Raw genomic sequence first — 55,744 nt, 5'->3', positions numbered from 1 at the left:
ACCAACTTGAAATGGCTTGCAGTAATGCAGGCCATTTTGTTTCAGCCAGCGGTGATCTGGTTAAAAAGCGCCATCTGCACTCATAGCTCAGCTGGATAGAGTACTCGGCTACGAACCGAGCGGTCGGAGGTTCGAATCCTCCTGAGTGCACCAAACAAGAAGGGCCTGCAGCGATGCAGGCCCTTTTTTATTGCGCATGCTTTATGGCTGCTGCCCTGCGGGTTGTCGTTGTACGACGTTAAAAGTGACTGTTGGTCATTTTTTACTCACCGACTTGCGCTTGGCCTTACCTTTGACGCAGCCGGCTTCATCGAAGCTGACGTTGCGCTTATTGCCTTTCTTGCCCTGGTAAACGTATCGCGTCTGGCCGTTCTGTTCGCTGACCTTGTCAGGCTTGCCGAGGCTGCTCTCGACGTCGCTGCGGTTCATGCCCAGGCGTATCTGCTGTTTGATGATGGCGGCGCGTCGTTCGCTGCTACTCAGGAGATTGCCGCAGCCGTCCTGCTTCACTCCGATAACTGTCAGCTCATGCTCATCTTTCTTCTTGCTTTCGCGGCTGGCCTTGCGCGGTTTGGCCAAAGGCACTGGTTTACCGCTGCCGGGTGTGGGGTTATAGGCCTGTTGCAGGCTTTGGCTGTGTTCGTTGGGGCAACCCTGGCGGGTGAAGGTGACGTGGCCTTTAGCGTCTTCGCAGCGAAATACGGTTGAGCTGAGTGTGGGCAGCGGGCAAAGCAGAATGGCGCAGAAAGCTGCGCAGTGCAGTCCTTGCATGGTGCGTCCTCCGTGACAGTCCCTGTGCAAGGGTAGTCGATGCCTTTGTCTACGCCAGGCGTGCCTTCACCAAAGCTTGGCGCGTCGCAGTTACAGATGTGCAAGTGTGCTTAAGTTTGTCGTGCAAGCGCTTGTTCTAGGATTGTTTTTGTCACATGCAAAGCGCCTGGGCGGTGTTATCATTTGCCGCGTCAGCCCCGCCGGGGCTTGTGGAAAACCACCATGGACTTACCCAGTAGTTACTCTGAATCTCGATTGTGCAATCACGTGTTGACTGATTGACCCTCTGTGGCGTGCGCTGCCGCTGGGGGTGGAGCGCGCCATGACTGAAGTAGAAGCAAAAAAACCGCAGGATAGCCTGCAGAACCGCCTGGCTCAGGTGGTTGAGCTGTTGCACCGGCACAAACTGGTCGAAGACCTGACCCACCGTCAGGAAGGCCAGCACCACGACCGCGTGGAAAACCTGGTGCATCGGCAGAACCTCGCCGAATTGCAACGTAAGCTCGATGAGCTGCACTCCGCCGACGTTGCCCACATCCTTGAAGCCTTGCCGCTTGATGACCGCCTGACTGTATGGCAACTGGTCAAGGTCGAGCGCGACGGCGACATCCTCCTTGAAGTGTCCGATGCAGTGCGCGAAACACTGCTCGCGGACATGGACGACCACGAAATTCTCGCGGCGGCCAGGGACATGGACGCTGATGAGCTGGCCGACCTGGCCTCCGAGCTGCCGCGCGATGTCGTGCATGAGCTGATGGAAACCCTCGATGCGCAGCAGCGTGAGCGTGTGCGTTCGGCGTTGTCCTACGAGGAAGATCAAGTCGGCGCGCTGATGGACTTCGAGATGGTCACCATCCGCGAGGACGTCAGCCTCGAAGTGGTGTTGCGCTACCTGCGCCGCCTCAAGGAGCTGCCAGGGCACACCGATAAATTGTTTGTGGTCGATTATGACGGCGTGCTCAAGGGCGTGTTGCCGGTCAAGCGCCTGTTGGTCAATGATCCGGAGAAGCTGGTCAGCGAGGTCATGGCCACCGACCCAGTGAGTTTCCACCCGGATGAGGATGGCTACGATGCCGCGCAGGCGTTCGAGCGTTATGACCTGATCTCTACGCCGGTGGTGGACAAGAACGGCAAGCTGATCGGCCGTTTAACCATCGATGAGATGGTCGACCTGATCCGTGAGGAGAGCGAAAGCGAAGTCCTCAATATGGCCGGTCTGCGCGAGGAAGAAGATATATTCGCCTCGGTGTGGAAATCCCTGCGTAACCGTTGGGCCTGGCTGGCGATAAATCTGGTTACTGCTTTTATGGCGTCGCGGGTGATCGGCCTGTTCGAAGATTCCATCGAGAAGCTGGTGGCCCTGGCGGCGCTGATGCCGATTGTTGCGGGCATCGGCGGCAACTCAGGTAACCAGACCATCACTATGATCGTGCGCGCCATGGCGCTGGATCAGGTCAGTACCGGCAATACCTCGCGGCTGATTCGCAAGGAACTGGGTGTGGGCCTCGTTAACGGTATCGTTTGGGGTGGGGTGATTGGCGTGGTGGCCTACCTGCTCTACGACAGCTGGTCGCTGGGCGTGGTGATGACCGCCGCGATGGTGCTCAACCTGCTGCTGGCGGCGCTGATGGGGGTGTTGATCCCTATGACGCTGGTGCGACTGGGGCGTGATCCGGCCTTGGGCGCCAGTGTGATGATCACAGCGGTCACCGATAGCGGTGGTTTCTTTATCTTCCTGGGCTTGGCCAGTCTGTTCCTGCTCTAGGTTGATGACGCTTTCTCTACAGAAAATGTCTCATCAGCCGGGTTCGGGTTTGCTTCAAACGCTCGTTTCACGCTAAGGTCTTTCAGCTTTGCCCGGGATCTGTTCCCGGGCGCTCCTATCTAATAATTAATGCAGCTCTTATGAAGCTACTAATGGAGCCAAGATGACCCCTAGTGAACTCCTGCTCGAGGGTGTCGAGCTCATGCTATTCGGCATGGGCTTCGTATATCTCTTTCTGATTCTATTGGTGCTGATGATCCGCGTGATGTCGTGGGTCATTGAGCGTTTCGCCGAAAAGACGCCCATTCCCGTATCCGTGCCATCGGCAGTCAAGCCGGTCTCTGACGAGCCGAGCCCTGATGTATTAGCCGCTATCCAATCCGCTATTCACCAGCACCGTGCCCGTCGCGGGTGAGTCAGGTTTGACAGGGAGCATCTGTATGACAGCCGTAAAGAAAGCGCTCGGAATTACTGATGTAGTGCTGCGTGACGCCCACCAGTCGATTCTGGCCACCCGTGTGCGCCTGGAAGACATGCTGCCTATCGCGTCCAAGCTGGATCAGGTCGGTTTCTGGTCCGTGGAGTCTTGGGGCGGCGCGACCTTCGATGCGTGCATCCGTTACCTGGGTGAAGACCCGTGGCACCGTATCCGCGAGCTGAAAAAAGCCATGCCCAACACCCGCCAGCAAATGCTGCTGCGCGGGCAGAATCTACTGGGTTATCGCCATTACGCCGATGACGTGGTTGAAAAATTCGTCGAGCGCGCTGCCTTCAATGGTGTCGATGTGTTCCGCGTGTTTGACGCCATGAACGATCCGCGCAACCTGAAGACCGCGCTCAAGGCCGTCAAGCAGCTGGGCAAGCACGCTCAGGGCACCATCTCCTACACGACCAGCCCGGTGCATACCCTGGAAATGTGGGTCGACCTGGCCAAGCAGATCGAAGACATGGGCGCCGATTCGGTTGCGATCAAGGACATGGCCGGCATTCTGACGCCCTATACCGCATTTGAGTTGGTGACGCGTCTTAAAGCGACCCTATCTATCCCCGTGCATATGCAGTGCCATGCCACGGCAGGGCTGTCATCTGTGGCCATTCTCAAGGCCGTGGAAGCTGGCATCGACAATGTCGACACCGCTATTTCCTCGTTGTCGATGACTTATGGCCATTCGCCGACTGAGTCTGTGGTGGCGATGTTCCAGGGCACTGAGCGCGATACCGGGCTCAACCTGGAGCTGCTCGAAGAAATTGCCGCCTACTTCCGTGAAGTGCGGAAGAAATACGCTAAGTTCGAGGGCAACCTTAAGGGTGTCGACTCGCGGATTCTGGTTGCCCAGGTGCCTGGCGGCATGTTGACCAATATGGAAGGCCAGCTGAAAGAGCAGGGCGCCCAGGACAAGTTCGACGAAGTGCTGGCCGAGATCCCGCGCGTGCGTGAAGACCTCGGCTTTATCCCGCTGGTGACTCCGACCTCGCAGATTGTTGGTACCCAGGCGGTGATCAACGTGCTGACCGGTGAGCGTTACAAGTCGATCACCAAGGAAACCGCCGGTATATTGAAGGGGGAATACGGCGCAGCGCCGGCGCCTTTCAATAAAGAACTGCAGGCGCGGGTGCTGGATGGTGCTGAAGCGGTTACCTGCCGTCCGGCTGATCTGCTTGAAGCAGAGATGGACAAGCTAACCGCCGAGCTCAAGGGTATTGCCAAAGAGAAGGGTATCAAGCTCGCTGCCGACGAAATCGATGACGTGCTGACCTACGCCCTGTTTCCGCAGATCGGCCTGAAGTTTCTGGAAAACCGCGGCAACCCAGCGGCCTTCGAGCCGGCACCGACCGGCAAGGAAGCGCCTGCTCGTGAAGCTGGCAAGCCTGAGGTTTACACCGTTGAAGTGGGCGGCAAGTCCTACGTGGTGCAAGTCAACGAAGGCGGCGATATCGAAGGGCTCAAAGCTGTCGGTGGTGCTAATTCCGCTATAGCAGTAGCTGCGCCAGTGGGCGCCGGCGAGCCGCAGAATGCCCCGCTGGCCGGCAACATCTTCAAGGTACTGGTACAGCCAGGTCATGCCGTGGAAGAAGGGCAGCTGGTGATCATCCTCGAAGCCATGAAGATGGAAACCGAAATTCGTGCGTTCAAGGCTGGCACCATCGGCGCGGTCAACGTCAAGGTGGGTGATGCGGTGGCGGTGGGCGACAGCCTGCTGACCATCGGTTAAGGGAGCGCGGTAATGGATAAGCTCCTCAAGCTTTGGCAGAGCACCGGCCTGTACCACGTCGAGCCGGGTCAGCTGTTTATGATGGCGGTGTGCATCCTGCTGATCTATCTGGCGATCAAGAAGGGCTTCGAGCCGCTGCTGCTGTTGCCGATTGGTTTTGGCGGTCTGCTGGCCAACATCCCGGTGGCCAATATGGCCGAGGGTGCGGGTTTCCTGCATATGATCTACGAGGTGGGCTTGCCCACTAGTATCTTCCCGCTGCTGATCTTCCTCGGCGTCGGCGCCATGACCGACTTCGGGCCGATGCTGGCCAACCCCAAGACCTTACTCTTGGGGGCTGCGGCGCAGTTCGGGATTTTCGGCACGCTGATGGGCGCGTTGGCGCTGACAGCGTTGGGTATTCCCGGGCTTGAGTTCACTCTCAAGGAGGCTGCTTCCATCGCCATCATCGGCGGTGCCGACGGCCCGACTTCGATTTTCGTGACCTCCAAGCTGGCTCCGCATCTGCTCGGTCCGATTGCAGTGGCGGCCTATGCCTATATGGCGCTGGTGCCGTTGATTCAGCCGCCGATCATGCGTGCACTGACCACCAAGGAAGAACGCGCCATCGTGATGCAGCAGCTGCGCCCTGTTGGGCAGGCCGAGAAGATCATCTTCCCGATTGTGCTGTGCTTGCTGATCGGGATGCTGCTGCCCGATGCGGCGCCGCTGATCGGTATGTTCGCCCTGGGTAACCTGCTGCGTGAGGCCGGTGTGGTCGAGCGTCTGGCCGACACCTCGCGCAATGCGCTGATCAATATCGTCACTATCTTCCTCGGCCTGACTGTGGGTTCGAAGTTGTCGGCTGATTCCTTCCTGCAGCTGAAAACCCTGGGCATCCTCAGTTTGGGCATGCTGGCGTTCTGCGCCGGTACCGCGGCGGGGGTGTTGATGGCCAAGCTGATGAATGTATTCAGTAGCAACAAGATCAACCCACTGATTGGCTCGGCCGGCGTCTCTGCGGTGCCGATGGCGGCGCGGGTGTCGAACAAGGTGGGGCTGGAAGCCAACCCGCAGAACTTCCTGCTTATGCACGCCATGGGTCCGAACGTGGCTGGGGTAATCGGCTCGGCAGTGGCGGCGGGTGTGCTGCTCAGCTTTGTAGGCTGACTGTCACGCGCAATAAAAAACCGCCTAAGGGCGGTTTTTTATTGCCTGCCATCCCTGGCGGCCACCTTGCAGGCCGTTGCGGAGCAACGTTAAAAATGGCTCCCGGCCATTTTTTATTGGCAGCAAAAAAACCGGCCTGGGCCGGTTTTTCTTTGTGCAGCGCAATCAGTCTTCTTCGGCAGCCATCTCGGCGTCGTGAGCAATCAATGCCACCAGGGCATTCTGCTGACGGCGTGACAGCTGGCGGAAGCGTTGCAACAACTCACGTTCGTGCAAGGACAGATCTGGGCTGTCCAAGCGCATGTTGAGGTCATCACCCAGAGCGCTTTCCTGGAGCATGCTTTGCTCAAGGCGAGCAATGATCTCCGAGTTCATGCTGCGGTGATGGTTACGTGCGACATCCGCAATGCGTTCGCGCATGCCATCGGGCAGACGAACTACGAATTTGTCAGCGGTACGGCTGGAATAGAGTGCTGGTTTCATAGGGCGCGTACATTAAACCGGTTAGTTTAGGAAAGCGATACTGGCAATGGGCTATAGGATTGTCACCGGTTTGACCGCCTATAGCACTAACCGTTCAGCCAGAAAGCCGCTTAGATCAAGTATGACTCTGTAGTCGTTTGGTCGGTAAATTGACGCCAATTGCGTGTCGCATTTTGCGGTGAGTAAAGGCGTTATGCCAGCACCAGTCATCAGAAATGCGCCGTGCTGTGCAAAAAGCAAGGAAATTCACCCTCGCGTAGAAAAAACTTCAAGCAATGGTCACGTAAGTGTCACGGCCCATTAATCGGCCTGACACAGGATTTGCCTACCTTGGTCTACACCAGAAGGCGGCTGCTAGCCGCGGTGTAACCGCTAATAAAAGGAGGCATTCCATGAGCGCAGTGATCCGGGTTGAGAGCCTGAACAAAACGTTCGGCCGCAAGCAGGCGCTGTTTGATCTGGCGCTGTCCGTAGAACCCGGTGAAATGGTGGCGCTGATCGGAGCCTCGGGTTCCGGCAAGTCGACCTTGCTGCGTCATGTTGCCGGCCTGGCCTGCTGCGATCGCAGCGGCGGTGGCAGCATTCAAGTACTGGGCCGTGAAGTGCAGGCCGCAGGCCGCCTGAATGGCGAAGTGCGCCGTCTGCGTGCCGATATCGGTTACATCTTCCAGCAGTTCAACCTGGTCGGTCGTCTCAGCGTGCTGCAGAACGTGCTGCTTGGTTGCCTGGGGCGCATGCCGCGTTGGCGCGGCACCCTCGGCCTGTTCAATGCCGAAGAAAAACAGCGTGCACTGCAGGCGCTGGCTCGCGTGGGGCTGGCGGATCTGGCGCAGCAGCGCGCTTCAACCTTGTCCGGTGGTCAACAGCAGCGTGTGGCAATTGCCCGTGCCCTTTGCCAGCGCGCCAAGGTGATTCTGGCTGACGAGCCGATTGCCTCGCTCGACCCCGAATCAGCGCGCAAGGTCATGCAGATTCTTGCCGACATCAACCGTGAAGACGGCACCACCGTGGTGGTCACCCTGCATCAGGTCGATTACGCCATGCGCTATTGCCAGCGCGCCGTGGCGTTGAAAGCGGGGCGGATTCATTACGACGGCGCCGCCGCTGAGCTGCATGCCAACTTCCTTAACGATCTTTACGGGGCCGAGCTGTTAGACGAGCCGCAAACCGCTGAGAAACCGCGCCGTGCGCGCAAACCGAAAGTCCCGCTGGCTCTGGCCAAAGCCTGAGCCGCTCCCCTGTTATGCCAACCCCTGTATGTCCATCTGCACTAGGAGTGCTTTGCATGTTCAAACGTATCAGTCGCGTTCTCGCCGCGTCCACGCTGCTGGCCGGTTCGGTTCTGGGCGCCGCCCAGGCCGCTGAGCAGGAAATCAATTTCGGCATCATCTCCACCGAGTCCTCGCAGAACCTGAAAAGCATGTGGGACCCCTTCCTGGCAGACATGAGCCAGCAGACCGGCCTGAAGATCAAAGCCTTCTTCGCCCCTGACTACGCTGGGATCATCCAAGGCATGCGTTTCGACAAAGTCGACATGGCCTGGTACGGCAATAAGGCTGCGATGGAAGCAGTGGACCGTGCCAATGGGCAGATCTTCGCCCAAACCGTAGCTGCCAACGGCACTCAGGGCTATTACAGCCTGATGGTGGCGCACAAGGACAGCCCGATCAATTCGATCGAAGACATGCTGAAAAATGCCAAGACCCTGACCTTCGCCAACGGCGACCCGAATTCCACCTCGGGTTATCTGGTACCAGGCTACTACGTGTTCGCGCAGAACAATGCTGACGCCAACAAGATCTTCAAACGCGCGCTCAACGGCAGCCATGAAGTCAACGCCCTGTCGGTGGCCAACAAGCAGGTCGATGTCGGCACCTTCAACAGCGAAGGCATGGAGCGTTTGCAAGTGACTGCGCCGGACAAGGCCGCTCAGTTGAAAGTGATCTGGACCTCGCCGCTTATCCCGTCTGACCCGATGGTCTGGCGCAAGAACCTGGACGACGCCACCAAGAACAAGCTGCGTGACTTCTTTATGACCTATGGCGACGAGCCGGCCGAGCAGAAAGTCCTGGCTGGTCTGCAGTGGGCCAAGTTCAAGGCGTCCGATGACGATCAGCTGCTGCCGATCCGCCAGCTGGAACTGTTCAAGAAACGCACCGAAGTGGCCAACAGCGACAAGCTCAACGCTGATGACAAGCAGGCTCAGCTCAAGGAGCTGGATGCCGAGTTGGCCAAGCTGGAAAAGCGCATGGCTGAAATCGCCAAGCAAAGCCCTGCCAGCGCTGGTTAATCGCAGTGCTCGACCCGCCGCCCACGGCGGGTCGTTTTCTTCTGCCGCTTGATTCGAGATGTTGTTATGACCACTTTGACCACCGCACCTACGCCCGACCTGATTGCCAAGCGTTCCTGGCTGCAGCTGATCGGCTGGGGGCTGTTCTTCGTTGTGTTGGCCTGGTCCTGGCAGGGCGCGGAAATGAATCCGCTGGCGCTGATCCGTGACTCCAGCAACATGGCGACCTTTGCCGCGGACTTCTTTCCGCCCGATTTCAGCGACTGGGAGCTGTACCTCAAGGAAATGATCGTCACCGTGCAGATCGCCCTGTGGGGCACGGTGCTGGCGATTGTTCTGGCTATTCCGCTGGGCATTCTCTGCTCGGAAAACATTGTGCCGTGGTGGGTTTACCAGCCGATCCGCCGGGTGATGGATGCCTGCCGTTCGATCAATGAAATGGTCTTCGCCATGCTCTTCGTGGTGGCGGTTGGCCTGGGTCCATTCGCCGGTGTACTGGCACTGTTTATCGGCACCACCGGGGTGCTCGCCAAACTCTTCGCCGAGGCGGTCGAGGCCATCGATCCCGGCCCGGTTGAAGGTGTGCGCGCCACCGGCGCCAGCGCGCTGCAGGAAGTCATCTACGGGGTGATTCCGCAGGTTCTGCCGCTGTGGATTTCCTACTCGCTGTACCGCTTCGAATCCAACGTGCGTTCGGCCACCGTGGTCGGCATGGTCGGTGCCGGCGGCATCGGGGTGATTCTCTGGGAAGCGATTCGCGGCTTCCAGTTCGCCCAGACCTGCGCCCTGCTGATCGTGATCATCCTGGTGGTCAGCCTGCTGGACATCATTTCGCAGCGCCTGCGTAAACAATTTATCTGACGGAGAACGGGCATCTGCGGATGCCCTTTATTAGCCATGCACTTGTCTAGACAACCTGAGCCGCTGTACCGCGAACTGGCTGCCGTGCTGCGTGATGAGCTGCAGCGCATGAGCCCTGGCGATTATTTGCCGGCCGAGGTGCAGTTGGCCGCGCGTTTTGCCGTCAACCGCCACACCCTGCGCCGCGCGGTGGATGAGCTGGTGCTCGAAGGCCGCCTGCTGCGCCAGCAGGGCAAGGGCACGCGGGTGTTGGCCAAGCCGCTGATTTATCCGATGCAGGCTGGCAGTGCCTACAGCGCTTCGCTTTCGGCACTTGGTCACAAGGTCGAGGCGCATCTGCTGGAAAGCCGTCTGCGTCCTGCCGGTTGCGAGGAGCGTGAGTACCTGCAACTGCCCAGTGGTGCGCAACTGCTGGAGCTGAGCACCCTGCGCCTGATTGAAGGCCAGCCGGTCAGCCTGATTCGGCATGCCTTCAGTACCGAACATAGCGATCTGCTGGCCGACTACCAGGGTGGTTCGCTGCGCCAGTACCTCAGCCAGCGCGGACTGCCGCTGACGCGCACCTTCAGTCTGATCGGCGCACGCCTGCCCAGCCGTGACGAGGCTGCGCGCCTGCTGATGCCCCGCCACGCGCCGCTGCTGAGCGTACAAACCCTTTCCCGCGATCTGGCCGGCCGGCCGGTGGAGCTGTCGTTATCGACCAGCCGCGCCGACCGTTTCCAGTACCAGCTCGCCCTTTGATGGAGGCTCGTTGATGAACCGCGCACGACCGCAAAGCAACCTGCTGCACAGCGATCCGCAGATCGCCATTCGCCAGCGCTGGATGGGTGTACTCGCCCGCGCCGGTGGCCAACTGGCGACCTATGAGTCGGCGTTGAAGGAAGCCGACTACCGCCTGATCCGCGCCCCGGAAATTGGCATGACCCTGGTACGCGGGCGCATGGGCGGCACCGGCAGCCCGTTCAACCTCGGCGAGATGAGCGTGACCCGCTGCGTGGTGCGCCTGGCTGATGGTCGCACCGGTTACAGCTACGTGGCCGGGCGCGACAAGCAGCATGCCGAACTGGCGGCTCTGGCAGACGCGCATTTGCAGGGCAGTGAACAGCCGCACTGGCTAAGCCGACTGATCGAACCCCTGGCAGCTGCACAGCATGCCCAACAGGCGGCCAAGGCTGCCGAAACCGCCACCACTCAGGTGGAATTTTTTACCCTGGTCAGAGGAGAAGACTGATGAACGCGGCGAATAGCTCGCAATGGCTGCAACCGGCCTTCAATGACCCGGTGCTGGATGCGCAGACCAGCTTTCGCAGCGCCCTCAAGGCGCTGGCTGAGCCAGGCCTGATACAACCGCTTAACCGCGCCCTGGCCCTGGAAAACCTGCAACCGGCTACTTATGCCCTGTGCCTGGCGTTTCTCGATGGCGACACGCCGCTGTGGCTGGCGCCGTGTTTCGACACCCCGGCGATCCGCGCCAACCTGGCCTTTCACTGCGGCTGCCCGATTGTTGCCGAACGCGAACTGGCGCTGTTTGCCCTGCTCGATGAAAGCGAGCTGACGGACCTGTCGGATTTCGACAATGGCAGCGAGCGCTACCCGGACCAGTCCTGCACCCTGCTGATCCAGCTCGACGCCCTCAGCAATGGTGACGCGCTGCGCTGGCGTGGGCCGGGCATCAAGGACGTACGTTGCGTCGAGTTGCCGCTGCCGGCGGTGTTCTGGCAGCAGCGTCAGGCGCGCAGTGCGTTTCCCCGTGGCCTGGATGCTTTCTTCGCCGCTGGTGAGCAGGTCATCGGCCTGCCGCGCAGCACCCGTGTGCTGCTCAATGCCGAGGAGGCTGCCTGATGTACGTCGCGGTTAAAGGTGGCGAACGCGCCATCGACAATGCCCATTTACTGCTGGCGAAAAAGCGCCGTGGTGATACTTCCATACCTGAACTCAGTGTCGAGCAGGTGCGCGAGCAGATGCCGCTGGCCGTCGCCCGGGTGATGAGCGAAGGCTCGTTGTATGACCCGCAGTTGGCGGCGCTGGCGATCAAGCAGGCGGCCGGTGACCTGATGGAAGCGATCTTCCTGCTACGCGCCTACCGCACCACGTTGCCGCGCTTCGGTGCCAGCGCCGCGCTGGACACCACGCAGATGCAGCTGAGCCGGCGCATCTCGGCCACCTTCAAGGACCTGCCCGGCGGCCAACTGCTCGGCCCGACCTTCGACTACAGCCACCGCCTGCTGGATTTTGCCCTGCTGGCCGAGGGCGAACAGCCTGGGCCGCAAGTTGATCCGCAGGCTGAACTGTCGCCGTGCCCACGGGTGCTGGATTTTCTCGCCGACGAAGGCTTGATGGCCCGCGAGGCCGATGATGGCGCAGCGGTGGCGGATATCACCCGTGAGCCGCTGGATTTTCCCGCCAGTCGCGCCCAGCGCTTGCAGGCACTGGCCCGAGGCGATGAAGGCTTCTTATTGGCGCTGGGTTATTCCACCCAGCGCGGTTACGGCCGCAATCACCCCTTTGCCGGGGAGATTCGCATCGGCGAGGTCGAAGTTTGGCTGGAGCCGGAAGAACTCGGCTTTGCCGTGCCGCTGGGCGATATCGAAGTCACCGAGTGCGAGATGGTCAACCAGTTCGTTGGTGAGAGTGCCGAGCAGGCGCAGTTCACTCGTGGCTACGGTCTGGCCTTCGGCTATGCCGAGCGCAAGGCCATGGGCATGGCCCTGGTTGACCGTTCGCTGCGTGCGGGCGAGTACAACGAAGAGGTCGAAGGTCCGGCGCAACAGGAAGAGTTCGTGCTGATGCACTGCGACAACGTTGAGGCCGCCGGCTTCGTCTCGCACCTGAAATTGCCGCACTACGTCGACTTCCAATCCGAGCTGGAACTGATCCGCAAACTGCGCAAGCAGACGTGCGAGCAGCCGGCTGCCGAGGAGCAACGCGCATGAATGCCCAGGCCCAAACGCAGTATGCAACTGAGGTTGGCTATAACTTTGCCTACCTCGATGAGCAAACCAAACGCATGATCCGCCGTGGTCTGCTCAAGGCCGTTGCGGTTCCCGGTTATCAGGTGCCCTTCGGTGGCCGTGAGATGCCGCTGCCCTATGGCTGGGGCACTGGTGGCATGCAACTGACCGCCGCGATTCTCGGCGCTGACGATGTGCTCAAAGTGATCGACCAGGGCGCGGATGACACCACCAACGCAGTGTCGATCCGCCGCTTTTTTGCCCGCACTGCCGGCGTCAAAACCACCACCCGCACCCCCGAGGCGACAGTGATTCAGACCCGTCACCGGATTCCGGAAACTGCGCTGAGTGGCGATCAGATCATGGTCTATCAGGTGCCGATCCCTGAGCCGCTGCGCTTTATCGAACCCTCGGAAACCGAGACCCGCACCATGCACGCGCTGGAAGACTACGGCGTGATGCACGTGAAGCTGTACGAGGACATTGCCACCTTCGGCCATATCGCCACCAGCTACGCCTACCCGGTGACGGTCGATGAGCGCTACGTGATGGACCCCTCGCCGATCCCCAAATTCGACAACCCCAAGCTGCACATGAGTCCGGCGCTGATGCTGTTCGGTGCTGGCCGCGAGAAGCGCCTATATGCAGTGCCGCCGTTCACCCGCGTGGTGAGTCTGGACTTCGAAGATCACCCATTCGAGATCCAGCGTTGGGACGAATGCTGCGCCTTCTGTGGCAGCCAGGACTCCTACCTCGACGAGCTGATCGTCGACGACGCCGGGACCAAGCGCTTCGTCTGCTCTGACACCGATTACTGCATGCAACGCCGTGACCTTGAAGAGGAGGGCGAGCAATGAGTGCTGCCGAGAAAATGCACCTGCACACCGACACGGCGCAGCCGCTGTTTAGCGTGCGTGACCTGACCCGCCTGTATGGCCTGGAGAAGGGCTGCCAGGGCGTGTCGTTCGACCTGTATCCGGGCGAAGTGCTCGGTATCGTCGGCGAGTCCGGCTCGGGCAAGTCGACCCTGCTCAGCCTGCTCTCCGGGCGCTGCCCGCCGGATCGCGGCACGGTCAGTTATCGCGACACAACCGGCAACTGGGTTGATCTGTACAGCGCCAGCGAAGCACAGCGGCGCACGCTGCTGCGCACCGAGTGGGGCTTTGTTGAACAGAACCCGCGTGACGGCCTGCGCATGGGCGTGTCTGCCGGGGCCAATATCGGCGAGCGGCTGATGGCTCAGGGCGTGCGCCATTACGGCGAGTTGCGCGCGGCCGGTATCGACTGGCTGAAACAGGTGGAGATCGACCCACTGCGTATCGACGACCTGCCGCGCACCTTCTCTGGCGGCATGCAGCAGCGCTTGCAGATCGCCCGCAATCTGGTGTCCAGCCCACGTCTGATCTTTATGGACGAGCCCACTGGCGGCCTCGACGTGTCGGTGCAGGCTCGTCTGCTCGACCTGTTGCGCGGCCTGGTGCGCGAGCTGGACCTGGCGGTGGTGATCGTCACCCACGACCTGGCGGTGGCGCGCTTGCTGGCGGATCGGCTGATGGTGATGCGCCGCTCCCATGTGGTCGAGGCCGGGCTCACTGATCAGATTCTCGATGACCCGCAGCATCCCTATTCGCAGTTGCTGGTGTCATCTGTCCTACAGCCCTGACGTGTGTGTAGCCCGGATTGCATGCGGGCTGCCGGTCAATATGAGGTCAATCATGAATACGCTTATCGAGGTCTCTGGCCTCAGCAAGACCTTCACCCTGCATCAGCAGCACGGCGTGGTGCTGAACGTGTTGAGCGGGCTGCATTTCAGCGTGCGCGCCGGCGAGTGCCTGGTGCTGCACGGACAATCCGGTGCCGGCAAGTCAACCTTGCTGCGCACCCTGTACGGCAACTACCTGGCCGCTGGCGGCAGCATTCGTGTGTTGCATAACGGCGCCTGGGTTGAGCTGGTGGGTGCAGAACCGCGCCAGGTGCTGGCGGTACGCCGGCAGACCCTGGGCTATGTCAGCCAGTTTTTGCGGGTGATTCCCCGGGTCGCCACTCTGGATGTGGTGATGGAGCCGGCCCTGGCCCGTGGCTGGAGCAAAGCGGATGCCGAAGCGCGGGCGAAAAGCCTGCTCAGCCGCCTGAATATCCCCCAGGCCTTGTGGCAACTCGCCCCCGGCACCTTCTCGGGCGGCGAGCAGCAGCGGGTGAATATTGCCCGCGGCTTTATGGTCGCCTGGCCGTTGATGCTGCTGGATGAACCCACTGCCTCCCTGGACGACGCCAACCGCCAGGTGGTGCTGGAACTGATCGATGAAGCCAAGGCCGCCGGTAGCGCGCTGATCGGCATCTTCCACGACCGCGCCGCCCGTGAGGCGGTGGCCGATCGTTACCTTGATATGAGCGCTGCGGCGCAGCAGGAGTACGTATATGCCGGTTGAACAGATTCTTACCAACGTGCGGATCATCACCGCCGAGCAGGAGTTTGTCGGCACCCTGGTGCTGTGTGACGGCCTGATCGCCCAAGTAGAAGAGGGCGTTAGCGGCTTGCCCCAGGCGCAGAACTTGAACGGTGATTACCTGCTGCCCGGCCTGGTCGAGCTGCACACTGACAACCTGGAAAAATACATGAGCCCACGGCCGGGGGTGGATTGGCCATCGGCTTCGGCGGTGCTGACCCACGATGCGCAGATCGCTTCGGCGGGCATCACCACGGTGTTCGATGCCTTGGCAATTGGCGACGTAAACCCGCGCGGCAAACGCATGCAGCAATTGCCAGCGATGCTCGAAGCGATTGCTTCAGCCGCAGCGGCTGGGCATATGCGCGCCGATCACCGTCTGCACTTGCGCTGCGAGGTCTGCCATCCGGAGACCCTCGCGGTGTTTCGCGATCTGGTCGAGCACCCGCTGGTGCAGCTGGTCTCGGTGATGGACCACGCGCCGGGCCAGCGCCAGTTCGCCAAGGAAGACAAATACCGCGAGTACTACATGGGCAAGTACCACCTCAGCGAAGCGGAGATGGATGCCTTTATCGTCGAGCAGGTGGGTAACTCGCGGCAGTACAGCGACCGTCAGCGCCGCAGCATTGTGGCCGACTGCCAGGCCCGTGGTATTTCTGTGGCAAGCCACGATGACGCCACCCTGGCCCATGTGCAGGAGTCGGCGGGTTTCGGCATGTCCATCGCCGAATTTCCCACCACCCTGGAAGCCGCCAAGGCCAGCCACGAGCTGGGCCTGAAGGTGCTGATGGGCGCGCCGAATATCGTGCGCGGTGGTTCGCACTCGGGCAATATCGCCGCCGCTGAACTGGCTCAGCAGGGGGTGCTGGATATCCTCTCCAGCGACTACTACCCGGCCAGCCTGCTGCAGGCCGCTTTGCTGCTGGCCGGGCAGGACAACGGCTATGATCTGCCGCGAGCGATTGCCACCGTCAGCCGCGTGCCGGCACAGGCGGCGGGGCTGCATGATCGCGGCGAAATCCGCGTCGGCCTGCGTGCCGACCTGGTGCAGGCGCAGGTGCATGCGGGCCAGGCGGTGATCCAGCAAGTCTGGCGACAAGCGAAAAGGGTGTTCTGATGAGTGGCCGGTTGATCTATCTGATGGGGCCTTCGGGCTCGGGCAAGGACAGCCTGCTGAATGCCGCGCGTGAGCGCTTGGCCGAACGGGGTTGTGTGATCGTCCGGCGGATCATCACCCGCTCGGCGGAAGCGGTGGGCGAGGACGCCATTGGTGTGTCGCCGGCCGAGTTCGATCAGCAGGAAGCCGCCGGCGCCTTTGCCCTGAGCTGGCGCGCCAACGGCCTGGCCTATGGCATTCCCCGGCAGATCGACGACTGGCTGGCGGCGGGGCAGGATGTGCTGGTGAATGGTTCGCGCGGCTATCTGCCCCAGGCCCGCGAGCGCTATCCCGAACTGCTGGCGATTCTCCTGCAGGTGGATGAAGCAGCCCTACGTCAGCGCCTGCACGCGCGCGGACGTGAAAGCGCCGAGCAGATCGAGGCCCGCCTGGCGCGCAGCCGCGAACTGCAACTTCCTTCTGCCACGGTGGCGGGGGATAGCGACGAAGGCGAATCGCAATGGTTGTTGAATAACTCCGGCCCGCTCGACCAGACCGTCACCCAGTTGCTGCAACTGCTTAGCGATGCGCGCGCATGCGCCTGACCCTGCTCGGCACCGGCGATGCCCGTCAGGTGCCGGTGTACAACTGCAGCTGCGCCGCCTGTGACAGCGCCCGGGTGTACCCCGCGCGGCGCCGTGGCCCCTGCTGCGCGCTGATAGAATGCGGCGCGCAGCGCTGGCTGATCGACTCGGGTCTGACCGATTTGTGCGAGCGCTTCGCACCCCATAGCCTGAGTGGCATTTTGCAAACCCATTACCACGCCGATCACGCTCAGGGCTTGCTGCACCTGCGCTGGGGTCAGGGGCTGATTATTCCGGTGCATGGCCCGGATGATCCAGAAGGCTTGGCCGACCTGTACAAGCACCCCGGTATTCTCGATTTCAGCCAGCCGTTTGCCGCCTTCGAGCGGCGGCAACTGGGTGAGTTAAGCGTCACGGCGCTGCCGCTTAATCACTCCAAACCGACCTTTGGTTATCTACTGCAAGGCTTAACGGCGAGTGGTGAACAGCGGCGTATCGCCTATCTGACAGACACCCTCGGCGTGCCGGACGCCAGCGCCGAGGTGCTGCGCCAGCAGCCGCTGGATCTGCTGGTGCTGGATTGCTCTACGGCGCCGCAGCCCATCGCCCCGCGCAACCACAACGACCTGACCCGCGCGCTGGAAGTGGTCGAGCAGCTGCAACCGAGAGAAACCGTGCTGACCCATATCGGCCACAGCTTTGACGCCTGGCTGTTAGATAACCCCGACGCCTTGCCGGCTGGCGTAAGCCTGGCTTTTGACGGACGGGTGTTATGAATAACGCCCGCCGCACCACTCTGCTGCTGTGCGGCGCGGAAACCCTGGGCATGGCGGGCTTTGCCCTGTTTGCCGCCTTGCTGCCGGACTTTCAGGCGCTATGGGGGCTGAGTAATACCCAGGCGGGCTGGATCGGTGGCGGATTCTTTCTCGGCTATATGGTCGCGGTGCCGATCCTTACCGGGCTCACCGACAAATACGATGCGCGGTTGATCTACCTCGCCGCGATGCTTCTGACTGCCGCGGCCAATGCCGGCTTTGTCTTTGCCGATGGCTTTTGGTCCGCACTGGCCTGGCGTGTGCTGGCGGGCGTTGGCCTGGCCGGCACCTATATGCCGGGGCTCAAGGCGCTGTCCGAACGGATCGAAGGGCCGGCGCAGTCGCGCGCGGTGGCGTTCTATACCGCGAGCTTCGGCTTGGGCACTGCGCTGTCGTTTATCCTCGCCGGCGAGCTGGCCAAGTTCGGCGGCTGGCAGCTACCGACGCTGCTCAGCGGCGTCTGCGCCGTACTGGCCTGGGCCATGGTCTATTGGGGGTTGCAGCCGAAGGCGGTGGTGCAACACGGGCCGCGCAAACTGTTGGACTTGGCGCCGCTGAAAAACCGCGCGGTTGTCGCCTACTGCGTGGCTTATGCGGTGCATAACCTGGAACTGTTCGCCCTGCGCGCCTGGGTAGTGGCCTTCGTGGTGTTTTCCGGGCAATTGCAGGGCAGCGATCCCTGGTTGTCCGGCACCTCGGTGGCGATGCTGGTGACCCTGATTGGTATGCCCGCAAGCATCTTCGGCAACGAGCTGGCGCTGCGTTTCGGCCGGCAGCGCTGGCTGATCGCGGTGATGCTGAGCTCGACGGTGCTGGCGCTGTTTATCGGCCTGAGTGCGGCCTTGCCGTTCTGGCTGATGCTGGTGCTGGTGCTGCTCTACAGCATCGCCGTCACCGCCGATTCGTCATCGCTGACCGCGGGCTTGATCGAGGTCGCACCCGCCAGCCACCGCGGTGCGGCCATGGCGCTGTATTCCTGCACCGGCTTTAGCGGCGCCTTCCTCGGCCCGCTGCTGTTTGGCATCAGTCTGGATGTGCTGGGCGACAAGAGCCTCCTCGGCTGGTGGGCGGCCTTTGCCCTGATGGGCCTGCTATTGCTGCTCGGCCCGCTGGCATTGTGGTGGGCGGGCAAAGCGCAGTCGGAACGCACCCTGCGCCAGCCGCGTGCGGAGGCGGCATAGGCAAGGCGATCTCACACCTTAATCCAGCGGCAACTCGGTGGTGCGTTTAACCTCGCTCATGGCGATATGCGAGTGCGCTTCGTGCACATGCGGGCGTTGCAGCAGGTGGTCGCGCAGAAAGCGTTCGTAGCTGGCGATGTCCTTGGCCACCACCTTGAGCAGGTAATCCGAGCCGCCGGCCATGGTGAAGCACTCCAGCACCTCGGGGTAACCGACCACGGCGCGCTCGAATTCTTCCAGGTTGCTGCGCCCGTGCGCCGACAGCTTGATATCGACAAATACGGTGATGCTGAAGCCCAGCTGCTTGTGGCTGAGCAGGGCAACCTTGCGCTCGATAATGCCGTCTTCCTGCATGCGGTGAATCCGCCGCCAGCAAGGCGATTGTGACAACTCCACCTTCTCGGCGATCTCGGCGGCGGAGAGGTCGGCGTTGTGTTGCAGCAGGCGGAGAATCTTGCGGTCGATGGGGTTGAGTTTTTCTTGCATGACTGTTCCGAATTTTTTGTTTTTCTTGGATTAATCATGCGCAGTATCTGCAAAACGGCCAGCAAAAAGAAATAAAAAAGCCGCGCGCTCCGTTCATATTCTTGGCCATGCGCCTTGTGTGGTGATCCCGCACTAGGCTTAACAAGGGTGGCATTCACCGTTGCCAACCCAGCTCTCGATAAAAATAACAGGAGCACCACCATGTCTCTGGCCGAGATCCGCCTGGATGACAAGTACCGCCTTGCTACCGGTCACCTCTATCTGACCGGCACTCAGGCGCTGACCCGTCTGCCCATGCTGCAGAAGCAACGCGACGCAGCTCATGGCCTGAATACCGCGTGCTTTATTTCCGGCTACCGTGGCTCGCCCCTGGGCAACCTCGACAAGAGCCTGTGGGACGCCAAGCAGTACCTCAAAGAAAATCACATCCACTTCCAGCCGGGCGTCAACGAAGAGTTGGCCGCCACTTCGGTGTGGGGCAGCCAGCAGACCAGCCTGTTCCCCGGCGCGCGCTACGACGGCGTGTTCGCCATGTGGTACGGCAAGGGTCCGGGTGTGGACCGTTGCGGTGATGTGTTCAAGCACGGCAACTCGGCCGGCGTTTCCGAGCATGGCGGCGTGCTGCTGCTGGCTGGCGACGACCATGGCTGCAAGTCTTCGAGTATCGCCAACCAGAGCGAGCATGCGTTTATCGCCGCCTCGATCCCGGTGCTTAATCCGGCCAACGTTCAGGAAATTCTCGATTACGGCATCATCGGCTGGGAGCTGTCGCGCTACAGCGGTTGCTGGGTGGCGCTGAAAACCATCGCCGAGAACGTCGATTCCTCCGCCGTGGTGGATGTCGACCCGCTGCGCATGCAGGTGAAAATTCCCGAGGACTTCCAGCTGCCGGAAGACGGCGTATATATCCGCTGGCCGGACCCACCCCTGGCCCAGGAAGCGCGCCTCAACACCTACAAAATCTACGCTGCCCGTGCCTTTGCGCTGGCCAACAACCTCAACCAGATCAAGCTCGACTCGCCCAACCCGCGCCTGGGCATTATCACCACCGGCAAGTCTTATCTGGACGTGCGTCAGGCTCTGGATGACCTCGGCCTGGATGAAGCGCTGTGCGCCCAGGTGGGCCTACGCGTGCTCAAGGTCGGCATGAGCTGGCCGCTGGAGCCGGTGTCGGTGCATGAATTCGCCGAGGGCCTGGACGAGATTCTGGTGGTCGAGGAAAAACGCAGCATCATTGAAGACCAGCTCACCGGTCAGCTCTACAACTGGCCCGTAGGCAAACGCCCGGTGGTGGTGGGTGAGTTCGATGAAGCTGGCCATTCACTGCTGCCGAACCTCTCTGAACTGACCCCGGCGATGATCGCCCGCGCCATCGCCAAGCGCCTCGCGCCGATCTACAGCAGCCCACAGATTGAAGAGCGTCTGGCCTTTCTCGCGGCCAAGGAAGCCTCCCTGGCCACGCCCAAGCACACCACCGTGCGCACCCCGCATTTCTGCTCCGGTTGCCCGCACAACACCTCGACCAAACTGCCGGAAGGCAGCCGCGCTCAGGGCGGTATCGGTTGCCACTACATGACCCAGTGGATGGACCGCAACACCGACACCTTTACCCAGATGGGCGGCGAGGGCGCGACCTGGATCGGCCAGGCGCCGTTTACTGACACGCCGCATATCTTCCAGAACCTCGGTGACGGCACCTACTTCCACTCCGGCCAACTGGCCCTGCGTGCGGCTGTGGCCGCCGGGGTGAATATCACCTACAAGATTCTCTACAACGACGCCGTGGCCATGACCGGCGGCCAGCCCATCGACGGCGAACTGCGCGTCGATCAGCTGAGCCAGCAGGTGTACGCCGAAGGCGTGAAACGCATCGCCCTGGTCACCGACGAGCCGGAGAAATACCCGACCCGCAACACTTTCGCACCCATCGTCACCTTCCACCATCGCCGCGACCTGGATGCCGTGCAGCGTGAGCTGCGCGAGTTCCAGGGCTGCTCGGTGATCATCTATGACCAGACCTGCGCCACCGAGAAACGCCGTCGGCGCAAGCGCGGCAAGCTGGTCGACCCGCAGAAGCGCGCCTTTATCAATCCGGCAGTGTGCGAAGGCTGTGGCGATTGCAGCGTGAAGTCCAACTGCCTCTCTGTGCTGCCGCTGGAAACCGAACTGGGGCGCAAGCGCGAGATCGACCAGAACTCCTGCAACAAGGATTTCAGCTGCGTTGAGGGCTTCTGCCCAAGCTTTGTCACTGTGCACGGCGGCAGCCTGCGCAAGCCGGAAGCCGTGGGCTTGAGCGCGCTGTTTATCGCCTTGCCGGAGCCGCGCCAACCCACGCTGGATCGCCCCTGGAATATCCTCCTGCCGGGTGTCGGCGGCAGCGGCGTAACCACTGTCGGCGCATTGCTCGGCATGGCTGCGCATATCGAAGGCAAGGGCTGCAGCGTGCTCGATCAGGCCGGCCTGGCGCAGAAGTTCGGCCCGGTGATTACCCATATCCGCATTGCCGCCAAGCAGGACGATATCTTTGCCGTGCGCATCGCCGCCGGTGAAACCGACCTGCTGCTCGGCTGCGATCTGGTAGTGTCGGCCAGCGAAGAGGCCCTGGCCAAGCTGAATGACAAGATCGCCCATGCGGTGGTCAACAGCCATGAAGCCGCCACCGCCGAATTCACCCGCAACCCCGATGCCCAAGTGCCCGGCGCGGCTATGCGCGAGGCGCTGATCGAAGCGGTGGGCGCGAGCAAAACCCACTTTGTCGATGCCAGCCGCCTGGCCACGCGCCTGCTCGGCGACAGCATCGCCACCAACCTGTTTATGCTCGGTTTCGCGTATCAGAAGGGCCTGGTGCCGGTTTCCTCCGAAGCCATCAACAAGGCCATCGAGCTTAACGGCGTGGCCGTGCAGCTCAATCAGCAGGCCTTCCTCTGGGGCCGCCGTGCCGCCCATGATGCGGTCGCCGTGGAACGTCTGGCCAAGCCAGAAGTGATCGAAGCGCCACATTGCCAGACCCTGGAAGAAATCATCGCTGACCGCGTGGTGCGCCTGACTGCCTACCAGAACGCTGCCTACGCCGAGCGCTATCGCGAGCAGGTAACGCGGGTGCAGCAGGTCGACAAGAGCGCTGACCAAGCGCTGAGCAAGGCCGTGGCGCGTTACTACTTCAAACTGCTGGCTTACAAGGACGAGTACGAAGTGGCGCGGCTGTACAGCGACGGCAGCTTTATCTGTCAGCTGGAGGCGCAGTTCAGCGGCGATTACCGCCTGGAGTTCCACTTGGCACCGTCCTGGCTGAGCAAGCCGGATGCCAGCACCGGCGAGCCAAGCAAGCGTCAGTTTGGCGCCTGGATGCTCAAGGCCTTCGGCGTACTGGCCAAGTTCAAGTTTCTGCGCGGCACACCGCTGGACCTGTTCGGCTACAGCGCCGAGCGCAAACTGGAGCTGGACCTGATCGACGACTACGAGCAGAACCTGGACTACCTGCTCAAGGAACTCAACGCCGACAACTACCGCACCGCACTGGCCCTGGCCGAGCTGCCGGAGCAGATCCGCGGCTATGGCCACGTCAAGGAACGCAGCCTGGCCAAGGTGCGCGAGCAGAGCAGCCAGCTCAAAGCGCGCATGCTGGTCAGCGAAATCCAAGCCGTCCAGTTGTTCGAGCCTGCCGCATAACAAACCCCTGACGCTTATAACCTTCACCCTCTCCCTTAACCGGGAGAGGGCGACCTCTTACAACAAAAAAACGAGGCACCTATGTCCGTGTTTTCCCATATCGATTTCGACCACCACGAACAAGTGGTCTACGGCCACGACAAGGCCAGCGGCCTGCGGGCGATTATCGCCATTCACAACAGCAACCTCGGCCCGGCCCTCGGCGGTTGCCGCATGTGGCCCTACGCCAATGACGATGAAGCGCTGCGCGATGTGCTGCGCCTGTCGCGCGGCATGACCTACAAATCGGCCCTGGCCAACCTGCCGCTGGGTGGCGGCAAAGCGGTGATCATCGGTGACCCGCATAAAGGCAAGAGTGCAGCGCTGTTCCAGGCCATGGGTGATTTTGTCGAGAGCCTCGGCGGGCGCTATATCACCGCCGCCGACTCCGGTACTGGCGTTGCGGAAATGCAGATCATGGCCGAGCGCACTCGCCACGTATCCGGCGCCGAGCTGCGCGAAGCCTTTGCTGGCGGTACGCGCAATGGCGACCCGTCACCGTCCACCGCTTACGGGGTGTTTATCGGCATCCAGACCGCAGTCAAACACCGCCTGGGCCGTGAGGATCTGCACGGCCTGAAAGTCGCGGTCCAAGGGGTAGGGCAGGTGGGCTTCGACCTGGCGCGTCAGCTGAAAGCGGCCGGCGCCGAGCTGTGGGTAACCGATATCGTCGAGGTCAATGTGCGGCGTGCGGTCGAGCAGCTGGGCGCAACCGCCGTGACGCAGCAGGCGATTTTCGGCCTGGATGTTGATGTATTCGCGCCATGCGCCATGGGCGGCATTGTCAACCAGCAAACCCTGGAAGCCCTGCGCGCGCCGATTATCGCCGGGGCCGCCAACAACCAACTGGCCGATGCCAGCCTGGCGGAAACCCTGCGCCGCAACGATTGCCTGTACGCGCCGGATTACGCGATCAATGCCGGTGGCATTATTGATGTTTACTACGGTCGCAGTGGTGGCAGCGCCGCGCAGCTCAAGGCGCATATAGAATGCATCGGCGCGACCCTGGAACAGATCTTCCAACGCGCCGATGCGGCAAGCAAAACTACTGTGGAAATTGCTGATCAGTTGGCCGAAGAGCGCTTCGGCAGTTAAAAGTAGCTAAACGTTGCCCGCACTACTGGCACGTTTTGCAAATACCGTAGGAGCGGGGCATGCCCGCGATGCTTTCAGGTCAACAGCGATTCGCCAGCATGGACTAGGCGTCGCCGCCGCGACAAAGGCCTTTGACAGCTGCTTACTCCAGCATCAGCGCCAAACTAATCCCATGCGGCTTAAAGCCCAGGTTGGCATAAAAAGCATGGGCGGCCTCACGGCTCTGGCTACTGGACAGCGCGACCTTGTAACACCCCCAGGCGCGGGCGCGTTCGATGGCTTTGGCCATCAGCGCCTGGCCAATCCCCAGGCCGCGCGCCTCAGTATCCACCACCACATCTTCCAGAATCGCCGAGCGGGCAAAATTGTGCGCCAGGTGCTCGATCAGATTGATCGTGCAGGTGCCGAGCAACTTGCCGTCACGTTCTGCCACCAGCACCACACTGCTCACCGGCAGCTCGCTCAGGCGCAACGCCAGCAGCTTGGCATCGGCACGCGGCTCATCGGGCGCTAACTGTTGCAGCAAGGCAGCCAGGGCCGATGCATCGTTAACGCTGACCGCACGCAGGTGAAAATCGGCAAAAGGCGAATCCGGCAGATGATGCGAAGCAGCGGGGCGCATGGCGATCTCCTCTCCTTATGACAGCCGGTTGGCAGCCAGTTGGCAGTATGGCGCCGAGATGATGGCAGCGGCATGACAAAACCGCCCAGCCTGTAGGGTCTGTTGACGTTTCATCGCGACCGCGCCGGAGCCTGTTTTAGCGCGAGGCCAGGCACGAGACACGAAGTTTGTTCAGCACATCCATGTGCTTCACCCCTTCGGGGCTTGCGCGCAAAAACGCTCCCGGCGTTTTTGTGGTTGTTACAAATGAGTGTTGAGAAACGCAGCATCGCGCTAAAACAGGTCCGGCCCTTCGGGTTGCGCGAAAAATCTCGCCATGCGTTGTTGTAGGACTTGGCAAGGGAACACCATTACCTGCGTCCTACGCCTAGCCTGGCGAGATTTTGCGCGGCAACGCGGCTTGCGCTGAAACGTCAACAGACCCTAAGATGCCGCCCGCTGGTGGCCCGCCTATCCAGCCTCGGTTCCCATAGTTCAATGGATAGAATAAGCCCCTCCTAAGGGCTAGATACTGGTTCGAATCCAGTTGGGAACGCCATCTTTCCTGTGCTTGCACAGTCACTGTGCGAACCTCAGCCTAATCAGGTGTTCTGCTCATTGCCTTGATCACGCTGCAACTGGCTTACAGAAAAATGCCCGCATAAAGCGGGCATTTTTGTTTAAAGCCTGTGCTTTAGTTACCGCGGTAGGTGGAGAAGCCGTAAGGGCTGAGCAGCAACGGAATGTGATAGTGCGGCACGGTGCCGTCGACTTCAAAAATCACCGGCACTTCCGGGAAGAAGCTCGCCGTGGCGTGTTTCTTGAACCACTCTCCTGTCTTGAACGTCACGCGGTAGGTGCCTTTCTCCAGCGCTTTATCTTCCGGGTACAGGGCGGTGATGCGGCCTTGTTCGTTGGTTGCGCCGCTGTTGAGCATGTTCCAGTTTTTACCGTCCTGTTTTTCCAGGGTCACGTTGACTTCAGGCGAAGGCAGACCGTCTTGCAGGTTCAGCACGTGCACGCTCAGCGGGTTACCAGCTGCCAGGGCCAGGGAGGAAAGGCCGCTGAGGACAGCGCCGGCAAACAGGGTTTTCAGCAGTTTCATGCTGTGACTCCTAATCAGTGAGTGGTGGGTAAAATTTGAGCAATGGCTTTCAGGGCGCAGCCTTCATCGATCTCAGCGCCGCCGGCGCCTGCGACACCGATGGCACCGATGACCTGATCGCCCACCGTCAATGGCACGCCGCCACCGAGCAGCAGCAGCTCATCGAGGGTGTTGAGGTTTTCGGCATCCGGGTTGTTGCGGGCACGTTCAGACAGCAGGCGTGTGGCGGTTTTAGTCGACAGGGCGGTAAAGGCTTTGCGCTGCGCCGCCACGGTGTTGTGCGGGCCGACATTGTCGTCACGCTGCACTGCAACCAGGTTGCCGCCACGGTCGACTACAGCGGCAACGCCGGTACGGCCATCGGCATGGCATGCCGCCAGCGTGGCGCTGAGTAAGTTGTTCGCCAGCGCCAGTGTGACGTCTGGGCGCTGGGCAACTTGTGCGTCAGTGGCCCATGCGGCAGAAGAACCCATGGCCAGTGCAAGTAATGACAAGGTGGCGGTGCGAAGTAACATATCGGTCTCCAGGGTTGGGCTCAGCTGAGCGATGGGTGACCATGCTGCCCAAGCGTCACCGTCAAACGGATTGCGCTTGGATTACCAATTTGTAATGGGAGCGCCGCGCAGAACGGCCTAGGCTATGCGCCTGTGCTGGAGGAAAAGATGCGCATTCTGGTGGTCGAAGACGAAGTAAAAACCGCGGATTACTTGAGCAAAGGCTTAGGTGAGTCGGGGTATCGCGTGGACGTTGCCCTGAATGGCCTGGATGGCCAGCACCTGGTGCAGGAACATGAGTTCGACCTGATCATTCTTGATGTCATGTTGCCCGGTTTGGATGGCTGGCAGCTGCTGCAGATCATTCGGCGCAAGCTGCAAACACCGGTACTTTTTCTCACTGCGCGTGATGCGGTGGAGGACCGTGTCAAAGGGCTGGAGCTGGGCGCTGATGATTACTTGGTCAAACCCTTCTCTTACGCCGAGTTACTGGCTCGCGTACGTACCTTGCTGCGTCGTGGGCCGCCGCGTGAGGTTGAGCAGTTTCAAGTGGCGGATCTGCACCTAGACTTGTTGCGGCGCAAAGTCACCCGCAATGGTGAACGCGTGACCCTGACCAACAAGGAGTTCTCTCTGCTGCACTTGCTGCTCAGCCGTGAGGGGGAAGTGTTGTCGCGTACCTTGATTGCTTCTCATGTCTGGCAGATGAATTTCGACAGTGACACCAACGTGGTCGATGTGGCCATTCGCCGCCTGCGCGCCAAGGTCGACGACCCATACCAGCTTAAGCTGATCCACACTGTTCGCGGCATGGGGTACATGCTTGAGGCGCAGTCATGAGGCTGTGGCCGCGCGCGTTGAGCGTGCGCCTCGCCGTGATGTTCGCCCTGGTTAGCACGTTGTTATTGGGCCTAATTGGTTTTTCCCTGTACCAATCGCTGCAGCGCGAAATTGCCTGGCGCGATGATCAGGCATTGCTTGGCCGGCTGGAGCGCATGCAGGCCTTGCTTGACGACAGCCAGAGCATTGATGCCCTGCGCAGCAGACCGCAGCTCTATGAAAACATGCTGGGTAATCGCGATAGTTTGCTGTGGATTATCGATGACGCCGGGCAGCGGCTGATCGAGATCAACCCAACCTTAATGCCGCTGCCCGTGTTGCCAGCTGCCGAGCGAGCCACCCTAGGCGATAGTCCAAGCAGTGAACCTTTGCGTCTGGCCTGGTTGGATGTCACCCGAGGCGATCGTCGCCTAACCCTGATTGCCGGAAAGTTGCTCAGCGAGCGTGAGCAGATGCTAGCGGCGTATCGCCTCAAACTCTGGTTGGCCTTATCGGTTGGCGCATTCTTAGCGTTTGGGTTCGGCTGGCTGGTCAGCCTGCGTGGTTTGCAGCCGGTGCGACAGCTGGCAATGCGCGCCGCTGCCATTGACGTGCAGCACCTACACCTGCGCCTGGATGAGTTTAAAGATGTCAGCGAATTGCAGGCGCTCAGCAAGGCGTTAAACCTGATGCTCGCGCGTCTTGAAGACGGCTTTGCCCAGCTCTCGCGCTTTTCAGAAGACCTGGCCCATGAGATGCGCACTCCGCTGAGTAACCTAATGGGGCACGCGCAGCAAACCCTCGCACGTCCACGTTCAGTGGATGAATACCAGAACTTGCTGGTTTCCAATCTTGAGGAGTACGACCGATTGGCGCGAATGATCGACAGTATGTTGTTTCTCGCGCGCACCGAGCAGGCTGATGCTTCGATCAACCGGCAACTGGTTGACCTGCACGAATTGGTCGAACAGCTCTGCGAGTACTTCGATGGCACAGCACAGGAATGCGCAATCGAGTTGATTAACAAGGGCAGTGGCACTTTAGTCGCCGACCCGCAGTTAGTCCGTCGCGCCTTGGCTAACCTGCTGGCGAATGCGCTGCGTTACGGCATACCTGACAGTGCTGTCACCATCAGCAGCAGTTTGTGCGATGGGGTCGTTGAGATCAGCGTGCACAACTTCGGTGAACCCATTGCCGCCGAACACCTGCCGCGCCTGTTTGAGCGCTTTTATCGTTGCGACCCCTCGCGTAATCAGCCCGATGATTCGGGTGGCCTGGGCTTGGCCATTGTGCGTTCGATTATGCATGCCCATGGCGGTCAGGTTCGTGTTACCAGCACCCAGGCGGGCACGAGCTTCAGTCTGCTATTTCCGCCGGATAGTGCTTAGGCCACCCAGTAAAAAGCCCCGAAATCTGGTTAGAAGTCGGGGCTTTATATTTTGAGTTCTTGTGGGGGCTTTGATTTTTAGGGCTTAAACGTTCTCTACAGCAAACGCTGAAGTGATTGGTTCTAGCGCACTACTCGGCAGCTTGTGCGGTGCTTCGATACGTTCTTTTAGCTTTTCGGTGAACTCGACAGCTGAAGCCTGATCCTTGAAGTTAAGCTTTATAGCCCCGGTGTTTACTAACCATTTCTCCCCGTCTTCTATCACCATCTTTGAAATCGAGATTTCCATGCCAGTTCCTCTCGCGAATTGAATCGAACCGTGAGTTTTAGGCAAAAAAAGACCAACAAACGTCGGTCAAATCTTAATTTAGGAGGAGCACCTGATGAGCATCAGGTGACATCATATTCTCTCCAGATTGTTGCACGCGTGTGACGAGTTCAGGTCCATTCGTCTGCGGCTCATTCTCTGCAACCAATCCGTAATAATTGTCTACTACCTTGCCGTCTTCACTCGAGGGCAAGATTTTGAACCGCAACGCACGCAAAACGTTAACCACCATTGCTGAACACAACGAAGACGCAGCCATTGCACTTATGCGCGCTGCAGAACGTACAGGCGATCAAGTCCTTCGGCAGCAGATGCTCAGGGTTATTCATCAGCTGAACGAGGATGCCCTTGACCTCAGATCCATCCGTGACGATTCCATCTCGTCATCTCGAAAGCTTGCTTGATTAGCCAGCCTTTAAGGCGCACGCCCTACGCCTGCAGGAACGCCCACTATCGTTCCTTTCTCATGCCCAGGTAATCGAGCTGCTGCCGACTTTTGACACTTGTCTGAACTGCGAACATTTGACGCTGATCGCTCGCGTCTGTCTCGCTAACGGATACCGCTGGGGGAGGCTCAAGGGCTCGCACCTGAAAGGATGAAAAACGGGGTTGTGACCTTCGCCAATAGCAAGTCGCGTCTGACGCGTAGCATCCCTATTTATCCAGACCTTGAACGGACGTTGCTGGACTACTTCAAGGCCCAAGGCCCGTTCCCGAACTGTATCCGGTATATCAGCCGTGTTCCGGACTCTACGTCAATCAAGCTTCCTCATGGCCAGGTTAAGCATGTGCTTCGCCATACCTTCGCTTATCACTTCGTCATCACTGGCGGGAACATCCTGGCCCTTTAGAAGGCGTTTGGTCATGCGTCCGTGACTATGACCATGCGCTATGCACATCTGGCACAGGATCACCTGCAGGAAGCTTTGCGCTGCAATCCAATCTTCGACATTTTTTCGTAATCGGATAATCAGTAGATTGTTTTTTTACTGAGTTATATTGTTTGCGAGGTGATAAAATATCGCGCGTTGTTATGCGTTTTTGAAGTATTCAAAATTTTGCAATAGGCAGATTTTGGAAATAAGACGGTGATCAAGAAAATGAAATTAAAGTTCTTGCTGTGCGTTTCTGTTTTTGTGTTCTCTGGAGGCGTTTTTTCGTCCGACCTGTCAAGTATTTGCTCTTCTCCAAAGTATTCTGATGCGCTTGCCGGTGACTTGGTTGTGCATGTTGCTGAGGTGCCTAGTTTGGCTGAGTCTTCTGTTAAAGGCAGATTTATTAATTTTATCAAGGCACTTGATGAGGTTTATAAATATGGTGTGATCAATGTGCGTGTATACCCATACACGCGAGCTATATATGGTGTTGCTCAAGGGGATGCGGATTTTTCTCTTCCAGCCGCATTCAATCCTAAACGTGTAGACCCTCCGGGCAACGTTAGGTTAAGTGCTGTGGGTTTTGGAAAGGTCTCTATGGTTTTGTATACGCACAAGGATAGTTCAGTTCAAGTCGCTGATTTAGGTGGCCAGAGTCTGAAAATAGTCGCTGTTCCCACTCTTTGGCATTTTCCTGTTTTTCGCGCAAACGGTATTCCTCAAGCATTTAATTTGCTGGTTAGTCGTCGAGTTGATGGTGTTTTAGGCGCGCAGGAAGAAAGTGATTACGTGCTCCGTGATCCTAAATATAAAGAAATTCGTCGCCAGCACTATGGGGATTTTGATGATGTATTTATCGTGCAGAACAGTGAGCGCGGGCAGTTAGTGGAGTGTGTCTTGTCTCGATCAGTGGAGACGCTTCGTAGTAGTGGTAGGCTTGCGGATATATATAGAGGCATACATTTGCCTTATTCAGATATAAAGCTTTAGCCAGCTTGTCGCTTTCCAGTTTCTTAGCTCTGTAAAAGCGCTAGCCACGGAAATCCCATCTTCGACACTTTTCGACACCGGCCTAGGCCAGAAAGCAAAAAGCCCCGAAATCTTGTTAGAAATCAGGGCTTAATAACTGCGATTTGGAGCGGGCGATGGGAATCGAACCCACAGCTCTAGCTTGGGAAGCTAGGGTATTACCACTATACGACGCCCGCAGCGGGTGCCTTTATACCGGAAGTCTTGGCCGAAATGAAGCCTGCAGCGCGGGTATCTGTGGCGGGCGCTGCAGGCTTGGGGCATAGCGGTGGTTCATACGGCTATCGCGTGGTGCAGGTCGTGCTGTGGACGGTTGCTGGAGCTGATGCGTGCCGGGGCCTGCAGGAACTTGAGCATGACGGACTGACTCTGCAGCCAGGCCTTCTTGTGCTCCATGTCGAGAAAGTGCCCGGTGTTGTCGATAGTGGCGAACTGGCAGTCACTCAGGTACTTGGCAAACACGCGCACGTCATCCGGAGAGGTGTATTCGTCGTGCTCGCCGTTGATAAACAGCAGCGGGATGTCGATGGCCGCCAGGCATTCCATCTGGCAGTGGTTGTCCATATGCACCACCTGGTTGATGTGCGCGTGCAACTGCAGGTATTCGTGGCTGTCGAGGCTGCTGATATGGCGATGGTTGTAGCGCTTGAACAGGGAGGGTAGGTATTTGCCGATGGTGCTGTTGACCAGCTGGCCGACCTTTTCGCCGTCGATGGCCTGCAAGTGGGTCATGCCTTTTTCCAGGTAATCAAGCATCGGCTCATTCAGCAGGGGCGAGAAGGAGGTGATCACCGCCTTTTCGATACGCGCCGGGCGTTGCGCCAGAGCGAGCATGGCGGCGACGCCACCCCAGGAGAACGACAGCAGGTAGTCGACCTGAAACTGTTCGATCAGCTCCAGCAGGATGGTGGCTTCATCTTCCTTGCTGATCGGTCGGCTATGGCTGTTGTGCGGCTTGGACTGGCCGGCGTAGGGCTGATCGTAAAGCACCACATTGAACTGTGGTTGCAGGTACTTGATGGTTTGCGCAAAGGCGGCGGTGGTGGCCAGCGAGCCGTTGATCAGGATGATGGTCTTGCGCGCGCTGGGGTTGGCATAGAACTCCGTGTGTACCTTGAACGTCCTGTGTATATCGACGACAGCGATGGCTGGCTTCATGTCGTTTCCTCCTGGCGCAAAAATGGGCATGACAAAACGGCGGTGCCGTTAAGCCGGGCTAAGCAGGACAGTCAGGAAAGCGCCTGGACGTGACAGCAAGATGTCAGGCTGGAGGATTTTATAAGTTATTTATTTTCAATCAGTTAGGGCTGAGATAGAGCATCCGTCCACGACCTTTTGGCAGGTGTGGAGTGGCGTCTTTGACCAGGCAGGAACCCATTTCGCGCAGTGCGCAAGTAACCGAGAGAACGCTTAGATGGCTCTCATGACTGATAAGTCACTATAAGACCTTATGGTTCGATTTAAGCAGCCGCGTTCGGGCTGGCGCAAGTGAATATTGGAATATCGAACAACCATTTGTCGGTTAGCTAGCTAAGTATGTGACTTGAGCACGGGTGCCTTAGACGCAGGCGATTTCCGCTGTCGTCAGGGCGCGGTACTGACCGGGGGCTAAGTGCGGGTCGAGTTGGATGGCGCCCATGCTCAGACGGTGCAGGCCGATGACCTTGTTCTGGAAGTGGCCAAACATGCGCTTGACCTGATGGTAGCGGCCTTCGTGCAGGGTCAGCAGGGCGCTGTGGCTATCGAGAATGACCAGCTCGGCGGGCAGGGTGGTGAGGTCTTCATAGGCGAAGTACAGGCCGCGGGCGAACACCTCTATGTATTCGGGCGTTATCGGCTGTTCGGTCTCGACGCGGTAGACCTTGCCCAGCCGGCTGCGCGGCTCGGTGAGGCGGCGTGACCATTGGCCATCGTTGGTGATAATCAGCAGGCCGCTGGTATTCAGGTCCAGGCGGCCGGCCAGGTGCAGATCGACTTTATCCGGTTCATCAAGCAAATCCAGCACGGTGCGGTGTTGCTCATGCGCGGTGGCGCTGACCACGCCGATGGGTTTGTGCAGCATGAAATAACGTGCGGCTTTGCCGGCTTGCAGCGGCTCGTTATCGACTTCGACACGACTGAACTGGCTGACTTCGCACAGGCCATCGCAAACCACAGCGCGGTCCACTTGCACGCGGCCGCTGGCCAGCAGTTGGCGGGCGGCTTGGCGATTGAGCTGGGGCAGGTTGCTGAGAAAGCGATCGAGGCGCATGGCTAGTTGTTTGCTGGCGGGGTTTCAGGTGGCAAGCCTTGAGCGCAGCGTGGGCACAGGCAGCTGCGGTTGCGCTGCTCGGGCGGCAGCTTGGCCAACTGCGCGGCATCGACCGGCACGCTAAAACACCAGCACGCGGTCACCGGTGCATCGGCGCCAGCCTGGGCGCATTGGTTAAGCTGCCCACAGCAGGGGCAGCGGTTGGTGTCATCACTCACGCGATTTCTTCACACAGGCGGTTGCGGCCGCCCTGTTTGGCCCGGTATAGGGCGCGGTCGGCGCGGGTGATCAGCTGCTCCAGGGATTCATCGGCATGCAATTGCGCCAGGCCGATGCTGGTGGTGATGCGCAGCTGCGCGCCGTTGAAGCTGATGCTGCTTTGCTCGGTTTGCTGGCGGATCTTCTCGCCCAGCTCGCGGGCCTGCTCGGGCGTGGTGTCCTTGAGCAGCAGGATAAATTCCTCGCCACCCCAGCGGCAGATGATGTCGGACTGACGCAGGGTGCTGCGCAGGTCGCTGGCAAAGCGACGCAGCACTTCATCACCGGCCATATGGCCATGGCTGTCGTTAAGTTGTTTGAAGTTGTCCAGGTCGAGCATCAGGGCGCACAGCGCGCTTGGGCTGCGCCGGGCTTCCTGCACGGCTTGATTGGCTAGCAGGTCAAAGCCACGGCGGTTGGGCAGCTCGGTCAGCAGGTCGGTGGTGGCCAGGGCGCTGATGCGTCGTTGATAGCGGCGCAGCACCAGGCTGACCAGGCTGATGACGATCACGGTGACCACCAGGCAGATCAGCAGATTGAGGTACAGCGATTTGCGGATGCCGGCGACCGCGCCGTCTTCATGCTTGTCGACAAACAGGTACCAGTTTAGTTCGGGGATAAAGCGCACATTGAGGAAGTGATCGCGGCCGTGTTCCTGGTACTCGAAGTCGCCGCTTTGTGGGTGCGGCAGCTTGGCCTGCAGTTCTTCCAGGCCGGGGATTTCACTGAGCGACTGGCCAACTCGCGCGCCCATCGGCCCGCCGTTGGCACCCGTGAGCACCAGCCGACCATTGGTGTCGACGAAGAACACACTGCGCTCATAGCGCTGCTGGTAGGTGTCGATCAGTTTGACCACTGCATCCACGGTCAGGCCGACGCCGGTGGCGCCGATAAAGCGCTGCTGGTAATCGAACACCTTGTAATTGATAAACACGGTCATGCGGTCGTCGTTGGCCATGTCGACGTCGACATTGATCTCGTATGGGGTCTGCATGTCGCGCACGCGGAAATACCAGTCATCGCGTGGCTCGTCTTCCTGCACCTGCTTGAGCACGCCCTTGGCCTGGTAGTAGGTGTGGGTTTTCTCGGAGACGAAGAAGCTGGTGACCGTGGCGTAATGCTCCTGCACTTCACGCAGGTAGCGGGTGATTTGCTCAGGATCTTTCTCGCCGCTCAACACCCAGTCGCGCACATAGGTGTCGCGGGACATCATCGAGGAAATCAGGATGGGCCGAACCAGGTCCTTCTGGATTTCCGAGTAGACGTTATCCGATGTCAGCGGCAGTTCGGTGTTGATGATGCCGGCGCGGATCGAATCCAGAGCGGTGTAGTAACTGGCCAGGGAGGTGGCGAGGAAGCCACAACCGAGCAGAACCAGCAGCAGCGCAATCAAGGACCATTGGCGGGTCAGCGGGGACGGATGAGGCATGCAAGGCTCTGCTGGTTAAATAATCGCCGCATTGTAGCGTTCGGCAACCGCCGGCGCTGCTGAAACATTGGCTCCTGGCTGATTTGCCAGCAGCCATGGTGCTTGCTGCGCCAGGCCTTGAGGACTAAGGTGGCGGCGACCAGACCGTTGAAAAAACGTTGGCGAGGCAGCCAGCGCAAGGCAAAAACAGGCGAGAAGCGGAGTTTACGAGCTGTAAATGAGCATTTGAGCCTGTTTTTAACGCCGCGATGGCAACGTAGGTAGTTTTTCAACATCTGGTACACGAAGAGTCTCCTTGGTGACCCGTACGCTGCTCGTACGCCTTGCTGATCTGCCCCTGACCGCAGTCCTTTCAGCACACCGAGTCCCCATGCCCAGCGCGCCTGCCAGCTATCGCATCAAATATTCCACCCTGAGCATCGGGCTGGAGGATTTTCACTTGTGTTCCCTGCGCGACAAACAGCAGTTCGCTGACCTCGACGGCCTGGCGGAAAAAGCTGGAATCTCCTCGGCCACCTGGTCGCTGTTCGGTCAACTCTGGCCGGCCGGTGAAGTGCTGGCGCAAACCCTGAGCAGCATGGCGGTGGATGGGCTGCGGATTCTTGAACTGGGCTGCGGCCTGGGGCTGACCAGCCTGGTGTTGCAGCGCCTGGGCGCGGATATCACCGCCAGCGACTACCACCCGCTGGCCGGCGAGTTTCTGCTGCGCAATGCCGCGCTTAATCAACTGGAACCGGTGCCTTATCAGAGCTGCGACTGGGCTGAGGACTATCAGCAGCTGGGCCTGTTCGATCTGGTGATCGGCAGCGATCTGCTTTACGAGCGCGACCATCCCAGCCTGCTGGCCGGGTTTATCGACCGCCATTGCAACCGACACGCGGCGGTGCTGATTGTCGACCCGGGCCGTGGCAACAGCGCGCGGTTTTCCCGGCATATGTTGGAGCACGGCTACCTGCAGCTGGCCGATAGCCTGAACCTGCTGGATAACCCGGATGCGCCATTTAAGGGGCGCATCCTCAGTTACCGGCGTTAGCCCCTCAGACTTCTTCTAATACCACTACGCGCTGGCCCGCACGCACCGGTGAGCCGGGTTGCACGCGCACCTCGCGGACTACCCCATCGCGCGGGGCGAGCAGGGGGATTTCCATCTTCATCGACTCCAGTATCACCAGCACATCGCCAGCTTTAACCAGGTCGCCTTCACTCACCTGAACTTGCCAGAGGTTGCCGGCGATATGGCTGTCGATGCTGTGCTGGCCGGCGCCGAGCGGGGCGTCTTCGCCGAGATCGGCGGCGACTTCCTCGCTCTCGAAGTGCGCCTGACCGGATTCGATCCAGCGCTGACGTTCGGCGTCGAAGGCGGCGCGCTGCTGGGTGCGGAAGGCCTCGATGCCTTCAGCTTCGCGATCGAGAAAGGTCTGGTAATCAGCCAGGGCCAATTCACTGTGTTCGATACGCAAGTCATAGCGGCCCAGGGGGAAGTCACGGCGGATACGCAGCAACTCGTCTGCCGAGACCGGGTAAAAGCGGATTTGGTCGAAGAAGCGCAGCAGCCAGGGCTTGCCGTCGAACGCGGCCACTTCGCGGTAGCGGTTCCACATCTGCAGGGTGCGGCCGACGAACTGGTAGCCGCCGGGGCCTTCCATGCCGTACACGCACATATAGGCGCCGCCGATGCCCACCGAGTTTTCTGCGGTCCAGGTGCGCGCCGGGTTGTATTTGGTGGTCACCAGGCGATGGCGCGGATCCAGCGGCGTGGCCACCGGCGCGCCAAGGTAGACATCGCCCAGGCCCATCACCAGATAGCTGGCTTCAAAGACCGTTCTGTACACCTCATCGAGATTGGGTAGGTCGTTGATGCGGCGAATAAATTCCAAATTGCTCGGGCACCAGGGAGCGTCCTTGCGCACCGTAGTCATATATTTCTCGATCGCCAGCTGGCAGGCCGGATCGTCCCAGGACAGTGGCAGATGGACGATCCGCGACGGTACGCGCAGGTCTTGCGCGGCGCACACGGCGTCCCATTCGCCGGCGACGATGCCGAGCAGATCGCCAAGGGCCAGAGTTTCCGGCTGGTAATGCACCTGCAGCGAGCGAATGCCCGGAGTGAGGTCGATCACCCCCACCAGCTGCTTGGCCTCCAGCGCCTGCATCAGCGCATGGCCACGGAAACGCAGCACCAGATCCAGCTCCGCTGCGCCGATTTCCAGCAGCAGATGGGTATCGCCGGACAGACGCGCCACCAGGCGTTTATCGGCTTCGCCGATATCGAGAACGATGGGGGAGGTGAGGGCTGAACTGCTCCCTCTCCCATTTATGGGAGAGGGTTGGGGAGAGGGGCTTTGGGCGTCGGTTGAAACAGCCCTTTCCCCCGGCCCCTCTCCCGCAAGCGGGAGAGGGGAGACAAGCGCGCACTCGAAATTGTTGGCTTTAGCCAATTGCCGTGCGACTTCAATACTGACCGGTGCAAAGCGCACTTTATCCCCTGCTTTAAGTTGGCCCAGTTGCCACAGGTCCGCCTCGATAATTGTCACCGGGCAGACAAAGCCTCCCAGGCTCGGGCCGTCCGGGCCGAGGATCACCGGCATGTCGCCGGTAAAGTCCACGGCGCCGATGGCGTAGGGGTTGTCGTGGATATTCGAGGGGTGCAGGCCGGCTTCGCCGCCGCTGTCGCGTACCCACTCAGGTTTTGGTCCGATCAGGCGTACGCCGGTGCGGCTGGAGTTGAAGTGCACTTCCCAGTCGGTGGCGAAAAACGTCTCGATATAGGCCGGAGTGAAGTATTCCGGCGCGCCGTGCGGGCCGTAGATCACGCGGATTTCGCGCACAGCGGGCAGGGCGCTGCACAGCTCGGCGGGCAGTTGTGTACCGGTTTGGCGGTCGGTCAAAACCGGGATATGCAGCACGTCACCGGCGCGCAGGGCACGACCGCCGTGGCCGCCGAACTGACCGAGGGTAAAGGTGCTTTTGCTGCCGAGATAATCCGGCACCTGCACACCACCGCGCAGGCTTAGATAGCTACGTGCTCCCGCGCCGGCAATGGTGCCGAGGCTCAAGGTGCTGCCAGCGTTGATCAGCAGCGCGGTATTCAGTGGCTGCTCAATGCCATCGACGCTCAGTGGGATTGGCGCACCAGTGACCGCCACCACTGCATCAGTGTTAAAGCGCAGGGTCGGGCCGCTCATGGTGATTTCCAGGCCGGCGGCATCCGTCGTGTTGCCCAGCAGACGGTTGCCCAGGCGCAGGGCACGACTGTCCATCGGCCCGGATGGCGGTACGCCGACGGCCCAGTAGCCGAGGCGGCCGGGGAAGTCCTGCACCGTGGTCTGGGTGCCGGCGCTTAACACTTCAAAGGTCGTGGCTTGGTAATTCAAATTTTCCAGGCAGCGGGTCCAGGGGTTGCCGCTGGCGAAAGGTGCGTCAGTGAGGATTTGCCGCAGGTACTGGCTATTGGTTTCCACGCCATACAGCAGGGTATCGGCCAGAGCCTGACCAAGCGCGCTACTTGCAGCTTCGCGGCTGTCGGCCCAGGTGATGACCTTGGCGATCATCGGGTCGAAGTAGGGCGGAATTTCGCAACCGGCTTCGACCCAGGTATCGATACGCAGTGCTTTGCCATCGGCCTTGGGGAAGTCCACGGCGGTAAGCAGGCCGGGGCTTGGCTGGAAGTCGCGGCCCGGATCTTCGGCGTACAGGCGCGCTTGAATGGCATGGCCGCTGGGCTTCAAACCTTTCGCAAGTTCGCTTAATGGCGCCAGATCGCCAGCCGCCAGCTCGATCATCCAGCGCACCAGGTCGACGCCCCATACCTGTTCGGTAACGCCATGCTCGACTTGCAGGCGGGTGTTCACCTCAAGGAAATAGAAACGCGCTGCCTCGCTGTCGTAGACGAATTCCACGGTGCCGGCACTGCGGTAGCTGACCGCCTTGGCCAGCTTGATCGCTGCGGCGCACAGCTCCTCGGCCATGCCGGCCGGCAGGTTGGGTGCCGGGGTTTCTTCTAGCACCTTCTGGTTGCGCCGCTGCACTGAGCAGTCGCGCACGCCGAGGGCGAGCACTTCGCCACGACCATCGCCAAACACTTGCACTTCCAGATGGCGAGCGCGCTGGATGTATTTTTCGATAAACACGCCGCTGTCGCTGAAGTTGTTCTGCCCTAGGCGTTTGACGGCCTCGAAGGCGTCACTCAGCTCGGCGGCGCTGTTGCACACGCGCATACCGATGCCGCCACCGCCGGCAGTGCTTTTCAGCATCACCGGGTAACCGACTTGCTCGCCTGCGACCAGCGCGGCGTCGAGGTTTTCCAGCAACTCTGTGCCTTCGAGCATCGGCACGCCATGCTGTTTGGCCAGGGCGCGGGCGGTGTGCTTGAGGCCGAATACCCGCAGCTGTTCCGGCGTTGGGCCGACAAAGGCGATACCGGCGGCCTCGCAGGCTTCAGCAAAGGCGGCGTTTTCCGAGAGAAAACCGTAACCGGGGTGGATCGCGGTGGCGCCGCTCTGTTTGGCCACGGCGAGAATCTTCTCGACCACCAGGTAGGTGTTGGCTGCCGGGCCTTCGCCCAGGCTGTGCGCCTCGTCCGCCTGCTGGATATGCAGGCTGGCGGCGTCGGCTTCGGAGTAGACGGCTACGCCCTGTACATCAAGGGTGCGTAGCGTGCGCAGGATGCGGCAGGCGATGGCGCCACGGTTGGCGATCAGCAGTTTGTTGAACATGGCGATGCCCTCGAAAGGGTGGGCGGGCCGTCCCGCGGTATTCGGTCTGCACCACGGTCGTCCGTGGTTGAAAGGCTTTTGCCCCCTCTCCCCTCGGGGAGAGGGTTGGGGTGAGGGGCTTGGGTTGATGCTGGTCAGCTCGCCCTCTCCCCCAGCCCCTCTCCCGCAAGCGGGAGAGGGGAGAAAATCAATCCCACACCAGCACTTCAGCCGGAGTCGGGTTGTAGCCGTTGCACGGGTTGTTCAGTTGCGGGCAGTTGGAGATCAGCACGATCACATCCATATGCGCCTTGAGCTCGACGTACTTGCCGGCGGCGGAGATGCCGTCTTCAAAGGTCAGGCCGCCCTCGGGCGTTACCGGCACGTTCATAAAGAAGTTGATATTGGCGCTGATGTCGGCCTTGTTCAGGCGGCCGTCATGCAGGCTCGCGCGCAGGAAATTGTCGCGGCAGCTGTGCATATAGCGCTTGTCCAGGGCGTAGCGAACGGTGTTGCTTTCCTGGGCGCAGGCACCGCCGAGGGTGTCGTGACGGCCGCAGGTGTCGGCGCTGATGGTCAGCATCGGCTGGCCCAGGTTGGAATACAGCACGCTGCCGGTAGTCAGGTACACGCGGTTTTGTTTGCGCAGGGTGCGTTGCACGTCATAGCGCTCGCGCGGGTTGCGCGCTGAATAGAACAGCGTATCGACCGCCTGATTGCCTTCCAGATCGAGCAGGCGCAGGGTCTGGCCGGCATTTACTTCGCAGAGAAAGGGTTCGCCAGCGGCGATGGTGGCGCGGTACACCGCAGCTTCCGGGTGCTTGTCGCTTGAGATAAAAGTCATGCTGGCCGGCCTCAGATATACAGACGTTCGGTGTTATGGAAGCCACGGCCGTTTTCCGGGCGCGAGGTGCGGCACAGCACGCTGATGCCGTCGCTTTCGACCTTGTGCCAGCTCAGTTGCAGGGGCTTGGGCGCGTAGTCGGGGCTGGGGTCCAGGGGGTGCTGCAAGGCGGTGAGTACCACCAGGGTGTCCATCGGCGCGTACAACTCGATGTAGTCGCCGGCCTTGGAGTTGCCCGGCTGGAAGTGGAAGCAGCCGTCGCTGTCGACCGTGACCTTACTGAACAGGTTGAGGCACATCAGCAGGTCGGCAAGGCCGAGGTTCCACTTGCCCATTTCCACCAGCAGGTTGTCCACGCCGTTGCGGAAGAAGCCGTTGCGCAGTTGCTGATAGTTGCCGCTGCCGTACTTCTCCTGAACTTCCTCGGCGTTGAGTACGCCGCCGAAGCTGTCATGCCAGCCGCAGGTATCGGCGGTGATGGCAGCGAGCACGCGACCCATATCCGAATACAGGCAGTGGCCGGCGGTGAGCTTGGCGGTGTGCTGGCATTTGAGGCTGTCCGGCAGATTCAGCCGTTCGCTTTTTTCGGCAGCATTAAGCAGCAGCAGGCTGGCATTGGCGCCGCCTTGCAGGTCGGTAATGCGCAGCAATTGGCCGCGCTTGAGGACAAAGGAAGTATGGCCGCCACCGGGAACGAGTTCCTCGTAGAGCGTGGGGCGCAGGCTTAATGAGGCTGTCATTGGGTGCTCCTACAGGGCCGGTTGCAGATTGCCGGCGATATGCGCGGGCAACGCTTCGACGGCGGCGCGGGTGGCGCGGCGGTCACTGTTGAGGGGGATGTCGTAGGTAATGCGCGCGCCGAAGGCGTTCGGTGCGTGCGGATCAATGCGGGTCTTGTCGAACACCAGCAGGCGGGTGCCGAGGCTGAAGCCCTCGCTCAGGTCATGGGTGACCATAAATACGGTGAGCTTGGTTTCGTGCCACAGCTCCAGCAACAGGCCGTGCATGTCCTTGCGGATGCCGGGGTCGAGGGCGCCGAAGGGCTCATCGAGCAGCAGCACGCGCGGCTTCATGATCAGCGCCTGGGCGATGGCCAGGCGTTGCTGCATGCCGCCGGAGAGCTGGCTGGGGTATTTGTCCAGGGCGTGGCCGAGGCCGACTTTCTGCAGAATCACCGCCGCCTGCTCGCGGGCTTCGCGCTTGGCGGCGCCAAACAGTCGGCCGAGCAATTTCGAGCGCGGCAACTCCAGACCGATGGCAACGTTGTCCAGCACACTCAGGTGCGGGAACACCGAGTAGCGCTGAAATACCACGCCACGGCTGCTATCGGGCTCGGCAGCCAGCGGCTCACCACCGAGCAGAATCTCGCCCCGGCTGGCGCGCTCCTGACCGAGCAGCAGGCGCAGAAAGGTCGATTTACCGCAGCCGGAAGCGCCGACCAGGGTGCAGAACTCGCCTTCATTGATGCTCAGGTTCAGGCGCTCCAAAACCACCTGGTCTCCATACTCCTGCCAGACATTCTTCACTTCGATAAAGGCACCTACTGCGCGAGCCGCTGGCTGCGTCGCGCGGTGCTCGCAATCCTCATGGACGAGATGTCCACTCCGGTTGCTGCGCTCCGGGCTTCTTGCCAGCGACTCGCTCGCTACGGTGCCGCTCTTTATGGTTTTCATGCTTTCGCTCCCTCGTACCAGGGGAAGCACAGGCGGGTGGTCTGGCGCAGGCCCAGGTCCATCAGCCAGGCGAGCAGGGTGATCCACACCACGTACGGCAGAATCACATCCATTGCCATATAGCGGCGCACCAGGAAGATCCGGTAGCCCAGGCCATCGGTGCTGGCGATGGCCTCGGCGGCAATCAGAAATAGCCAGGCTGAGCCGAGTACCAGACGCAGGGCGATCAGCAGGCGCGGCAGCAGTTGCGGCAACACCACGCGCAGGATCAGGGTCCAGGTGCTGGCACCGAGGGTCTGTGCCTTGATCAGGATTTCTTGAGGAATTTCGCGGGCGCGCTGTTCTAAATCACGGGCAAGGATCGGGGTGATGCCGATGACGATCAACATCACCTTGGACAACTCGCCGAGGCCGAAGACGATAAACAGAATGGGCAGGATCGCCAGTGGCGGCACCATCGACAACACCGTGAGCAGCGGCGACAACGGCGCGCCGAACAGCGGAATGATGCCCGCCGCGATACCCAGGCACAGCCCAGCTAGGGCGGCAATGCCGATGCCCATGGCCAGGCGTGTCAGGCTGGCGGCGCTGTCCTGCCAGAACAGGTAGTTGCCGCTGCGCTTGTCCTCGGTAAACGCCAGGCGATCAACCGCCGCGGCCATCTGACTGGCGCTGGGCAGCAGTTTGTCGTTGGGGTTATCAGCCAGGCGTTGTGCCGAGCCTGCGAAATAGGCGAACAGCAGCAGGGCGAAGGGCAGCAGGATCAGCAGCAAGCGACCGCTGCGATCCGGGTGGCGGTTGATCAGGCGCATAGAGTGTTCTCGTGTGGCTTGGGCCCACTCCCCCGAACCCTCTCCCGCAAGCGGGAGAGGGTAGGGAAGGCGTTACAGCGTGCCGTCAGCCGCCATCTGCATATAGCTCGGATCAAAGCGCAGTTTGAGGTTGCCCTTGTCACCGGTGACGACGCCTTTGGCGAAGCTCATGCCGATGGCGCTGGCACTTTGTGCACCTTCGCCGAGCAGGCCGTGGCCAAAGGAGAACTCCGCGACTTTGGTCATGGTGGCCGGTAGTTTCGGGCTGGTGGCGAAGGCCACGGCGTCTTTGGCCGAATAGAACATTTTGGTCGCTGCCAGCTGCGCTTCGTAGCCCGCCAGGTCAGTACCGGAGGCCTTGGCCATATGCTCGCGAGCCGCCTTGCCGGCCGGGGTATCGGCACTCATGGTGGCCATGATTTCGTACCAGGCACCGGTCAGCGCTTTGCCGAAGGCCGGGTTGTCCTTGAGGGTGTCGCTGTTGACCACCATCAGGTCGATGATTTCACCGGGGATCTGGCTGGAATCGAACACCTTGGTCACGTTGGGCGTGGCTTCGATTTCGGCCAGCAGCGGGTTCCAGGTGGTCACGGCGGTCACGTCGCTGGTGGAGAAGGCGGCGACCATGTCGGCGTCGGAGGTGTTGACCACTTTCAGGTCTTTCTCGCTGAGGCCGGCTTTTTCCAGGCCGCGCGCCAGCAGGTAGTGGGACACAGACAGCTCGACCAGGTTGACGTTCTGGCCCTTGAGGTCACCCAGGGTTTTCTTCTCGCCCTTGAGCACGACGCCGTCGTTGCCATTGGAGAAGTCGCCGATGATCAGCGCGGTGCTGTCCACGCCGCCAGCGGCCGGAATGGTCAGGGCGTCCATATTGGTCATGGTGCAGCCATCAAACTGGCCGGCGCTGTACTGGTTGATCGACTCGACGTAATCGTTGATCTGCACCACATCAATATTGATGTCGTACTTTTTCGCCCACTTGTCGACGATGCCTTCGGCAGCGCCATATTCCCACGGCATCCAGCCGGCGTAGATGGTCCAGCAGACGCTGAAGTCGGATTTCGGCGCCGCGTGGCTGTTGACGCTGATGGCAGCGGCCAGGCCGGCGGCGAGTACTGAACACAGACGGGACTTACGCATGGTGGAACCTCCAGTTCGAAAATGGGCGGGCAGGAGTGCGCGGCGGTTTCCCCACGAGTGGGGCGCGTTCTCCCGGGCTTTTATCCCGCCGTGTAACCTCGAAGGAGGTCGCCAACTCTCGGACCAGTCACCCGCAGATCTGTTGATCGCGGATCGGAACCCTAGTCAGCTATTGCAAATTGTGGTGCCGCGATCCCGCCGCAGCGGGTTGTTCCTGCACAGATTGGTTATTGCGAACATCGTGCCAGCTCAACCAGGCCCCATGGGCTCGCGGGTTTTGCCCGCGCCAGTCCAGGGCTGTGCGCCCTGGCGGTGCGTGTGAGCATCGGCGTGCTGCATTGCAGGGCGCTGCGTGTTACAGGTTTTTCTCGGCAGCCATCTGCATATAGCTGCCATCAAAACGCAGCAGGATGTTGTCGGCATTGCCCAGGCTGCGCTCCCCGCTGAAGGCGATGCCGAGCTTATCCAGACCCTTGCCGTCGTGGCCGAGCAGCTTCTGCTGGTCGGCGAACTGGGCGACCCGCTGCATCAGCTCGGGCATCTTGTTGGCGCGGGCAAAAGCCAGCGCATAACGCGGCGAATAGAACGAACGCAGGGTGTCGAGTTGCTGGCTGAAATCCTCCGGCGTGGTGCCGGCGGCGCTGGCCATCTTCGCCCGGGCGGCGCGCCCAGCATCGGTGGGCATGCCCATCAGGCGCTGGGTTTCGAACCAGGCGCCGGTCAGCGCCTTACCCAGCTCCGGGTGGGCGGCGAGAACCTTGCTGTTGACCACGGTGAGGTCGACGATCTCGCCGGGAATCAGGTTGGAGCTGAACACCTGGCTGACCTGGGCCTGCTGCTTGATCTTGGCCAGAATCGGGTTCCAGGTGATCACTGCGTCGCCCTGGCCGCTGAGGAAGGCTTCGGCAATCTGCATGTCGGACACGTGCTGGATGGTCACATCCTCAGGCTTGAGCAGGGCCCATTCCAGGGCGCGGCTGAGCAGGTAATGCGATACCGAGTTCTCCACCAGCAGCACGGTCTTGCCCTTGAGGTCCTTCAGGGTCAGGCCCGGACCGCGTAGCAGAATGGCATCCGCACCGTTGGAGAAGTCGCCGATGATCAGCGCGGTAGAGTCGACGCCTGCGGCAGCTGGGATGGTCAGCGCATCCATATTGGTCATCGAGCAGGCGTCGAATTCGCCGGCCGTGTAACGCTCGATCGAGCCGACATAATCCGGCACTTCGCTGACTTCGATACGGATGCCGTACTGATCCGCCCATTTCTTCACGATGCCTTCGCTGGCGGCATAACCCCAGGGCATCCAGCCGGCAAAGATCGACCAGCACAGCTTGAAGGTTTTCGGCTCACTCGCAGCAGTGGCCGGTTGCAGCAGCAGGGCGGCGAGCAGACAGGTGGCAGTCAGGCGGGCGAGCAGGGTGCGTAGCGGCATGGGAAACCTCGGGTCAGTCAGCGGGAACAGGAAAGCGAACAGCGGTGCTGTGCGTTCTCCCGGGCTTTTATCCCGCCGTGTAACCCCTTGGCCGTGGCCACTGCGTGAGGTCGTCGACTCTCGGACCAGTCATTCACTGCAGGCATTGCTCAGCGAACCGGAACCCTAGTCGACCATTGCAGATTGTCTGGCTGCAAGCTGCTTGCCGCCGTACGCATTTCCTTTATGCGCAGAACGTTAAGCGAGGACTGTGCCAGGTTGGTGTGTATCAGCTGGCACGACGGACGATAGGATACCGAAATAATTTGTCATGAAATCTGCTGAGCCGGTGCGACGCACTGGATGGCATGGCCTGTTGTCTATTCATTGGGAGCAATCCCTGGCAGCGACAACGGTCGCTGCCGCACCCGCGGTCGAAGGAGGCCGCTATGTCATACAAATCCATGCTGCTGGCGTTGTTGGTTTTGTCTTTAGGCGGTTGTGCGGTCTATGGCGGCGGCAGTGGCTATGGCCACCGTGGTTATGATCGCGGCCATTCGCATACCTATTACCAGGTGCAGCGCTACCCGGTTTATGGGGTGCCGCAGCCGCAGCGCTACAGGGCCTATCACCATGATGGGCGACGCTATGATGATCACCGCCACGCACCGCGTTATTACGTGCCTGCACCGCAGCCGCGCCATTACCAAACGCACCAATATCAGAAGCGCCACGATTACCGCATTGTGCAACCGCACGCTGGCTGGGATGGCCGCCGTGACCATTACCGCAACCAGCAACAGCGTCATGATGCCCAATGGGGTGGAGAGCGCCGTGGTGGTGATCGACGCGATGAGCGTAAAGGTTGGGAGCGGCAGCGCAACTAACCACCCTCTTTAGTCGCGCTACGAATCAGGCTCGCCTTCAAGTTGACGGCCGAAGAGTCGATCTTCGGCCAGTATCTCTTCCCGCATGGCCTGCGCCGCTGGTGACAGGCTATGCCCTGCGCGGCTGATGAGGGCGTAGGCGGATTGCTCGGTCAATGCACCTGCTTCCAGCGGCAGCCGGGCCAGGCGACCTGTCTGGATATCCTCGGCCACCACATCCCACGGCGCCATGCTCAGTACGTCGCTTTCAGCCACTAGTGTTTTGAGCACCATAAAGTTGTCGCATTGAATGCTCAGCGGCTGCTCGCGCCCGCTGAGTGCACTAAGGCTGCGCGCCACCGCCAGTGGCAGTTGGGTGCCTGCCAAGGGGTAATCGAGTAGATCGTGCATGCGCAGTATTGTGTGGGCCAGCAGCGGATGGCCGGGGCGGCAGAACAGCACCCCGTTGTGGCGCTGCAGTGGTTCGATGCACAGCAGTGGGTCACCGATTAGCTCGCGGCTGTCGGCGACAAACAGCTCCAGGGCGTCATCCAGCAGGCTGCTGCGCAGGTCCAGCCAGTTGCTGATCTGCAGGTTGACCCGCACCCGTGGGTAGCGCAGCGCCATGCGACCCACTGCGCGTGGTATCAGGCGCGCGGCCGGGTAGGGGCCTGCGCCCAGGCGCAGTTCTCCGGTTTGCAGATTACCCAACTGGCTGACGGCGTTTTTCAACGCCTGGCTGCCAGCCAGCAGACGCTGGGCGTGCTCCAGCACCAATTGGCCGTGGGTGGTCAGGCTGATGCCGCGGCTGTGGCGGTCGACCAGGTTACAACCGAGGCTGCTTTCCAGCGCCTGGATGCTGCGACTCAGGGCGGGCTGGCTGAGATGCACGGCCTCGGCAGCACGGGCGAAATGGCCGTGTTCGGCGAGGGCGACAAAATGGCGAAGCTGACGAAGGTCATTCATGCGCTGATTGCATCATTTATTGATTTGGAATGCATTGGAATTATTGCTGTTACTTGGCCACTCTTTCCACACAGCCAATAACAATGAGCGACTCGCATGTTTTTACTGAATCGAACTGCCGCCGTGCTGCTAAGCCTGGCATTACCCCTGGTCAGCCAGGCCGCCCTGCCTGAGGAAGAAATCCGCCCGTCGATCAACCCGGAGCTGGCCGAGCACACCAAACACTTCGCGCAGAAGGTTTACCAGGTGGCCGGCAACGTCTATTCCGCTGTCGGCTGGCAGCTGGGTAACGTGGCGATGATCGAGGCCCCGGAAGGATTGATTATCATCGACACCGGTGAGTCGGTCAGCGAGTCGCGCAAGATCATGGCCGAGTTCCACAAGATCAGCGACAAACCGGTCAAGGCGGTGGTCTATACCCACTTCCACCCGGACCATATCAATGGCGTGAAGGCTTTCGTCACGGAAGAGCAGGTGCGCAGTGGCGAGGTGCAAATCATCGCCCACGACACCCTGCTGGCCAATGTGGTGGCGCAGGGGGCGTTGGTCGGGCCGATTCTCTCGGTGCGTTCCGGCTACAGCTTCGGTGCGGCGCTGCCGGCCAGTGACCATGAACAGATGAACGCCGGGATCGGCCCGCTGGCCAAGGCCGAGGCGTCGACCTTTATCGCCCCGACCCTGACCTTCAAGGATAAGCTCGACACCCGCATTGCCGGCCTGGACCTGCAGTTTCTGCATGTGCCCAGCGAAGCGCCGGATGAGATCATTGTCTACCTGCCGGATAACCGCGTGCTGATCAGCGCCGAGGTGGAGCAGGGGCCGACCCTGCCAAATATCCACACCCTGCGCGGCACCAAGTTCCGCGACCCGGTGGTGTGGGTCGACAGCCTGGACAAGCTGCGTGCCTATAAGGCCGAACATATGGTTCCGCTGCACGGCCGCCCAATCAGCGGCCAGGATCAGGTCGAGGAAGTGCTGCGCATGACCCGCGACGGCATCGCCTATATCCATGATCAGACTGTGCGCTGGATGAACAAGGGCCTGACCCCGGACGAGCTGGTCGAGAAGGTCAAGCTGCCGCCACACCTGGCTGGCTACACGCCTTACCTGCGCGAGTACTACGGCACGGTTAAACACAGCGTGCGGCAGATCTACAACGGCTACCTGGGCTGGTTCCAGGGTGATCCGGTGGCCCTCGACCCGCTGCCGCCAAAAGATAAAGCCGAGCGCCTGATTGCGTTGATGGGCGGTCGGGAAAAACTGCTGCTGGCCGCCGGTGAGGCCTACCTCAAGGGTGATTACCAATGGGCCGCCGAGCTGTCCAGCTACGCCATTCAGGTGGACAACGAGGACACGCTGGCCCGCGACATTAAGGCCCGCAGCTTCCGTAAGCTCGGCTATGCCAGCATGAACATCAACTGGCGCAACTGGTACCTGATGAGCGCCATGGAGCTGGAAGGCAAGCTGGCCGGTGAGGATGTCCAGCAAATGGCCGTGAGCATGCGCAGCGCCTTTCTCTCGGCGGATATGCTGAAAACCTTTCCGGCGCGAATCTTCCTGCAAAACTGGATTACCCGGGTCGACCCGGAAAAGGCCAATGATGTCGAGTTGACCCTAGGTTTCAGCTTTCCGGATATCGGCGAGCAGTGGGCGCTGGAAGTGCGGCGCGGTGTAGTGCAGCTGCACCAGGGCATTCCCGAGGGCACCACGCTCAAACTGACCCTCGACAAGACGTACCTGGACACCGTGATGAGCGGCGAGAATGGTTTGCTCAAGGGCGCCTTGCTGGGCGATGTACAGGTCGATGGCAGTCTGCTGGAGATCAAGACCTTCCTTGGCTGCTTCGATTTCAGCGATGAACCGATTGCCCTGACGCTGCGTTGAGTGTTGCTGCGTCACTCGACCCGACCAAAGTGCGGACGCGCGTGAGGCATTATCAGGGCAGACTGCTCAGGTTTTTCACCTGGCTGACTTAGCTGATTAAGGAGTGATGTATGCCTGTTCTGATATTCGCCAAGGGTGCGCTGGCCGCATTCTGGTTGCTGGCGCTGCTGAACCTGCTCTATCCCATGGGCGAGGGCTGGCACCTGGCGGTCAACCTGATTGCCGGTGGCATGTTGCTGGCGCATCTCGGCGAGCTGCTGCTGTTCAAAGCCCGCCTGGTCGGTCAGCCGCAGCCTTGGTTGCAGCGGGTGCAGGTGCTGTTGTTTGGCTTTATTCACCTGCATGGTTTGGCGCGCGGGTAGGTTTCTGTTGGCAGCTGTCCCGTTCAGCGCGGCGTCTGATGACGACGTGCTGAGCAGGAGAGCCGTGATTGCCAACTTCTTGAATATGTTCGCGCAAAGCCTGTTCTGGCTGCGCATGCAGGTACGTCCTCAGGTCGCCTGCTTTTCGCTCTGGTGGTCATCCTGTCATAGGCATAGCCACTTACTTCGTGTGTAACGGCTGCCGCGCTTATGCGTCTATCGCTTGCCTGATGATGGTCGCGTCACTGCGCGGGGTGTCCGTCCATCGGCGAACCGCCTAAGAAAGCTACCTGTTAGTGCGATTCTTGCTTGGTCAATAAAGGATGGCGGAGCAGTTACAACTTAAAACAGGTAGGTAACGCCACTTAATAGGCGTTTTGTAATTATATGGGTGGATCTTTTATTGCTATTTCATCTATCGCTGTTGTGAAGTTTGTCTCGGTCTGTATGGGAGAATTCTGAAATGAATTTGGTGGCATATTGCTATTAAATTCAGCGATTGGTATAAATTTGACGGCATTCGAATAACTATAACTCAGATGACTTTTTATTGACGGCGTAAAATTGGCGCCTCACTAAATGACTGCTACAACATATTCGGAAATTATCTGTTCATGAGTACTTCCAGCGATATTTCAAGTTTGTTCAAGCTGTTCGGTGGACGTTCAGCCCACTACCAGGAAATCTCTCAGGAAGACGAGAAACAATCCTCTATGGAACGGTGGCCGGGTGTAGCCAAGGTCGAGCTGTCCGGCGTTGCCGCTGAGCCTGCGGTGCTGACTCCGTCGGGTGCGGCGGTCCGTCCGGCGCTGTTTGCTGCTGCTGTTGCTCCGGTGAGTCCTGCCATCGCGCCTGAGTCTGCGCCAAGCCCTGAGGGTGTGCCTCAGGCTACAGCTGTTGCCGCACCTTATGCCGCTCCGGATTGGGCATCAGAAAGCTTGCACAGCCTGCTCGGTAAACTGGCTCAGGAAGATCGTCGGGAGGTCGTCAACGCGCCTGTTCGTGTGGCCCGCCCACGTCCGAATCTTGCCAACTTCAAGATCATCGCTGTGATTTCTGCCAAGGGCGGGGTCGGTAAAAGCACACTCGCCGCAGGCTTGTCTGCTGTGATGCAGCGTCAGGGACGCGCAGTGCTGGCACTTGACCTTGATCCGCAGAGTGCGCTGATCAATCATTTGGGTGTCGCCATCGATCCGATGCAGGTTGCTGCCGAAGGTCTTGCTCACTGCGTCGCCGATGCGCAGATGCGCGATTTTTGCCAGCCAACGCCCAGCGGAGTTTTTGTGCTGCCTTACGGCATGGTTGATGAAGGTCAGCGCCGTACGTTTGAACGGCAGTTGGAGGACGAACCTGATTGGCTGGCACAGCAGCTTTCTGAGCTGCAACTGGCTGACGGTTCAGTGGTCGTGCTGGATACCCCGCCGGGTCCTTCGGCGTACTTGCAACAAGCCCTTTCGGTTGCCAATGTGGCCGTGGTGGTGAGTTTGGCTGATGCGGCTTCTTACGCCACGCTGCCGATGATTGATCGCCTGCTCAGCACCTATACAGCCGATCGAGCGGATTTTTACGGCGCGACGTATGTCATCAATCAGGTCGACCAATCGCGCAAGCTGAGTAAGGACATCACGCAAATCATGCGCGGTATTCTGGGTAGTCGTGTGGCAGGCATTATTCACCGTGACCAGTCTATTGCCGAAGCCCTTGCCTACAACCAGAGTGTGCTGGATTACGACCCGAGTGGGCAGGGTTGCCACGATCTGCAAGCCATCGCCCTGAACGTTCTTGCCAAGCTCTTTGCGACTCAGCGGAGTGAGCAGTTGGCATGAATTTAACCGGCATGTTTCGTGCCCGACGTGCTACTCAGGGAACTACTTCACCCTATGTGCTAGACCGGCCGACCTGCGCCGTTCTGGTGCTTGTGGTCGTGGCCCTGCTGGCGTTGATGATCATCGTACCCATGGATGTAGAACAGCAAATGCTGTTCTCCGCTGGGTGCATGATCGCAGCCCTGGTGTTGCGCCGCGCGGCAAATCGCGTCGCCATTCTGGCCATGGTGGTGCTCTCCGTTGTGGCCTCGCTGCGCTACATGTATTGGCGTCTGACCTCGTCCCTCGGCTTCGACAACTGGCTCAACATGTTGTTTGGTTATGGCTTGGTACTGGCCGAGCTCTACGCCTTGCTGGTATTGCTGTTTGGCTATTTACAGACGGCCTGGCCGCTGCAGCGCAAGCCATATCCGCTTCCGGCAGACAGCAGTGTCTGGCCAACTGTCGATGTATTCATTCCGACGTACAACGAGCCGCTGGATATCATCAAGCTGACTGCTTTTGCAGCGCAGGCGATTGACTGGCCCAAAGACAAGTTGCGTGTGTATGTGCTCGATGACGGTCGCCGGGACGAGTTCCGCGAGTTTTGTGAGTCGGTGGGGATCGGCTACATCATTCGGCCGGATAACAACCATGCCAAAGCCGGCAACCTCAACTTTGCCCTGACCCAGACATCAGGCGAGTACATTGCCATTTTCGATGCGGATCACGTGCCGACGCGCTCCTTTTTACAAGTGGGCATGGGGTGGTTCCTCAAAGATCCGAAGCTGGCGATGCTGCAAACGCCGCACTTCTTTTTCTCTCCCGATCCGTTTGAAAAGAACCTCGACACGTTCCGCTCCGTACCGAACGAAGGCGAGTTGTTCTATGGGCTGGTACAGGACGGTAATGACCTGTGGAACGCCACATTCTTCTGCGGTTCGTGCGCCATCATCAAACGCGCCCCGCTGGAAGAAGTGGGTGGCATCGCCGTTGAAACGGTGACCGAAGATGCGCACACCGCCCTGAAACTCAATCGCCTGGGTTACAACACGGCGTACTTGGCGATACCTCAGGCAGCCGGTTTGGCCACGGAGAGTCTGTCCGGTCATATCGGGCAGCGCATTCGCTGGGCGCGGGGGATGGCGCAGATCTTCCGCACCGATAACCCGCTGCTTGGCAAAGGCCTCAGCCTTGGGCAGCGGTTCTGCTACCTGAATGCCATGCTGCACTTCTTCTATGGCTTGCCGCGTCTAGTGTTTCTCACGGCACCGTTGGCCTACCTGATTTTCGAAGCGCAGATTTTTCAGGCACCGGCCCTGTTGATTGTGGCCTATGCCTTGCCGCATATCCTGCTGGCCAGCGTCACCAACTCAACCATCCAGGGGCGCTTTCGTCACTCGTTCTGGAACGAGGTGTATGAGTCGGTACTGGCCTGGTACATCATGCGCCCGGTGTTGTTGGCCATGGTCAACCCCAAGCTTGGCAAGTTCAACGTGACGGCCAAGGGTGGGATGATCGATGAAAGTTATTTCGACTGGAAAATGGCACGGCCGTACATCGTTGTACTGGCGCTGAATCTCATCGGCATGTTGGTGGGCGTGGCCAAACTCGGGTTTGATCCGGATGCCAGCGCCGTGACCTTGCTGATCAACCTGGTCTGGACGCTGTACAACATCATCATCAGCGCAGCCGCCGTTGCCGTAGCCAGTGAGGCGCGGCAGATTCGCGCCGAGCCGCGTGTGTTTGCCACCTTGCCGGCCATGCTGGGCCTGGCCAATGGCAAGACAATTGCCTGCCAAACCAACGACTTTTCACAACGCGGGGTTGGCATTCATTTGCCCGAAGGTGTTCAGGTTGCCTGTGGTGAAGAGGTGCATGTCTCCCTGTTTCGCGATGGTGAAGAGGGCGTTTTTCCGGCCAGTGTGGTGTTCAGCCATGGGCAGACCCTGGGCCTGAACTTCGCCAACCTGACCTTGCAACAACAAAGTGAACTGGCACGCCTGACGTTTTCGCGGGCTGATACCTGGGCCAAGAGCTGGGGCACGGGCGTGGTGGATACCCCGCTCGGTGCCCTTGCTGAAGTGACCGGTATTGGATGGCGCGGGATATGCCTGCTGTCGCGTGCAACGTTCGATGAATCTGTGCGTCATGTTCGCGCCCTGTCTTTTACCTTTAAATCCACTCCGAGGAATCCATGAGTCAGAAACGCAAAGGCATGCTATCCCTCTGGTTCATCTTGTCGATTCCATTGCTTACTTCAGCCTTGTCGACTGCCTGGGCTGAAGAGGTTGTCGAAACGCAGGAGCCTGTCACTGAAGACGGTGCGTTAGTCGAAGAAGTGGTTGTTCCCGAGTTTGTTCCGACCTACAGCGCCACGCTCAAGCAATTGGGGGCCAATTACCCCATGCACTTGCGCGGTATTGAAGGCAGTGACAGCGTCAGCTTCGATGTGCGATCCGATCAAGTGGTGACTAAAGCCCGAGTCAACTTGGAATACAGCTACTCGCCTTCTCTGCTCAGCGATCTCTCGCAGATCAACGTGATGGTCAACGATCAGGTGGCTGCCAGCCTGCCCGTCCCCAAGGAGACCGCCGGAACCTTGCAGCAGCAGGTGGTGGATATCCCGGCGCATCTGGTGACCGAGTTCAACCGCCTGACGCTGCAGCTGATTGGCCACTACACCATGATGTGTGAAGACCCACTGCATTCCAGTTTGTGGGCCAAGGTCAGCAACACCAGCCAACTTGAGCTGGAGACCACGCATATTGCCTTGCCCGACGATTTGGCTCGGCTGCCTTTGCCGTTCTTTGATGGCCGTGATTCGCGTGCGCTGGAATTGCCTTTCGTGTTCGCCAGCAGCCCTGACAATCGCAGCCTGGAAGCGGCGGGTGCGGTCGCGTCCTGGTTTGGTGCATTGGCCAGTTATCGTGGTGCGCGGTTCCCGGTTAGCCTGGCGCAATTGCCTGAGAAGGGGCATGCGATTGTTGTCATCGTAGGCAGTGCTTCCGTGGCCGGAATTGAACTGCCACAGAGTGCGACACCAACGCTGAGCATGATCACCAACCCCAATGATCCGTTCGGCAAGCTGCTGGTGATTGCAGCACGTGATGGCGATCAGCTCAAACAGGCCGCCCTGACACTGGTCACGGGCAGCAAGGTGCTGGCAGGCGCCAGTGCGCAGATTGAGCGGTTTGACACTCTGCAGCCCCGTAAACCCTATGATGCGCCGAATTGGTTGCCCAGCGACCGTCCGGTACAGCTGGGGGAACTCAGCGACGCTAAACGTTTGAGCGTTTCCGGCTACGACCCAGGCACCATCAATCTCCCCATGCGCCTGCCGCCTGATTTGTTCAACTGGCGGGAAAAAGGGGTGCCACTGCATCTTAAGTACCGTTACACCCCGCAGCCGGTATCAACCAACTCGTCGTTGCTGATCAGTGTCAGCGGCAAGTTCATCAAATCGCTGCCATTGCCGTCGCAAGAGAGCTTGAAGGACGACGAGTCGTTGCTGGCCAAGCTGCAGGATGATGAGAGCCTGCTGCAAGAGAGCAAGCTGCTTCTACCGCTGGACAGCCTGCCGCTGCAGTCTGCGCTGCAACTGCGGTTTATGTACGACTACATCAAGCAGGGCGAGTGCCGCGACATCATCATCGACAACATGCGCGGCACGATCGAGGCGGACTCCACCCTCGACCTCAGTGGTTATGAGCATTTTATTGCCATGCCCAACCTGGGCGTGTTTCAGAGCAGTGGTTTCCCCTTCACGCGTATGGCTGACCTTTCAGAAACGGCTGTCGTGATGCCAGCGAATGCCGGTGTCGAAGAAATCTCCCTGTACCTCGATGTTATGGGCCGTTTTGGCGATTCAACCGGCTTACCCGCCAGCGCCGTCAGTGTCACCCAGGGCGATCACGATGAGCCGCTGGAAGGCAAGGATTTGCTGGTGCTGGCCTCGGGTAGCAATCAGCCGCTGTTGCAACGCTGGGCCGATCGGCTACCGGCCAGCCTGACGGGGCAATCAAGCTTTGAAATGTCTGATCTGGTGCATCGTATGCGCACCTGGGTGGGTTCTGATACCCGTGCCAATCAGCGGCAGGCGCGTAGCAGTCTAGCGCTCGCGACAGGGGGCGCTGGTGCCTTCCTGACTGGCTTTGAGTCGCCGCTCGACGGCGGACGCAGTGTGGTGGTGATTGCTGCTGCCAGCCCGGACAAACTGGTCGACATCAGCTCAGCCCTGCGGGGTGGTGAGGATTACGAAGAGTCAATCCAGGGCAGTTTGGCCGTGATCAATGGCAAGCGCATCAGTTCGCTGGTCGCCGACGAGCAGTATTACGTGGGTGAGCTGGGCTGGCTGCGTTACCTGCAATGGCTGCTGGCACACAATCTCTTCTGGATGCTGCTGCTGACCGCTGTGGCGGTAAGCCTGGCCAGCCTGTTGCTGTTCTTTACGCTGCGTGCCCGTGCAAATGCACGTTTGAAAGATTGAGGCAGATCATGAAGCGGCCTGTATTGAGCCTGTGCGCAGGTCTGCTATTTATGGTCGGCGGCACGGCGGCCAATGCCGCCTGTACCGCTGAGTGGCCGTATTGGCAGCGATTTGCGCAGCACTGGGTGCAACCGGACGGCCGTGTGCTCGAATCAAGCCTGGAAAAGAACCACAGCACCTCTGAAGGGCAGTCTTATGCACTGTTCTTTGCGCTGGTCGCCAATGATCAGGCTCGGTTCGAGACCATCTGGCGCTGGAGCCGCGAAAACCTGATGGGCAATGCCCCGCAAACGACTTTACCGGCCTGGCTTTGGGGGCAAGGTAAGG

Annotated in this window: 51 protein-coding genes, 4 tRNA genes and 2 riboswitches (2 of these 57 running past the window's edge); of the genes, 34 read left to right on the top strand and 21 right to left on the bottom strand. The window is 60.1% G+C overall.

Annotated features, from left to right (window positions below):
- Positions 1–4 (top strand) — tRNA-Arg (locus CUR33_RS10890) (it extends 73 nt beyond the left edge of the window).
- A gap of 72 nt (positions 5–76) precedes the next feature.
- Positions 77–153: transfer RNA gene (locus CUR33_RS10885), tRNA-Arg, on the top strand.
- Between the two features lie 102 nt (positions 154–255).
- Here CUR33_RS10885 and CUR33_RS10880 read toward each other — a convergent pair.
- On the bottom strand, positions 256–771 hold the full coding sequence (locus tag CUR33_RS10880; protein ID WP_289239628.1) for a DUF4124 domain-containing protein: 516 nt from the start codon (positions 769–771) through the stop codon (positions 256–258).
- 322 nt (positions 772–1,093) lie between these two features.
- Between CUR33_RS10880 and mgtE the strand changes: the two genes are divergently transcribed.
- The 4 genes from mgtE (at position 1,094) to CUR33_RS10860 (ending at position 5,898) form a co-directional block, all read left to right on the top strand.
- The gene (gene mgtE / locus CUR33_RS10875; RefSeq protein WP_090251812.1) at positions 1,094–2,536 is read left to right on the top strand and encodes a magnesium transporter; all 1,443 of its coding nucleotides are present in this window, start codon (positions 1,094–1,096) and stop codon (positions 2,534–2,536) included.
- A 163-nt stretch (positions 2,537–2,699) separates the two neighbouring features.
- Complete coding sequence (locus CUR33_RS10870; RefSeq protein WP_289239627.1) at positions 2,700–2,951, top strand: OadG family protein; 252 nt, start codon at positions 2,700–2,702, stop codon at positions 2,949–2,951.
- A gap of 25 nt (positions 2,952–2,976) precedes the next feature.
- Entirely contained in the window at positions 2,977–4,749 is a 1,773-nt protein-coding gene (gene oadA, locus CUR33_RS10865; RefSeq protein WP_289239626.1) for a sodium-extruding oxaloacetate decarboxylase subunit alpha, read from the top strand.
- Between the two features lie 12 nt (positions 4,750–4,761).
- Positions 4,762–5,898 carry a sodium ion-translocating decarboxylase subunit beta gene (locus tag CUR33_RS10860; RefSeq protein ID WP_090251820.1) on the top strand — a complete coding sequence of 379 codons (1,137 nt, stop codon included), beginning with the start codon at positions 4,762–4,764 and terminating at the stop codon, positions 5,896–5,898.
- Positions 5,899–6,063: 165 nt separating this feature from the next.
- On the opposite strand, the gene CUR33_RS10855 is transcribed toward CUR33_RS10860, so the two are convergent.
- The gene (locus CUR33_RS10855) at positions 6,064–6,381 is read right to left on the bottom strand and encodes an Arc family DNA-binding protein (RefSeq protein ID WP_160088101.1); all 318 of its coding nucleotides are present in this window, start codon (positions 6,379–6,381) and stop codon (positions 6,064–6,066) included.
- Positions 6,382–6,773: 392 nt separating this feature from the next.
- Here CUR33_RS10855 and phnC point away from each other — a divergent pair, with 392 nt between their 5' ends.
- The 14 genes from phnC (at position 6,774) to CUR33_RS10785 (ending at position 18,606) form a co-directional block, all read left to right on the top strand.
- Positions 6,774–7,610 (top strand): phosphonate ABC transporter ATP-binding protein, encoded by an 837-nt coding sequence (gene phnC / locus CUR33_RS10850; RefSeq protein ID WP_160088099.1) that lies wholly within the window; start codon positions 6,774–6,776, stop codon positions 7,608–7,610.
- Positions 7,611–7,666: 56 nt separating this feature from the next.
- A complete protein-coding gene (gene phnD, locus CUR33_RS10845) occupies positions 7,667–8,671 on the top strand; it encodes a phosphonate ABC transporter substrate-binding protein (RefSeq protein WP_090251828.1) in 1,005 nt (334 codons plus the stop codon).
- 66 nt (positions 8,672–8,737) lie between these two features.
- Entirely contained in the window at positions 8,738–9,532 is a 795-nt protein-coding gene (gene phnE / locus CUR33_RS10840; RefSeq protein ID WP_090251830.1) for a phosphonate ABC transporter, permease protein PhnE, read from the top strand.
- Between the two features lie 36 nt (positions 9,533–9,568).
- Positions 9,569–10,273: a phosphonate metabolism transcriptional regulator PhnF gene (gene phnF / locus CUR33_RS10835; RefSeq protein ID WP_289239625.1), complete on the top strand. Its 705-nt coding sequence runs from the start codon at positions 9,569–9,571 to the stop codon at positions 10,271–10,273.
- Between the two features lie 13 nt (positions 10,274–10,286).
- A complete protein-coding gene (gene phnG / locus CUR33_RS10830; RefSeq protein ID WP_090251837.1) occupies positions 10,287–10,763 on the top strand; it encodes a phosphonate C-P lyase system protein PhnG in 477 nt (158 codons plus the stop codon).
- Entirely contained in the window at positions 10,763–11,374 is a 612-nt protein-coding gene (phnH, locus tag CUR33_RS10825; protein WP_289239624.1) for a phosphonate C-P lyase system protein PhnH, read from the top strand. The genes phnG and phnH overlap by 1 nt, the downstream gene beginning before the upstream one ends.
- Positions 11,374–12,465: a carbon-phosphorus lyase complex subunit PhnI gene (locus tag CUR33_RS10820; protein WP_289239623.1), complete on the top strand. Its 1,092-nt coding sequence runs from the start codon at positions 11,374–11,376 to the stop codon at positions 12,463–12,465. The genes phnH and CUR33_RS10820 overlap by 1 nt, the downstream gene beginning before the upstream one ends.
- On the top strand, positions 12,462–13,340 hold the full coding sequence (locus CUR33_RS10815; RefSeq protein WP_282876451.1) for an alpha-D-ribose 1-methylphosphonate 5-phosphate C-P-lyase PhnJ: 879 nt from the start codon (positions 12,462–12,464) through the stop codon (positions 13,338–13,340). Before CUR33_RS10820 ends, CUR33_RS10815 begins: the two co-directional genes overlap by 4 nt.
- Positions 13,337–14,146 (top strand): phosphonate C-P lyase system protein PhnK, encoded by an 810-nt coding sequence (phnK, locus tag CUR33_RS10810; RefSeq protein WP_289239622.1) that lies wholly within the window; start codon positions 13,337–13,339, stop codon positions 14,144–14,146. Before CUR33_RS10815 ends, phnK begins: the two co-directional genes overlap by 4 nt.
- Positions 14,147–14,198: 52 nt before the next feature.
- Entirely contained in the window at positions 14,199–14,912 is a 714-nt protein-coding gene (phnL, locus tag CUR33_RS10805) for a phosphonate C-P lyase system protein PhnL (RefSeq protein WP_108488097.1), read from the top strand.
- Positions 14,902–16,047 (top strand): alpha-D-ribose 1-methylphosphonate 5-triphosphate diphosphatase, encoded by a 1,146-nt coding sequence (locus tag CUR33_RS10800; protein WP_289239621.1) that lies wholly within the window; start codon positions 14,902–14,904, stop codon positions 16,045–16,047. The genes phnL and CUR33_RS10800 overlap by 11 nt, the downstream gene beginning before the upstream one ends.
- Positions 16,047–16,631: a phosphonate metabolism protein/1,5-bisphosphokinase (PRPP-forming) PhnN gene (gene phnN / locus CUR33_RS10795; protein WP_289239620.1), complete on the top strand. Its 585-nt coding sequence runs from the start codon at positions 16,047–16,049 to the stop codon at positions 16,629–16,631. The genes CUR33_RS10800 and phnN overlap by 1 nt, the downstream gene beginning before the upstream one ends.
- Positions 16,622–17,386, top strand: coding sequence for a phosphonate metabolism protein PhnP (gene phnP, locus CUR33_RS10790; protein WP_289239619.1), 765 nt, complete (start codon positions 16,622–16,624; stop codon positions 17,384–17,386). Before phnN ends, phnP begins: the two co-directional genes overlap by 10 nt.
- Positions 17,383–18,606: an MFS transporter gene (locus CUR33_RS10785; protein WP_289239618.1), complete on the top strand. Its 1,224-nt coding sequence runs from the start codon at positions 17,383–17,385 to the stop codon at positions 18,604–18,606. The genes phnP and CUR33_RS10785 overlap by 4 nt, the downstream gene beginning before the upstream one ends.
- An 18-nt stretch (positions 18,607–18,624) precedes the next feature.
- Here CUR33_RS10785 and CUR33_RS10780 read toward each other — a convergent pair whose 3' ends face one another.
- Positions 18,625–19,092 carry an Lrp/AsnC family transcriptional regulator gene (locus CUR33_RS10780; RefSeq protein ID WP_289239617.1) on the bottom strand — a complete coding sequence of 156 codons (468 nt, stop codon included), beginning with the start codon at positions 19,090–19,092 and terminating at the stop codon, positions 18,625–18,627.
- A 201-nt stretch (positions 19,093–19,293) separates the two neighbouring features.
- Between CUR33_RS10780 and CUR33_RS10775 the strand changes: the two genes are divergently transcribed.
- Positions 19,294–22,761 carry an indolepyruvate ferredoxin oxidoreductase family protein gene (locus CUR33_RS10775; protein WP_289239616.1) on the top strand — a complete coding sequence of 1,156 codons (3,468 nt, stop codon included), beginning with the start codon at positions 19,294–19,296 and terminating at the stop codon, positions 22,759–22,761.
- Between the two features lie 81 nt (positions 22,762–22,842).
- On the top strand, positions 22,843–23,895 hold the full coding sequence (locus tag CUR33_RS10770) for a Glu/Leu/Phe/Val dehydrogenase dimerization domain-containing protein (RefSeq protein WP_289239615.1): 1,053 nt from the start codon (positions 22,843–22,845) through the stop codon (positions 23,893–23,895).
- Positions 23,896–24,037: 142 nt separating this feature from the next.
- On the opposite strand, the gene CUR33_RS10765 is transcribed toward CUR33_RS10770, so the two are convergent.
- Positions 24,038–24,517: a GNAT family N-acetyltransferase gene (locus CUR33_RS10765; protein ID WP_289239614.1), complete on the bottom strand. Its 480-nt coding sequence runs from the start codon at positions 24,515–24,517 to the stop codon at positions 24,038–24,040.
- 463 nt (positions 24,518–24,980) lie between these two features.
- Here CUR33_RS10765 and CUR33_RS10760 point away from each other — a divergent pair.
- Positions 24,981–25,055: transfer RNA gene (locus tag CUR33_RS10760), tRNA-Arg, on the top strand.
- Between the two features lie 135 nt (positions 25,056–25,190).
- On the opposite strand, the gene uraH is transcribed toward CUR33_RS10760, so the two are convergent.
- Together uraH and CUR33_RS10750 are read right to left on the bottom strand one after the other, a co-directional pair.
- Positions 25,191–25,601 (bottom strand): hydroxyisourate hydrolase, encoded by a 411-nt coding sequence (gene uraH / locus CUR33_RS10755; RefSeq protein WP_167145432.1) that lies wholly within the window; start codon positions 25,599–25,601, stop codon positions 25,191–25,193.
- Between the two features lie 14 nt (positions 25,602–25,615).
- Positions 25,616–26,116, bottom strand: coding sequence for a GlcG/HbpS family heme-binding protein (locus CUR33_RS10750; protein ID WP_289239613.1), 501 nt, complete (start codon positions 26,114–26,116; stop codon positions 25,616–25,618).
- Between the two features lie 147 nt (positions 26,117–26,263).
- Here CUR33_RS10750 and CUR33_RS10745 point away from each other — a divergent pair, with 147 nt between their 5' ends.
- Positions 26,264–26,935: a heavy metal response regulator transcription factor gene (locus CUR33_RS10745; protein WP_090251882.1), complete on the top strand. Its 672-nt coding sequence runs from the start codon at positions 26,264–26,266 to the stop codon at positions 26,933–26,935.
- A complete protein-coding gene (locus CUR33_RS10740; protein WP_289239612.1) occupies positions 26,932–28,302 on the top strand; it encodes a heavy metal sensor histidine kinase in 1,371 nt (456 codons plus the stop codon). Before CUR33_RS10745 ends, CUR33_RS10740 begins: the two co-directional genes overlap by 4 nt.
- 84 nt (positions 28,303–28,386) lie before the next feature.
- Here the strand turns inward: CUR33_RS10740 and CUR33_RS10735 are convergent, their stop codons facing one another.
- Positions 28,387–28,590 carry a hypothetical protein gene (locus CUR33_RS10735; protein ID WP_160088066.1) on the bottom strand — a complete coding sequence of 68 codons (204 nt, stop codon included), beginning with the start codon at positions 28,588–28,590 and terminating at the stop codon, positions 28,387–28,389.
- Positions 28,591–29,717: 1,127 nt separating this feature from the next.
- Here CUR33_RS10735 and CUR33_RS10725 point away from each other — a divergent pair.
- A complete protein-coding gene (locus tag CUR33_RS10725) occupies positions 29,718–30,494 on the top strand; it encodes a hypothetical protein (RefSeq protein WP_289239611.1) in 777 nt (258 codons plus the stop codon).
- A 144-nt stretch (positions 30,495–30,638) separates the two neighbouring features.
- Here CUR33_RS10725 and CUR33_RS10720 read toward each other — a convergent pair.
- The 6 genes from CUR33_RS10720 to CUR33_RS10695 all read right to left on the bottom strand — a co-directional run bounded on the left by CUR33_RS10720 (position 30,639) and on the right by CUR33_RS10695 (position 34,755).
- Positions 30,639–30,712 (bottom strand) — tRNA-Gly (locus CUR33_RS10720).
- 94 nt (positions 30,713–30,806) lie between these two features.
- Positions 30,807–31,691 (bottom strand): alpha/beta fold hydrolase, encoded by an 885-nt coding sequence (locus CUR33_RS10715; RefSeq protein ID WP_090251894.1) that lies wholly within the window; start codon positions 31,689–31,691, stop codon positions 30,807–30,809.
- A gap of 400 nt (positions 31,692–32,091) precedes the next feature.
- A complete protein-coding gene (locus CUR33_RS10710; protein WP_289239610.1) occupies positions 32,092–32,784 on the bottom strand; it encodes a pseudouridine synthase in 693 nt (230 codons plus the stop codon).
- 2 nt (positions 32,785–32,786) lie between these two features.
- Entirely contained in the window at positions 32,787–33,002 is a 216-nt protein-coding gene (locus tag CUR33_RS10705) for a cysteine-rich CWC family protein (RefSeq protein WP_160088060.1), read from the bottom strand.
- Positions 32,999–34,471, bottom strand: a complete 1,473-nt coding sequence (locus CUR33_RS10700) for a sensor domain-containing diguanylate cyclase (protein WP_289239609.1) — start codon at positions 34,469–34,471, stop codon at positions 32,999–33,001. Before CUR33_RS10700 ends, CUR33_RS10705 begins: the two co-directional genes overlap by 4 nt.
- A complete protein-coding gene (locus CUR33_RS10695) occupies positions 34,450–34,755 on the bottom strand; it encodes a hypothetical protein (RefSeq protein WP_289239608.1) in 306 nt (101 codons plus the stop codon). Before CUR33_RS10695 ends, CUR33_RS10700 begins: the two co-directional genes overlap by 22 nt.
- Positions 34,756–34,841: 86 nt before the next feature.
- Here CUR33_RS10695 and CUR33_RS10690 point away from each other — a divergent pair, with 86 nt between their 5' ends.
- Positions 34,842–35,504 (top strand): class I SAM-dependent methyltransferase, encoded by a 663-nt coding sequence (locus CUR33_RS10690; protein ID WP_289239607.1) that lies wholly within the window; start codon positions 34,842–34,844, stop codon positions 35,502–35,504.
- Positions 35,505–35,508: 4 nt separating this feature from the next.
- Here the strand turns inward: CUR33_RS10690 and uca are convergent, their stop codons facing one another.
- The 7 genes from uca to CUR33_RS10655 all read right to left on the bottom strand — a co-directional run bounded on the left by uca (position 35,509) and on the right by CUR33_RS10655 (position 45,066).
- Positions 35,509–39,186, bottom strand: coding sequence for an urea carboxylase (uca, locus tag CUR33_RS10685; RefSeq protein WP_289239606.1), 3,678 nt, complete (start codon positions 39,184–39,186; stop codon positions 35,509–35,511).
- Between the two features lie 187 nt (positions 39,187–39,373).
- Positions 39,374–40,009: an urea amidolyase associated protein UAAP2 gene (locus tag CUR33_RS10680; protein WP_289239605.1), complete on the bottom strand. Its 636-nt coding sequence runs from the start codon at positions 40,007–40,009 to the stop codon at positions 39,374–39,376.
- An 11-nt stretch (positions 40,010–40,020) separates the two neighbouring features.
- Positions 40,021–40,749, bottom strand: a complete 729-nt coding sequence (locus tag CUR33_RS10675; RefSeq protein ID WP_289239604.1) for an urea amidolyase associated protein UAAP1 — start codon at positions 40,747–40,749, stop codon at positions 40,021–40,023.
- 9 nt (positions 40,750–40,758) lie between these two features.
- Positions 40,759–41,682 (bottom strand): ABC transporter ATP-binding protein, encoded by a 924-nt coding sequence (locus CUR33_RS10670; protein WP_289239603.1) that lies wholly within the window; start codon positions 41,680–41,682, stop codon positions 40,759–40,761.
- On the bottom strand, positions 41,679–42,494 hold the full coding sequence (locus CUR33_RS10665) for an ABC transporter permease (RefSeq protein ID WP_289239602.1): 816 nt from the start codon (positions 42,492–42,494) through the stop codon (positions 41,679–41,681). The genes CUR33_RS10670 and CUR33_RS10665 overlap by 4 nt, the downstream gene beginning before the upstream one ends.
- A 72-nt stretch (positions 42,495–42,566) precedes the next feature.
- Positions 42,567–43,634, bottom strand: a complete 1,068-nt coding sequence (locus tag CUR33_RS10660) for a putative urea ABC transporter substrate-binding protein (protein ID WP_289239601.1) — start codon at positions 43,632–43,634, stop codon at positions 42,567–42,569.
- Between the two features lie 67 nt (positions 43,635–43,701).
- Positions 43,702–43,810, bottom strand: a riboswitch (guanidine-I (ykkC/yxkD leader).
- A 179-nt stretch (positions 43,811–43,989) separates the two neighbouring features.
- Entirely contained in the window at positions 43,990–45,066 is a 1,077-nt protein-coding gene (locus CUR33_RS10655) for a putative urea ABC transporter substrate-binding protein (RefSeq protein ID WP_289239600.1), read from the bottom strand.
- Positions 45,067–45,120: 54 nt separating this feature from the next.
- Positions 45,121–45,246: riboswitch (guanidine-I (ykkC/yxkD leader) on the bottom strand.
- Positions 45,247–45,494: 248 nt separating this feature from the next.
- On the opposite strand from CUR33_RS10655, the gene CUR33_RS10650 reads away from it, so the two are divergent.
- Positions 45,495–45,932 (top strand): hypothetical protein, encoded by a 438-nt coding sequence (locus CUR33_RS10650; RefSeq protein ID WP_289239599.1) that lies wholly within the window; start codon positions 45,495–45,497, stop codon positions 45,930–45,932.
- Between the two features lie 18 nt (positions 45,933–45,950).
- On the opposite strand, the gene CUR33_RS10645 is transcribed toward CUR33_RS10650, so the two are convergent.
- On the bottom strand, positions 45,951–46,877 hold the full coding sequence (locus CUR33_RS10645) for a LysR family transcriptional regulator (RefSeq protein ID WP_289239598.1): 927 nt from the start codon (positions 46,875–46,877) through the stop codon (positions 45,951–45,953).
- A 96-nt stretch (positions 46,878–46,973) separates the two neighbouring features.
- Between CUR33_RS10645 and CUR33_RS10640 the strand changes: the two genes are divergently transcribed.
- From CUR33_RS10640 to bcsZ, 6 genes are all read left to right on the top strand, one after another.
- Positions 46,974–48,761: an alkyl/aryl-sulfatase gene (locus CUR33_RS10640; protein ID WP_289239597.1), complete on the top strand. Its 1,788-nt coding sequence runs from the start codon at positions 46,974–46,976 to the stop codon at positions 48,759–48,761.
- A gap of 110 nt (positions 48,762–48,871) precedes the next feature.
- Positions 48,872–49,123: a DUF1145 domain-containing protein gene (locus CUR33_RS10635; protein WP_289239596.1), complete on the top strand. Its 252-nt coding sequence runs from the start codon at positions 48,872–48,874 to the stop codon at positions 49,121–49,123.
- A gap of 614 nt (positions 49,124–49,737) precedes the next feature.
- Positions 49,738–50,949, top strand: a complete 1,212-nt coding sequence (gene bcsQ / locus CUR33_RS10630; RefSeq protein ID WP_289239595.1) for a cellulose biosynthesis protein BcsQ — start codon at positions 49,738–49,740, stop codon at positions 50,947–50,949.
- 11 nt (positions 50,950–50,960) lie between these two features.
- Complete coding sequence (bcsA, locus tag CUR33_RS10625) at positions 50,961–53,129, top strand: UDP-forming cellulose synthase catalytic subunit (RefSeq protein ID WP_448703160.1); 2,169 nt, start codon at positions 50,961–50,963, stop codon at positions 53,127–53,129.
- A complete protein-coding gene (bcsB, locus tag CUR33_RS10620; protein WP_289239593.1) occupies positions 53,126–55,417 on the top strand; it encodes a cellulose biosynthesis cyclic di-GMP-binding regulatory protein BcsB in 2,292 nt (763 codons plus the stop codon). The genes bcsA and bcsB overlap by 4 nt, the downstream gene beginning before the upstream one ends.
- An 8-nt stretch (positions 55,418–55,425) precedes the next feature.
- Positions 55,426–55,744, top strand: the 5' portion of a protein-coding gene (bcsZ, locus tag CUR33_RS10615; RefSeq protein WP_289239592.1) for a cellulose synthase complex periplasmic endoglucanase BcsZ. Its footprint extends 854 nt past the window's final position; only the first 319 of its 1,173 coding nucleotides appear in the window; its start codon is at positions 55,426–55,428; its stop codon lies off the right edge, out of view.

The sequence above is a fragment of the Pseudomonas sp. FEMGT703P genome, assembly GCF_002786345.1.
Classification (GTDB): Bacteria; Pseudomonadota; Gammaproteobacteria; order Pseudomonadales; family Pseudomonadaceae; genus Aquipseudomonas; species Aquipseudomonas peli.
The sequence above is the reverse complement of the archived record's forward strand: the minus strand, read 5'-3'. Positions and strand labels throughout refer to the sequence as shown.

Excerpts from the sequence above, each read along its gene's own strand:
- CUR33_RS10880 (WP_289239628.1), bottom strand. The coding sequence starts at position 771 with ATGCAAGGACTGCACTGCGCAGCTTTCTGCGCCATTCTGCTTTGCCCG.
- mgtE (WP_090251812.1), top strand. The coding sequence starts at position 1,094 with ATGACTGAAGTAGAAGCAAAAAAACCGCAGGATAGCCTGCAGAACCGC.
- CUR33_RS10870 (WP_289239627.1), top strand. The coding sequence starts at position 2,700 with ATGACCCCTAGTGAACTCCTGCTCGAGGGTGTCGAGCTCATGCTATTC.
- oadA (WP_289239626.1), top strand. The coding sequence starts at position 2,977 with ATGACAGCCGTAAAGAAAGCGCTCGGAATTACTGATGTAGTGCTGCGT.
- CUR33_RS10860 (WP_090251820.1), top strand. The coding sequence starts at position 4,762 with ATGGATAAGCTCCTCAAGCTTTGGCAGAGCACCGGCCTGTACCACGTC.
- CUR33_RS10855 (WP_160088101.1), bottom strand. The coding sequence starts at position 6,381 with ATGAAACCAGCACTCTATTCCAGCCGTACCGCTGACAAATTCGTAGTT.
- phnC (WP_160088099.1), top strand. The coding sequence starts at position 6,774 with ATGAGCGCAGTGATCCGGGTTGAGAGCCTGAACAAAACGTTCGGCCGC.
- phnD (WP_090251828.1), top strand. The coding sequence starts at position 7,667 with ATGTTCAAACGTATCAGTCGCGTTCTCGCCGCGTCCACGCTGCTGGCC.
- phnE (WP_090251830.1), top strand. The coding sequence starts at position 8,738 with ATGACCACTTTGACCACCGCACCTACGCCCGACCTGATTGCCAAGCGT.
- phnF (WP_289239625.1), top strand. The coding sequence starts at position 9,569 with ATGCACTTGTCTAGACAACCTGAGCCGCTGTACCGCGAACTGGCTGCC.
- phnG (WP_090251837.1), top strand. The coding sequence starts at position 10,287 with ATGAACCGCGCACGACCGCAAAGCAACCTGCTGCACAGCGATCCGCAG.
- phnH (WP_289239624.1), top strand. The coding sequence starts at position 10,763 with ATGAACGCGGCGAATAGCTCGCAATGGCTGCAACCGGCCTTCAATGAC.
- CUR33_RS10820 (WP_289239623.1), top strand. The coding sequence starts at position 11,374 with ATGTACGTCGCGGTTAAAGGTGGCGAACGCGCCATCGACAATGCCCAT.
- CUR33_RS10815 (WP_282876451.1), top strand. The coding sequence starts at position 12,462 with ATGAATGCCCAGGCCCAAACGCAGTATGCAACTGAGGTTGGCTATAAC.
- phnK (WP_289239622.1), top strand. The coding sequence starts at position 13,337 with ATGAGTGCTGCCGAGAAAATGCACCTGCACACCGACACGGCGCAGCCG.
- phnL (WP_108488097.1), top strand. The coding sequence starts at position 14,199 with ATGAATACGCTTATCGAGGTCTCTGGCCTCAGCAAGACCTTCACCCTG.
- CUR33_RS10800 (WP_289239621.1), top strand. The coding sequence starts at position 14,902 with ATGCCGGTTGAACAGATTCTTACCAACGTGCGGATCATCACCGCCGAG.
- phnN (WP_289239620.1), top strand. The coding sequence starts at position 16,047 with ATGAGTGGCCGGTTGATCTATCTGATGGGGCCTTCGGGCTCGGGCAAG.
- phnP (WP_289239619.1), top strand. The coding sequence starts at position 16,622 with ATGCGCCTGACCCTGCTCGGCACCGGCGATGCCCGTCAGGTGCCGGTG.
- CUR33_RS10785 (WP_289239618.1), top strand. The coding sequence starts at position 17,383 with ATGAATAACGCCCGCCGCACCACTCTGCTGCTGTGCGGCGCGGAAACC.
- CUR33_RS10780 (WP_289239617.1), bottom strand. The coding sequence starts at position 19,092 with ATGCAAGAAAAACTCAACCCCATCGACCGCAAGATTCTCCGCCTGCTG.
- CUR33_RS10775 (WP_289239616.1), top strand. The coding sequence starts at position 19,294 with ATGTCTCTGGCCGAGATCCGCCTGGATGACAAGTACCGCCTTGCTACC.
- CUR33_RS10770 (WP_289239615.1), top strand. The coding sequence starts at position 22,843 with ATGTCCGTGTTTTCCCATATCGATTTCGACCACCACGAACAAGTGGTC.
- CUR33_RS10765 (WP_289239614.1), bottom strand. The coding sequence starts at position 24,517 with ATGCGCCCCGCTGCTTCGCATCATCTGCCGGATTCGCCTTTTGCCGAT.
- uraH (WP_167145432.1), bottom strand. The coding sequence starts at position 25,601 with ATGAAACTGCTGAAAACCCTGTTTGCCGGCGCTGTCCTCAGCGGCCTT.
- CUR33_RS10750 (WP_289239613.1), bottom strand. The coding sequence starts at position 26,116 with ATGTTACTTCGCACCGCCACCTTGTCATTACTTGCACTGGCCATGGGT.
- CUR33_RS10745 (WP_090251882.1), top strand. The coding sequence starts at position 26,264 with ATGCGCATTCTGGTGGTCGAAGACGAAGTAAAAACCGCGGATTACTTG.
- CUR33_RS10740 (WP_289239612.1), top strand. The coding sequence starts at position 26,932 with ATGAGGCTGTGGCCGCGCGCGTTGAGCGTGCGCCTCGCCGTGATGTTC.
- CUR33_RS10735 (WP_160088066.1), bottom strand. The coding sequence starts at position 28,590 with ATGGAAATCTCGATTTCAAAGATGGTGATAGAAGACGGGGAGAAATGG.
- CUR33_RS10715 (WP_090251894.1), bottom strand. The coding sequence starts at position 31,691 with ATGAAGCCAGCCATCGCTGTCGTCGATATACACAGGACGTTCAAGGTA.
- CUR33_RS10710 (WP_289239610.1), bottom strand. The coding sequence starts at position 32,784 with ATGCGCCTCGATCGCTTTCTCAGCAACCTGCCCCAGCTCAATCGCCAA.
- CUR33_RS10700 (WP_289239609.1), bottom strand. The coding sequence starts at position 34,471 with ATGCCTCATCCGTCCCCGCTGACCCGCCAATGGTCCTTGATTGCGCTG.
- CUR33_RS10690 (WP_289239607.1), top strand. The coding sequence starts at position 34,842 with ATGCCCAGCGCGCCTGCCAGCTATCGCATCAAATATTCCACCCTGAGC.
- uca (WP_289239606.1), bottom strand. The coding sequence starts at position 39,186 with ATGTTCAACAAACTGCTGATCGCCAACCGTGGCGCCATCGCCTGCCGC.
- CUR33_RS10680 (WP_289239605.1), bottom strand. The coding sequence starts at position 40,009 with ATGACTTTTATCTCAAGCGACAAGCACCCGGAAGCTGCGGTGTACCGC.
- CUR33_RS10675 (WP_289239604.1), bottom strand. The coding sequence starts at position 40,749 with ATGACAGCCTCATTAAGCCTGCGCCCCACGCTCTACGAGGAACTCGTT.
- CUR33_RS10670 (WP_289239603.1), bottom strand. The coding sequence starts at position 41,682 with ATGAAAACCATAAAGAGCGGCACCGTAGCGAGCGAGTCGCTGGCAAGA.
- CUR33_RS10665 (WP_289239602.1), bottom strand. The coding sequence starts at position 42,494 with ATGCGCCTGATCAACCGCCACCCGGATCGCAGCGGTCGCTTGCTGCTG.
- CUR33_RS10660 (WP_289239601.1), bottom strand. The coding sequence starts at position 43,634 with ATGCGTAAGTCCCGTCTGTGTTCAGTACTCGCCGCCGGCCTGGCCGCT.
- CUR33_RS10655 (WP_289239600.1), bottom strand. The coding sequence starts at position 45,066 with ATGCCGCTACGCACCCTGCTCGCCCGCCTGACTGCCACCTGTCTGCTC.
- CUR33_RS10650 (WP_289239599.1), top strand. The coding sequence starts at position 45,495 with ATGTCATACAAATCCATGCTGCTGGCGTTGTTGGTTTTGTCTTTAGGC.
- CUR33_RS10645 (WP_289239598.1), bottom strand. The coding sequence starts at position 46,877 with ATGAATGACCTTCGTCAGCTTCGCCATTTTGTCGCCCTCGCCGAACAC.
- CUR33_RS10640 (WP_289239597.1), top strand. The coding sequence starts at position 46,974 with ATGTTTTTACTGAATCGAACTGCCGCCGTGCTGCTAAGCCTGGCATTA.
- CUR33_RS10635 (WP_289239596.1), top strand. The coding sequence starts at position 48,872 with ATGCCTGTTCTGATATTCGCCAAGGGTGCGCTGGCCGCATTCTGGTTG.
- bcsQ (WP_289239595.1), top strand. The coding sequence starts at position 49,738 with ATGAGTACTTCCAGCGATATTTCAAGTTTGTTCAAGCTGTTCGGTGGA.
- bcsA (WP_448703160.1), top strand. The coding sequence starts at position 50,961 with ATGTTTCGTGCCCGACGTGCTACTCAGGGAACTACTTCACCCTATGTG.
- bcsB (WP_289239593.1), top strand. The coding sequence starts at position 53,126 with ATGAGTCAGAAACGCAAAGGCATGCTATCCCTCTGGTTCATCTTGTCG.